Source organism: Trinickia sp. (assembly GCF_051953405.1).
GTDB lineage: Bacteria > Pseudomonadota > Gammaproteobacteria > Burkholderiales > Burkholderiaceae > Trinickia.
The window spans coordinates 1-57,671 of record NZ_JBQCIV010000125.1 but is presented as its reverse complement, the minus strand read 5'-3'; the positions used below and the strand labels follow the sequence as shown (position 1 = coordinate 57,671).

General features: G+C 60.4%; 50 protein-coding genes (1 of these 50 running past the window's edge). 30 read left to right on the top strand and 20 right to left on the bottom strand.

Features of this window, described 5'->3' with window-relative positions:
- On the bottom strand, positions 1-1,666 hold the 5' portion of the coding sequence (gene tssF / locus ACTHN9_RS22010; protein ID WP_440538896.1) for a type VI secretion system baseplate subunit TssF. The gene continues 173 nt to the left of window position 1, outside the view; the window shows 1,666 of its 1,839 coding nt (coding positions 1-1,666); it begins with the start codon at positions 1,664-1,666; the stop codon falls past the left edge of the window.
- Positions 1,667-2,007: 341 nt separating this feature from the next.
- On the opposite strand from tssF, the gene ACTHN9_RS22005 reads away from it, so the two are divergent.
- From ACTHN9_RS22005 to ACTHN9_RS21920, 18 genes are all read left to right on the top strand, one after another.
- Positions 2,008-2,397: a DUF3592 domain-containing protein gene (locus tag ACTHN9_RS22005; protein ID WP_440538895.1), complete on the top strand. Its 390-nt coding sequence runs from the start codon at positions 2,008-2,010 to the stop codon at positions 2,395-2,397.
- 13 nt (positions 2,398-2,410) lie between these two features.
- Entirely contained in the window at positions 2,411-2,983 is a 573-nt protein-coding gene (locus tag ACTHN9_RS22000) for a hypothetical protein (protein ID WP_440538894.1), read from the top strand.
- 213 nt (positions 2,984-3,196) lie between these two features.
- Positions 3,197-9,046, top strand: coding sequence for a type VI secretion system tip protein TssI/VgrG (tssI, locus tag ACTHN9_RS21995; protein ID WP_440538893.1), 5,850 nt, complete (start codon positions 3,197-3,199; stop codon positions 9,044-9,046).
- A gap of 12 nt (positions 9,047-9,058) precedes the next feature.
- Positions 9,059-9,388 carry a hypothetical protein gene (locus ACTHN9_RS21990; protein WP_440538892.1) on the top strand — a complete coding sequence of 110 codons (330 nt, stop codon included), beginning with the start codon at positions 9,059-9,061 and terminating at the stop codon, positions 9,386-9,388.
- Between the two features lie 398 nt (positions 9,389-9,786).
- Entirely contained in the window at positions 9,787-10,260 is a 474-nt protein-coding gene (locus ACTHN9_RS21985) for a hypothetical protein (protein WP_440538891.1), read from the top strand.
- A gap of 164 nt (positions 10,261-10,424) precedes the next feature.
- Entirely contained in the window at positions 10,425-10,895 is a 471-nt protein-coding gene (locus ACTHN9_RS21980; RefSeq protein ID WP_440538890.1) for a hypothetical protein, read from the top strand.
- A 293-nt stretch (positions 10,896-11,188) separates the two neighbouring features.
- A complete protein-coding gene (locus tag ACTHN9_RS21975; RefSeq protein ID WP_440538889.1) occupies positions 11,189-11,392 on the top strand; it encodes a PAAR domain-containing protein in 204 nt (67 codons plus the stop codon).
- Between the two features lie 521 nt (positions 11,393-11,913).
- The gene (locus ACTHN9_RS21970; protein WP_440538888.1) at positions 11,914-12,330 is read left to right on the top strand and encodes a hypothetical protein; all 417 of its coding nucleotides are present in this window, start codon (positions 11,914-11,916) and stop codon (positions 12,328-12,330) included.
- Between the two features lie 212 nt (positions 12,331-12,542).
- A complete protein-coding gene (locus ACTHN9_RS21965; protein WP_440538887.1) occupies positions 12,543-12,923 on the top strand; it encodes an ankyrin repeat domain-containing protein in 381 nt (126 codons plus the stop codon).
- A complete protein-coding gene (locus ACTHN9_RS21960; RefSeq protein ID WP_440538886.1) occupies positions 12,889-13,284 on the top strand; it encodes a PAAR domain-containing protein in 396 nt (131 codons plus the stop codon). The genes ACTHN9_RS21965 and ACTHN9_RS21960 overlap by 35 nt, the downstream gene beginning before the upstream one ends.
- Before the next feature lie 15 nt (positions 13,285-13,299).
- Positions 13,300-13,596 (top strand): RHS repeat domain-containing protein, encoded by a 297-nt coding sequence (locus ACTHN9_RS21955; RefSeq protein ID WP_440538885.1) that lies wholly within the window; start codon positions 13,300-13,302, stop codon positions 13,594-13,596.
- Positions 13,597-13,609: 13 nt separating this feature from the next.
- Positions 13,610-14,071, top strand: coding sequence for a hypothetical protein (locus ACTHN9_RS21950; protein WP_440538884.1), 462 nt, complete (start codon positions 13,610-13,612; stop codon positions 14,069-14,071).
- 1 nt (position 14,072) lies between these two features.
- Positions 14,073-14,573 carry a hypothetical protein gene (locus ACTHN9_RS21945; protein WP_440538883.1) on the top strand — a complete coding sequence of 167 codons (501 nt, stop codon included), beginning with the start codon at positions 14,073-14,075 and terminating at the stop codon, positions 14,571-14,573.
- Positions 14,574-14,881: 308 nt separating this feature from the next.
- Complete coding sequence (locus ACTHN9_RS21940; protein ID WP_440539046.1) at positions 14,882-15,169, top strand: PAAR domain-containing protein; 288 nt, start codon at positions 14,882-14,884, stop codon at positions 15,167-15,169.
- Positions 15,170-15,202: 33 nt separating this feature from the next.
- Entirely contained in the window at positions 15,203-16,138 is a 936-nt protein-coding gene (locus ACTHN9_RS21935; protein WP_440538882.1) for an RHS repeat-associated core domain-containing protein, read from the top strand.
- Positions 16,135-16,617 carry a DUF6714 family protein gene (locus tag ACTHN9_RS21930; RefSeq protein ID WP_440538881.1) on the top strand — a complete coding sequence of 161 codons (483 nt, stop codon included), beginning with the start codon at positions 16,135-16,137 and terminating at the stop codon, positions 16,615-16,617. The genes ACTHN9_RS21935 and ACTHN9_RS21930 overlap by 4 nt, the downstream gene beginning before the upstream one ends.
- A 327-nt stretch (positions 16,618-16,944) precedes the next feature.
- Complete coding sequence (locus ACTHN9_RS21925) at positions 16,945-17,289, top strand: PAAR domain-containing protein (RefSeq protein WP_440538880.1); 345 nt, start codon at positions 16,945-16,947, stop codon at positions 17,287-17,289.
- A 428-nt stretch (positions 17,290-17,717) separates the two neighbouring features.
- Positions 17,718-18,134 (top strand): hypothetical protein, encoded by a 417-nt coding sequence (locus ACTHN9_RS21920; RefSeq protein WP_440538879.1) that lies wholly within the window; start codon positions 17,718-17,720, stop codon positions 18,132-18,134.
- 172 nt (positions 18,135-18,306) lie between these two features.
- On the opposite strand, the gene ACTHN9_RS21915 is transcribed toward ACTHN9_RS21920, so the two are convergent.
- From ACTHN9_RS21915 to ACTHN9_RS21870, 10 genes are all read right to left on the bottom strand, one after another.
- A complete protein-coding gene (locus ACTHN9_RS21915; protein WP_440538878.1) occupies positions 18,307-18,756 on the bottom strand; it encodes a copper chaperone PCu(A)C in 450 nt (149 codons plus the stop codon).
- Between the two features lie 47 nt (positions 18,757-18,803).
- Complete coding sequence (locus tag ACTHN9_RS21910) at positions 18,804-20,282, bottom strand: PepSY-associated TM helix domain-containing protein (protein WP_440538877.1); 1,479 nt, start codon at positions 20,280-20,282, stop codon at positions 18,804-18,806.
- Positions 20,283-20,294: 12 nt separating this feature from the next.
- On the bottom strand, positions 20,295-22,694 hold the full coding sequence (locus tag ACTHN9_RS21905; RefSeq protein WP_440538876.1) for a TonB-dependent receptor: 2,400 nt from the start codon (positions 22,692-22,694) through the stop codon (positions 20,295-20,297).
- Between the two features lie 79 nt (positions 22,695-22,773).
- Complete coding sequence (locus ACTHN9_RS21900) at positions 22,774-23,142, bottom strand: DUF2946 domain-containing protein (RefSeq protein WP_440538875.1); 369 nt, start codon at positions 23,140-23,142, stop codon at positions 22,774-22,776.
- Between the two features lie 156 nt (positions 23,143-23,298).
- On the bottom strand, positions 23,299-24,387 hold the full coding sequence (locus ACTHN9_RS21895) for a calcium:proton antiporter (RefSeq protein WP_440538874.1): 1,089 nt from the start codon (positions 24,385-24,387) through the stop codon (positions 23,299-23,301).
- Between the two features lie 745 nt (positions 24,388-25,132).
- Positions 25,133-26,542: a hypothetical protein gene (locus tag ACTHN9_RS21890; protein ID WP_440538873.1), complete on the bottom strand. Its 1,410-nt coding sequence runs from the start codon at positions 26,540-26,542 to the stop codon at positions 25,133-25,135.
- Positions 26,543-26,595: 53 nt separating this feature from the next.
- A complete protein-coding gene (gene serC / locus ACTHN9_RS21885) occupies positions 26,596-27,690 on the bottom strand; it encodes a 3-phosphoserine/phosphohydroxythreonine transaminase (protein ID WP_440539045.1) in 1,095 nt (364 codons plus the stop codon).
- A 203-nt stretch (positions 27,691-27,893) separates the two neighbouring features.
- Positions 27,894-29,021: an AAA family ATPase gene (locus ACTHN9_RS21880; RefSeq protein WP_440538872.1), complete on the bottom strand. Its 1,128-nt coding sequence runs from the start codon at positions 29,019-29,021 to the stop codon at positions 27,894-27,896.
- 88 nt (positions 29,022-29,109) lie between these two features.
- Positions 29,110-30,519: a sensor histidine kinase gene (locus ACTHN9_RS21875; protein ID WP_440538871.1), complete on the bottom strand. Its 1,410-nt coding sequence runs from the start codon at positions 30,517-30,519 to the stop codon at positions 29,110-29,112.
- Positions 30,506-31,171, bottom strand: coding sequence for a response regulator transcription factor (locus ACTHN9_RS21870; protein WP_440538870.1), 666 nt, complete (start codon positions 31,169-31,171; stop codon positions 30,506-30,508). Before ACTHN9_RS21870 ends, ACTHN9_RS21875 begins: the two co-directional genes overlap by 14 nt.
- Before the next feature lie 149 nt (positions 31,172-31,320).
- Between ACTHN9_RS21870 and ACTHN9_RS21865 the strand changes: the two genes are divergently transcribed.
- The 3 genes from ACTHN9_RS21865 (at position 31,321) to ilvD (ending at position 35,802) form a co-directional block, all read left to right on the top strand.
- A complete protein-coding gene (locus ACTHN9_RS21865) occupies positions 31,321-32,373 on the top strand; it encodes an ABC transporter substrate-binding protein (RefSeq protein ID WP_440538869.1) in 1,053 nt (350 codons plus the stop codon).
- 120 nt (positions 32,374-32,493) lie between these two features.
- Positions 32,494-33,753 carry an MFS transporter gene (locus ACTHN9_RS21860; RefSeq protein ID WP_440539044.1) on the top strand — a complete coding sequence of 420 codons (1,260 nt, stop codon included), beginning with the start codon at positions 32,494-32,496 and terminating at the stop codon, positions 33,751-33,753.
- A gap of 186 nt (positions 33,754-33,939) precedes the next feature.
- Positions 33,940-35,802, top strand: a complete 1,863-nt coding sequence (gene ilvD, locus ACTHN9_RS21855; protein WP_440538868.1) for a dihydroxy-acid dehydratase — start codon at positions 33,940-33,942, stop codon at positions 35,800-35,802.
- Between the two features lie 84 nt (positions 35,803-35,886).
- Here ilvD and ACTHN9_RS21850 read toward each other — a convergent pair whose 3' ends face one another.
- Together ACTHN9_RS21850 and pdxR are read right to left on the bottom strand one after the other, a co-directional pair.
- Entirely contained in the window at positions 35,887-37,359 is a 1,473-nt protein-coding gene (locus ACTHN9_RS21850; protein WP_440538867.1) for an ATP-binding protein, read from the bottom strand.
- A 216-nt stretch (positions 37,360-37,575) separates the two neighbouring features.
- Positions 37,576-39,033, bottom strand: a complete 1,458-nt coding sequence (pdxR, locus tag ACTHN9_RS21845; RefSeq protein ID WP_440538866.1) for a MocR-like pyridoxine biosynthesis transcription factor PdxR — start codon at positions 39,031-39,033, stop codon at positions 37,576-37,578.
- Positions 39,034-39,255: 222 nt separating this feature from the next.
- Here pdxR and ACTHN9_RS21840 point away from each other — a divergent pair, with 222 nt between their 5' ends.
- Positions 39,256-39,630, top strand: a complete 375-nt coding sequence (locus ACTHN9_RS21840; protein ID WP_440538865.1) for a nuclear transport factor 2 family protein — start codon at positions 39,256-39,258, stop codon at positions 39,628-39,630.
- A gap of 108 nt (positions 39,631-39,738) precedes the next feature.
- Here ACTHN9_RS21840 and ACTHN9_RS21835 read toward each other — a convergent pair whose 3' ends face one another.
- Both ACTHN9_RS21835 and ACTHN9_RS21830 read right to left on the bottom strand, forming a co-directional pair.
- Entirely contained in the window at positions 39,739-40,260 is a 522-nt protein-coding gene (locus ACTHN9_RS21835) for a hypothetical protein (protein ID WP_440538864.1), read from the bottom strand.
- Positions 40,261-40,454: 194 nt separating this feature from the next.
- Complete coding sequence (locus ACTHN9_RS21830; RefSeq protein ID WP_440538863.1) at positions 40,455-41,162, bottom strand: succinate dehydrogenase/fumarate reductase iron-sulfur subunit; 708 nt, start codon at positions 41,160-41,162, stop codon at positions 40,455-40,457.
- Positions 41,163-41,419: 257 nt separating this feature from the next.
- On the opposite strand from ACTHN9_RS21830, the gene ACTHN9_RS21825 reads away from it, so the two are divergent.
- Positions 41,420-41,689 carry a DUF3079 domain-containing protein gene (locus ACTHN9_RS21825; protein ID WP_440538862.1) on the top strand — a complete coding sequence of 90 codons (270 nt, stop codon included), beginning with the start codon at positions 41,420-41,422 and terminating at the stop codon, positions 41,687-41,689.
- A gap of 232 nt (positions 41,690-41,921) precedes the next feature.
- A complete protein-coding gene (locus ACTHN9_RS21820) occupies positions 41,922-43,703 on the top strand; it encodes a methyl-accepting chemotaxis protein (RefSeq protein WP_440538861.1) in 1,782 nt (593 codons plus the stop codon).
- A 77-nt stretch (positions 43,704-43,780) separates the two neighbouring features.
- On the opposite strand, the gene ACTHN9_RS21815 is transcribed toward ACTHN9_RS21820, so the two are convergent.
- From ACTHN9_RS21815 to ACTHN9_RS21795, 5 genes are all read right to left on the bottom strand, one after another.
- Positions 43,781-45,253: an NAD-dependent succinate-semialdehyde dehydrogenase gene (locus tag ACTHN9_RS21815; RefSeq protein ID WP_440538860.1), complete on the bottom strand. Its 1,473-nt coding sequence runs from the start codon at positions 45,251-45,253 to the stop codon at positions 43,781-43,783.
- A gap of 102 nt (positions 45,254-45,355) precedes the next feature.
- Entirely contained in the window at positions 45,356-46,444 is a 1,089-nt protein-coding gene (locus ACTHN9_RS21810) for a tartrate dehydrogenase (protein ID WP_440538859.1), read from the bottom strand.
- 115 nt (positions 46,445-46,559) lie between these two features.
- Positions 46,560-47,051 carry an Lrp/AsnC family transcriptional regulator gene (locus ACTHN9_RS21805; RefSeq protein ID WP_440538858.1) on the bottom strand — a complete coding sequence of 164 codons (492 nt, stop codon included), beginning with the start codon at positions 47,049-47,051 and terminating at the stop codon, positions 46,560-46,562.
- Positions 47,052-47,089: 38 nt separating this feature from the next.
- Entirely contained in the window at positions 47,090-48,487 is a 1,398-nt protein-coding gene (locus ACTHN9_RS21800; protein ID WP_440538857.1) for an aspartate aminotransferase family protein, read from the bottom strand.
- Positions 48,488-48,669: 182 nt separating this feature from the next.
- Positions 48,670-49,530 (bottom strand): GNAT family N-acetyltransferase, encoded by an 861-nt coding sequence (locus tag ACTHN9_RS21795; protein WP_440538856.1) that lies wholly within the window; start codon positions 49,528-49,530, stop codon positions 48,670-48,672.
- A gap of 440 nt (positions 49,531-49,970) precedes the next feature.
- Here ACTHN9_RS21795 and ACTHN9_RS21790 point away from each other — a divergent pair, with 440 nt between their 5' ends.
- From ACTHN9_RS21790 to ACTHN9_RS21765, 6 genes are all read left to right on the top strand, one after another.
- Positions 49,971-50,639: a haloacid dehalogenase type II gene (locus ACTHN9_RS21790; RefSeq protein WP_440538855.1), complete on the top strand. Its 669-nt coding sequence runs from the start codon at positions 49,971-49,973 to the stop codon at positions 50,637-50,639.
- An 80-nt stretch (positions 50,640-50,719) separates the two neighbouring features.
- Positions 50,720-51,997 carry an NAD(P)/FAD-dependent oxidoreductase gene (locus ACTHN9_RS21785; protein WP_440538854.1) on the top strand — a complete coding sequence of 426 codons (1,278 nt, stop codon included), beginning with the start codon at positions 50,720-50,722 and terminating at the stop codon, positions 51,995-51,997.
- A 121-nt stretch (positions 51,998-52,118) separates the two neighbouring features.
- Positions 52,119-53,738: an ABC transporter substrate-binding protein gene (locus tag ACTHN9_RS21780; protein ID WP_440538853.1), complete on the top strand. Its 1,620-nt coding sequence runs from the start codon at positions 52,119-52,121 to the stop codon at positions 53,736-53,738.
- Between the two features lie 106 nt (positions 53,739-53,844).
- The gene (locus tag ACTHN9_RS21775) at positions 53,845-54,801 is read left to right on the top strand and encodes an ABC transporter permease (RefSeq protein WP_440538852.1); all 957 of its coding nucleotides are present in this window, start codon (positions 53,845-53,847) and stop codon (positions 54,799-54,801) included.
- Positions 54,798-55,712: an ABC transporter permease gene (locus tag ACTHN9_RS21770; RefSeq protein WP_440538851.1), complete on the top strand. Its 915-nt coding sequence runs from the start codon at positions 54,798-54,800 to the stop codon at positions 55,710-55,712. The genes ACTHN9_RS21775 and ACTHN9_RS21770 overlap by 4 nt, the downstream gene beginning before the upstream one ends.
- Positions 55,709-57,556 carry an ABC transporter ATP-binding protein gene (locus ACTHN9_RS21765; RefSeq protein ID WP_440538850.1) on the top strand — a complete coding sequence of 616 codons (1,848 nt, stop codon included), beginning with the start codon at positions 55,709-55,711 and terminating at the stop codon, positions 57,554-57,556. Before ACTHN9_RS21770 ends, ACTHN9_RS21765 begins: the two co-directional genes overlap by 4 nt.
- The last annotated feature ends 115 nt before the right edge of the window (positions 57,557-57,671 follow it).

The following is a 57,671-nucleotide window of genomic DNA, read 5'->3' as shown; positions in this document are numbered from 1 at the left end:
CTATCGTCAAAGCAACCTGAATCCCAGGCACCAAAATCGGCATCGGAATGGCCGCGATGTTGATGACGCGCTTGATGGAACGCGCGTTGAGCCGTGTCATACCGGCGATATATCGACTCGAATCCGGCGAGCCTGTTTTTGCAATCTGATGGAGCAACGCTTGCAGCGCGGGGAGGCCGGAAGGCGAGAGTGCCGTATGGTTAGGCGATAGGGCGGATAGCAGCCGCCAGAGCGCGCGGTCCTCGACTGGCGGTTGACTGTTCGCGGACGGGTTCACCAGCATCCGAATCGGTCCGCTTAGATTCAATTCCTCGCTATGAAGATCGCCGGCGGGTGCGCCGATCTCGATCATGGTCGGCGCTTGGCCGTTCGTGCACGTGAGCTTGATGGCAAGCTTGGACGCGTCGGGCACTACAGGTCGTTCGTCGAGATCGACGAGCCGAATCTCGGTGCCGCGCCCGATTTCCCAGCTATTCATTTCCTGTAGCCAGAACACGCCTGCGGGCGACCAATGTTGCAACGACTTGTGCGCGGGTATCTCGGCGCCGGGCGTGCCGCCTTCGGCGCCACGCATCATGCGCACGGAGGTGATCGAATGAATGACGGAGGCCGCGCCGTCGCCGCTAGGTGGGGTGACGGGGTACGTCTGCGCGTCCGCCGAAACATCGACGGGCGTCGCATCGGCGTCGAAGAGGTTGATGACGGGCGTGCAACACAGCTGCAAATGTTGCGCGTTCAACTGGGTGAAACGCTGTATCGTCGATGCATCCGCCGCTTTCGCCGCGATCGGGAAATGCAACGCAAGTTTGTTGCAAGCACCGGCCGTGCGTAACAGTGCGGCGAAATCGATGTCGACGAATCGAAACTTATGCGGAAAGGCGGCGTACTCGAGCAGCAATCGTAGCGCTGGCTGTTGGGCGTGGCTCGGCTCTTCGACGATCACTTCGTCATCGGCGAAACCGACTGCAGACGTTGGGTTGGTTTCGAGCGCCTGCCAGCGGCGGCTACCGTTTGCTTCAACGAATGCTGTCAGCGGATGCAATAGCAGGGCATCGATGAGCGCCGCCGCGAGAAACCGATCGCCGTGCAAATAAACGCGTAGCGTCTGCGGCAGGAGGTCATTCCCGGACGCCAGCACTTGATCCGGTGCGGCAAATTCGATGGAAACGATGCCGACCATATCGCTCGGCAATGCTCCGGCAGGCAAAACGGGGGCAACGGTCGGCTGTGAGAACTGCGCGCGCGTAATGCTGAGCGGGGAGAGCGTCACATCCCACGCTGTCTTGAATCGGCACAGCGACGGGCGGTGCTCCAATTCGGTGCCTCTCGGCGTTGAGACCGCGCTGGTGAGACCGTCGAACATCCCTGCAACATCGAATTGGGCGATGGAGCAAGATGGAATCGTCCTCAAATAGGCGGGAAAAACCGTTTCAATTACCGCATCGGTGAACTCGGGATAGTGATCGTCGATGCGCATCGCGGCCCTCGCATTGAGCAGGGCCGCGCGTTGAAGCATGCGCTCGACATGAGGATCGTCGGTTTGTCCCCCGGACATCGATAGCCGGGCCGCCGCCGCTGGGTGTTGTTGCTCGAATCGCAGCATGTCTCGGCGCAGTTGATTGAGTTCGCGCTCGAAATACGGTAGCAACGATTCGAAGTCGTCCATGGAGTAGCCTTGTATCAAGTATCGGTTCGGCGGCCGAATTGTAATTGGCGCTACGGTTTGTTCGGCATGCATTTTGGCAGCGCGGGCCGAAATATACGCGGAGTACGGGCTGGAGGCAATGCATTGCCGATGGCGGCCGAGTGAATCTCATTGTGCGAGTGGCGAGGTAAAAATTTCATTTTGTCATGCGTTGGTGGTGATTTTAGGTAATTGTTGCTTGCGTGGGGTGGTATCGTTTTCGTGCCGTCTAATCGATTTACGCGCCGACCGTTTGCAATTAGAATCGCGGGCTCAAAAGCGGGAGCATCCGCAAACAAGAACCAATGGGCCAGAAGTCTTTCATGTTCAAATCCATCAGCGCAATCGTCATCGGCATCGGCTTACTCGTTGGCGCAGCGGGGAGTGCACAGTCGACTCGGGAATTCTTGCGTGCATCGAGTATTGCGCCGGGGCGGGTCGTTCGGCTCAATGCCGGCGGATACCATCCGCAAATCGAGTTCGTCACGAATGCAGGCGAGCGTATCTCCTATCCCCAAGGTGGTCTTGTCTCGAGAATGAAAGAGGGCGAAGCGGTAACCGTCCGATATCTGGCAGACGATCCCAGTCATAGTGCGACGGTCGATGCGTTTGCAGCGATTTGGGATACGCCGCTCGTCCTCGGGTTTATGGGTGGCGTTGCAGTCCTGTGCGGCGTGCTGAATTTGCCGCGGCGCAACAGGCAAGCCGGTTGAGGAGTGCCGCCGAATGTCGTGGTTGAGAAAAAGCGGCTGGAAGTATTCCACCGGGGCCGGTGGCGGGGCGAGCATCGAATTTGTGATGGCAACCGGTGGCGACATTATTTTGACCGCTCCGAACGAGCGAGCGCAGAGCTTTTACTACGGGGGCGTAGGCGTAGGGTTTGGTGTGGGACTGAAGCTGCCTCGCATCAGGTTGCCCAGGTTCACGATTCCCGAGATCAAGGTGCCGAAGGTCGCTGGCCGCAATGTTGGCGGCGCTGGTTCGACGTTCGACTTTCCGAGCGGCGGTGCGGTCTTTATGACGAGTGCGTTTCGAGGCGACGAGTTGACTCGTTCGGATCTTCAGGGCGCGACGGTTTATCTCGATGGATCTGCCGGCGTAGTCGTGAGCCAGGCGGGTACGGTCATGCTGCTCGGGATCAATTCAGCCAAGCTCGCATTCGGGCTCACCAGCCCGTCTCGGATTTGGATGGCTGAAGAGGCCATCTTTCAAGCACCGGCGCTGCTGTTTATGCACGGTCGGTCGGCGGGATTGCAGGCCGGCTTCGGCGCTGGCGTCTTGATCGGGTACATGCATTGACCCAGTCTCGCCCTGCGTGATCGGTTTTGGCGTGCTTTGCATTGCTTCGATGGCAGCGGCAGCCGCTTTCGCGAATGTGAAGGCAATAGATGCCCGCACATATCGTGCGTGGCAAGTTTGATGTGACGTATCGACAAATCTGCTATGGATATCCTCGGTTCATCGACCTTTCTGCGGCTTCAGAATAAACGTCTTATCGGTGCCAAGACTCCGATGACCGGCCGTTCGGAACTGGTTCCAATCGATTTTCACTGTGCCGAAGGGTTGTCGCTGGTCTACGAAATCGATGTTCGATTTGCATCGCAGGACGCCAATATCGAATTGAAGCAGATGATTGGCCAGCCGGTTACGCTTAGTCTCGAGTTGACAACCGCGTGGGCGAGTTCGGAAAGGCGGCATTTTCACGGCTACGTCACGAACTTTTCGCATCTGGATACCGACGGTGGGCTCACGGTCTATCGCGCGACGCTGCGGCCGTGGCTATGGATGCTCTCGCGGCGGCAAGACCAGCGGATATTCCAGGAAGAGACGGCACAAAGCATTCTTTCGGAGGTGTTTCGGGCATACGGCGCGCTTGCATCGTTCGAGTTTAGGCTGTCGAAGCCGACGCCCAATCGCAGTTACTGCACCCAGTACCGAGAAACGGATCTGACCTTTGCGCTGCGCTTGATGGAGGAAGAAGGGCTGTTCTTCTATTTCGAGCACACGAAGACGGGCCACAAGCTCGTCGTGACCGACAGCTCGACCACAGCGAAACCGATCGGCGGGCTGAGTGCATCGCTGCTGTATTCGCAGGACGAAATTCTGGACGACGTTGATGTCGTCACCGCGTTCCACGGTTCGCGGCACTTGGAGTCGAATGTCTCGGCGATCAAGACGGTCGACTACAAGGTGCCTGCTGCACGCCGCTCGGCCGTGCAGCGGGCATCGATCGAGCAAGGCGATGTGCCGTCCTACGAAATCTACGACTACCTCGGCTCGCACGCGTACCCGGCGGGCGATCGCGGCAACGAACTGGCGCGTTTCCGGGCCGAGGCGCTGGCCGCGGGCAGCAAGATTTTCTCGGGCGTGACGACCAGCCGCAGGCTGATGCCGAGGCATTACTTCGAACTCGAGGGCCACTACGACCACACGAGTACGAACCCCGAGGACAACCAGTTCATGGTGGTGACGGCCACCCACCGCGCGCAGAACAACTATCAGGCGGGGGATGGGGCGGCGGCGTACAGCTGCAGCTTCACGTGCATCCGCAAAAAGATTCCCTACCGTCCGCCGCTGACCATCGAGCGCCCGGTGATCGCGGGACCCCAGACGGTGACGATCGTCGGCCCCAAGGGCGAGGAGATCTATACCGATGCGCTAGGCCGGGTGAAGGGCCAATTCCACTGGGATCGCCTCGGTCAAATGGATCATCGCAGCTCGTGTTGGATGCGTGTGGGACAGCAGTGGGCCGGCAAGGGCTTCGGCATGATCCAAATTCCTCGGATCGGAGAAGAGGGCGTCGTGCTGTTTTTGGACGGGAACCCGGACCGCCCGCTGATTATTTCCCGTGTCTATAACGCGGTGAACGTTCCACCGTGGTCGCTGCCGGCGAACGCGACGCAAAGCGGCATTCTCACGCGTTCGAGCAAGGGCGCTACTTCCGCCAACGCGAATGCGCTGCGGTTCGAAGACAAGAAGGGGCAAGAGGAGATCTGGCTGCACGCCGAGAAGGATCAGCGCATCGAGGTCGAGCATGACGAATCGCATACCGTGGGTCACGACCGCAGCAAGTCGGTCGGGCGGGACGAGACCGGGCATGTGGGGCGTCATTGGAAGCTGAGCACCGATGGCTATAAGCAGGAGACGGTGAAGCTGGCTTCCGTGAGCAGCGTGGGGCTCGGCGCCATGTTCAATGTTGGCATGGCGTACAACGTCAATGTCGGCGGATTGTATCTGCGCAATGTCGGCTTGCAGATGGCGAGCACGGTGGGGACTAGTCGAACGGACCGCGTGGTACAGGACTGGACTGCGCATGTGGGCCATTCGTACACCGTGACGGTACGAGGCAAAGCGGTAGGCGATGCGGTCAGTGCCGATCAGGCGAACCCGATCGAGCCGTCGCCGGACTTCGCCCCGCAGTTGCCGGCGCCGGTGTCGAGCCCGGAGAGCAACCAGATTCGGATTACGGATCAAGGGCAGGCGAGCTTGTCGGGTTCGAAGACTGCGCAGTTGATTGGCCCTGGTGGGACGGTCACGATCGATGCCTCAGGCATTCACTTGAAGGGCACGGCGATTTACTTAGAAGGGCCGGTGACGCAAAGCAGCGGCTCGGCGAAATCGTTGGCGCCGGTAACCGAGGCTGACTGTGCCATTTGTAAGGCGATGTCGGCCCACCCCGTGGACATTGCAACTGGTCAGAAACTGCTCGAGCATGACGACTTCGTGCTGCCGGGGCGGCTGCCGATTCGGTGGAATCGCCGGTACCGTAGCGCCGATCAGCGGGCCGGTAGCCTCGGCGCGGCCTGGAAGCTCCAATACGCGACCGAGGTGCGGCTGGAAACGGCGCCAGACGGTGCGGGCAAGCTCGTCTATATCGATTTCGATGGCCGCCGCTTGAACTTTCCCCTACTCGAGGTCGGGCAGGAACACTTTCATCCGCTGGAAAAGTACACGCTTGTTCGGCTCGACGATCGCGACGGGCATGCGGTTTACGCTGTGCGTTTCTCCGATGGTGCCGTTGAAACGTACGAACCGCATCCGGTCATTCCCAACCAGTGGCAACTGTGCCGGCTGGAGACGCGAGACCGGCAATCGCTCTCGTTCGCCTACACGCAGAGCGGCAGCCTCCAAGCAATACGGAACAACGTGTACAACGTGGGGTGCCGACACGACGATCAAGGTCGCGTGACCGAAGTCCATCTGTTGGACGAGCAGGGCGATTCGAAAACGAAGCTCGCGGCCTACGAATACGACGACCACGGCGATCTGATTAAAGCAGTCGATCAGGGTGGCGGTGTTTGGCGATACGCTTACCACAACCATCTACTGACAAGCTACGAGACGCCTGCCGGTGCCACGTTCGTGTCCGAGTGGGACGGCGATGCACCGTCCGCACGCTGCGTGCGCACATACGGTTTTACGCGAGACGAAGCCGGCAAGCCGATGGTCACCCGCGAAACACGGTTCGAGTACGCGCCGGCTACGCAAAGCACGAGGGTTACGGATGCCATGGGCAACGTGACCGCGTATCGCCATAACGGGCTGTGGATGATCGACCAGATCGTTCACCCGGATGGCAGTATCGAAATCACCGAATTCGACGACAAGGGCAACGTCTCGGCACGCGTCGATGCGTTGGGCCGAAGGACGCAAACCGTTAGCGACGAGCGTGGTAATCCGGTTGCGGTTCGAGACGCGGCTGGATACTTGACGCGCATCGAGTACAACGAACAGAACTTGCCCATCCGCATCACCGATCCGGCGGGCCAGATCTGGCAGCGCGAATACGATGCCGAGGGGCATCTTGTCAAAGAAATCGACCCGCTCGGAAACACGAAGTCGACCGAATTCGATAAGGGGCTGCCGGTTGCGCATACCGATGCGTTGGGTAACGTGACTCACATGCAGTGGAACGATGCGGGTTTGCTCGTAGCGCGCACGGACTGCTCGGGGTTCACCACGCAGTATGGCTACGACGATCTAGGGCGTCCGGTCAGCCAAACGAATGCGCTCGGGCAGACAAGCAAGACGAAGCTGAATGCGGCGGGGCAGCCTACGGTGATCGAACCGGCTGGCTTGGGGCAGTGGAAGATTGCGTACGATGACGCGGGGCGACCCGTTTCCCATATCGATCCGTTGGGCCGCATCCAACGAGTGGCGTGGGATGCGTATGGCCGGCCGCTGATCGCGACCGACGCAGTTGGCGGTACTCATCGATTCGAATACGACGATCAGGGGAGGTTGACCGTACTGATCAACCCGAAAGGGGAGCGGAGCAGCTTCGCTTACGATATGCGCGGGCGTATCGCGGCACAGGTAGGCTTCGATGGCCGACGCCAGCAGTTCCGATACAACGGCGCCGACGAACTTGTCGAGCGCATCGACTTTGGGCGCGACGGGCAACTCAGTACGACTTTGCTCTATGACAACCGCGGGCATCTGATCGAGCGTCGTGGCAGTGATGGCGTGCGGACGACGTTTGCATTCGACGAGAGGGGGCTTCCGACACAGGCACGGCACGAGCCGGAAGCGGGCGAGGCCTCGCAGATCACCTATGAGTACGATGCCGCTGGGCGCCGGACCGCAGAGATTCAGTCGCACCACGGGCGTGTCTGGCGGCTGCAACACCGGCTCGACGCGGCGGGAAATCGCAGTGAATTGTATGTTCCCGGTACCGGCAAATTGGCTTGGCAGCGTTACGGCAGCGGCCATGTTCACGATGTCTTGCTCGACGGTGTGTCGCTGGCGAGTTTTGAGCGCGACGCGCTACATCGTGCGGTCCTTGCTACGCAGGGAACGGTCGCACAGCTTCTTGCATATACAGAGGCGGGGCGTATCGCGTCCCAACGCCTTCAAGATCTGGACGAACGCGGCGGACCGCGCGCGGAGCCGCGCCCGTGGCGTACGTGGGACTATGACCGGGCGGGGCAACTAGTGAGCCTGAAGGATGCGTGGCGCGGCGAAAAGCACTACAGCTACGACCCACTTGCAAGGCTCATTCATGTTATGCGGCCTAGCGGCGGCGAAGCCGTCGCGGACGTAACGAGTGAAACGTATCGCTACGACCCAGCGGGTAACCTGCTTGCTCGCATAGTGGGGGATCGCCTATCCGAGTCGGCCCTAGCGCGAAGCGAGTCGCACGCCGTTGGCGACAGATTGATACAGTTCATCGATGCGGACGCCGAAGTTGCGGTTCTGCATGGATTTGACTACGACGGGCACGGCAATCGAACCGAGCAAACCGCACAAGCAAGCTCAAACGTGCTTGTCTCGAAGCCGTCAGGCATGCTCGACAAGTTGCTATCGCGGCAAGCGGCTGCCGAGGCGAAGACAACTGCATCGGCGAACCAACTGATGCGCTATCGATATGACGCTGCGCATCGGCTCGTAAGCGTCGAGCAAAGCGACGGCGCACGCACCGAATATCGATACGACGCGCTCGGGCGACGAATCGCCAAGGTTCACACGGTGACCGGTGAGCTACCACGCTTGACGTTGTTCGTTTGGGACGGCGACTGGATGCTGCAAGAAGTGCATGCGGGCGCGGCGGTGCGAACGGATGTCGTTGTGACCTTTGTTGCGCATCCGGATCATCAGGGGCCGCTTAGCCGAATCTCGGGCGGGCGGCGCTATCACTACCTGAACGATCATCTTGGTACGCCACAGGAACTAGTGGACGACGCGCGGAGGGTCGTATGGGCCGCGGACTTCGATGGTTACGGTGAAGCTAGGCGAGAGTTTGTCGCAGAAGTCGACAATCCGCTTCGGTTTCCCGGGCAGTATCATGATCGCGAATCGCGGTTGCACTACAACCGGCACCGGTACTACGATCCAAAAGTCGGGCGCTACATCAGCAAGGATCCGATTGGGCTCGCCGGCGGGTTAAACCCGTATGCATATGCGAAACAAGATCCGATAAACCGGTTCGATCCACTTGGCCTGGTTGACATAGGAAAGGACATCCCCGGAGCAACGGGAGAAACGTCTATTCATGCTAATCCCGGTCCTAATGTGACGGATTATCGAGCTGAACATGGCCCCGACCATATTCATCTTGGAAAGAACGACGGCCCCAGGGTAAGCACCGAGACATGGAAGCCGTTTTCTTCAGCGGATGCAGCTCGCATGAGTAACGCACAAACGAGATTTTGCAAGAAACTCTCCGATGAAGCTAAAATTATTCTGACGAAAAGGCAGCGTGAGATTTTCAGTTTCGGGAAGTTGCTTGGATCATTTGGTGATTTTTTTGTGATCCATGATTCGGTAAAAGGAGCTGCGAAGGCGCTGTGTCAATCGGGTGACGTGGACGCGTGCGCCATCTTCCGGACGATGGGCGGAGAAGTCGAAGGTCCAGAGGTGTGAGGGGATAGGTCGATGAATAAAGTGGAATTTCTTAAGCTCATGATGTTTCCCGCTGAATGGGAGATCTTTGGGATGTATCCCGATGAACTCTTTTTGGGGCAGCTTTCTCTTTACTCGCCTGGGGACGAACAGGGGGCTGAACATGATAGAAATGGAGCATTTCATTGGTGGTTAAAAAGGCAGCCTTCTAAGGAGGAGCTAATTAAATTGGTGAGGCTAACCTTTTTAGATCCTGATCCATTGATGGCGCAAGATGTTAGGACGTATATCGCCAAAGCAATCAATTATGACAAGGATGTGCACGAAACTCTTATGAGGCTAACCAATGAACATCCTCAGTAGAGGACGACGGCTGAATTTGACGCAGGCATCGATGGGCGGTCTCACCAGTCAAGGGTATCGAGTGCGACGCGCTGCACAAGGAGACTCAGCGCACCGCTGGCAGCACCACGAAGGACGTGGCCGGCCGCCGTAGCGCGCATGGCTGGTGGCGGACGTGGGGCTCGATACGCCTCCCGCGCCTCCGGATACGACGAGCGGAGGCACTGGAGTGGGCAGGAAGTTGATAACTACGTGGATGGAGCTAGTGCGGGAGTATCTGCCTATTATGGTGTTGGGGGAGCGTATGCCTTTAATTCGACGGGGTCTTCTGCTGAATTTGGTTTAGGAACGCCGGGGGTGGTTTTCCAACCTGTTGAGTACATGCATCGGCTATTCACTGGATTGCCTGGGTGGAGTAAATGAAATTTAAACATAAGGTACTTTATGTGGTATCCGCTGTAATTTGTCTTTTGATTCTTTTTGTTGGACGGGAGAATTTCGTAAAGTCTCTCTTTGGTGTGTCAAAAAACAAAGTTGCTGTTTCGACGCTTCAGATGGAATTTGCGAAGATAAAGATACGCGATGGAGATGTTTGGAGTTCGTTGCCGCAATCGTTCGATAAGAGTTCGATCGATGCTGTAAGTGGTCATCTCCAGTCGCACGCCAGCTTGGATGATATTTTTAATTACTACAGGAAAGCCTTGCCCCCGCTGGGTTGGGTCGAGGCTGGTGTTAAGGATAGAAATGGCGAGCGGACCGTCAAATTCTGCAAGAATGCGATGAGCTTGAACATCGTTGCTTCCCGTGATGCTGCTGGGATTGACTACTATCTTGGGGTGGCATGGGCGGCGTCAAAGGGACTTGATGCGTATTGTCCGCACAGCAATGAGTGAATTTTGGAGAATGTTTATTGCGCTCGTTTTTGAAATTTCGGTGCGAAGCGGTAGGCTCTGGTGGATGGACTGCTGTGTCGCATTGTTACTCTTTGGCTTCATTGGGGTTCGTTGGGGATGTTCATCCGCTTTTGCGTAATTTGCCTGCCTAGGCGGAGTGTGGGATGAAAAATAAACATAAGCTGCTCTATGTGGCATCCGCGATTCTTTCTATCTCGATATTGTTGATTGGTCGAGAGCGGGTGGTCCGTTTTTTTGTAGGTATTCCGACACAAAAAGTTGGTTTGGCAGTTATTAAAAATGAATTTGAAAAAATTAAGATTCGTGATGATGATCGTTGGATAGAATCTCCATCTGCATTTGATAAGAATTCGATAGATGGAGTGAGTGGAAATCTCCGCTCCAACGCCGCGCCGGCTGAGATCATTAGCTACTATCGAAGCGTCGCGCGTGGTCTAGGTTGGATTGAGGTTGATTCGCGGAAAGGGGGGGATGGTCAGTCTGTCAAATTCTGTAAGAACGGAGTGAGTTTGTTTGTCGATGCATCTAATAACGGATCGACTACAAGCTACTATTTGGGTGCCGTGTGGACGGAATACTCTGCGCTAGAATCCTATTGCCCGCCGGATAAATGAATTGCGGTTCGAGTTTCGATTCTATTTTGACGGGGGAGGGCGCGCGGAAGCGCGTCGGGACGGATGTCGACAACGCGTTGAGGGCGCAAGTGCAGGGGAATCCGAATACTATAGGGTTGGTTGGACGAATGCCTGGAACTCGAAATCCTCAAGGGAGATGTATATTGCGGAGCCTGGCCTGACATTTCAAGTCTGTCGAATATGTGAATTTTGTCTGAAATTGATTAACATATGATGTTTGCATATAAAACTAGCCCGCGCGACGTTATTCGCAGTCGGAGGGTGTCTCTGCTATGAAACCTATCGTTCGCAAGGGTGATTCGACGGATCACTGTGGTACCGTGCTCGAAGGCTTTGGCCACGCGAGCCTAGACGGTAGGCCCGCAGCCGGTGTTGGCCACAAGGTTTCATGCCCCAAGTGCGGGGGCTCCTATGCGATCGTCCGAGGCTCGAGCCAATACGCGATTGATGGCCGAGCCTCGCTCTCGATGGCATGAAGACGGCTTGTGGAGCATCGCTGATTGCGAGCCAGCAAGGGTTTCTCGCAAACGAATGAATTGGCTCAGCCGTTGGGCGATAGCGGGAAGGTCGATCTCCGCCGCTTTTCTCGCTGCTGCGGAAAACGCGGCTGGCAGAAATCGAGCGGCTTTGCGACCGTCATATCACCAGCCTGACGCTGCTCAGGCCGGGTCGGCTGACGCTGCGACTTTCCGGCAACGAGCGAAAGGCCCAGAAGTTCGGCGGCCGCAACACCCTCTTCTTCGAATTTTGAGCTAGAACCTTGATGAAAATTTCTCACCAATCCGACGCTGTCGGCCCGGCCATGTCTTTCGACGGATACGTCGTGCGTCGGCTGGAGGACGGCATATACGGACAAGTGAGCAAGGCAACGACCGACGACGCTGTGCCGCGCTGCTATCTAAGGGGATTCGACGCATTGCTAGACACCCTGGCGCTGTTCGGGCAAACGGGCGAAACGCACCAAGCCACCCCTGTATCGAGTCTCGAACGGGAATTCTTGGTCGACGGCGTCACCCAAAAGCCGATCGTGGTGCACCTGGGTTGGCGCGCCAAGGGTTATCGGGTCCTGCAACGGCCGGGCGGACGGCTCGCCGGAGTCGGGCACCTGCAACCCGCCCGACCGGAAGCGCGCGACATCGCCATCGAGGCCCAAGCGCTGATGACGATGCAGGGATTGTTCGAATCCGCGGGTATCTACGCTTGGCGCGAAGAATATCTCGTCATCGAACCGCGCAGCAAGGTGCGCATGCTGAGCGATGCACTCAAGGCGCTGTGCGACGCGGATTCGGATATCAGAGCGGATGTAGACGACTACGATCAGATTGCGGTGTTCGATTCAGAAGCTTGCGAATGGCACTTTGTGCCCCGCGACTCTTTTCTTTCGCCGTTGGAAGGTTTGCTTCGCTTCCGATGAGGCCTGCCAAGGCTAAACGGTTCTGTGATACACCGCCGTCTCCCGGCGGGAACGATTGTTCAACGTTGTCAGATCGATCATGCAGAGCAATGCATTGACCCGTATGAAGCATGGGGCGAAAAATGGCTGCCAGGGCGGCATGACGAAAAAATTACGGGATGGAAGAATAGCCTTCAGAATTTGAAGGATGAGCATAATAGGAAATGTGCACAATGTCCTCAAAAGACCAGTTGAAGTCAGTCTTCGAAAAATATAAGGGCCACCCCGAATTTTTGGGTCTGGAAATATCTGATCCGAATCAACGGGGGGCTGTGGACGATACCCTCTTGCATCTAGCTGCTCGTGTTGGCGCTGTCGACGATATGAAAATCTTGGTCGATGCGGGGGCCGATGTGAATGCTGCGGGAGATTTGGGTAACACGCCGCTACATCAGGCTGCCATGATGGGCCAGGTTGACGCGGCAAAATTTCTTTTGAAGATCGGCGCGAAAAGAACCACGCGGAACGAGTTCGAGCAGACTCCGTTAGACGTTGCTCGATTGGGCGAGCAGGCAGCGATTGTTCGCCTTTTTGACAAAGGGCGTCTGCGGTAAACTGCTGTTCGAGAAGCTGACGCTGAAGGTGAAGTCGACACGGCATCTGAATGAAATTGGTTTTCTGATTCATTTTGTTGATCGAGGCGTTTGTACTATGAAAGCTATAGTTCGAAACGGTGACGGCACAGACCATGGTGGCACCGTACTAGACGGGTTTGCTTCTTCAAATCTGGGAGGGAGATCAGCGGCCGGTATGGGCCACATGGTCGCGTGTCCCAAATGCGGTGGGGCATTCCCGATCATTCAGGGTTCGAGCCAGTACGCGATAGATGGTCGCGCCGTGGCTCTGGATGGCATGAAGACAGCGTGTGGGGCATCGCTGATTGCGAGCCAGCAGGGATTTCTCGCAAGCGAATGAGTACGCCCCAGCCGCTTGGAGGGCCGTACGCGCTTCCACTCCCTTTGCGATCATCTTGGTACCCCGCAGGAGTTGCTCGACGAGAATCGCAACGTCGTCTGGGCGGCCGACTTCGACGCCTATGGGCAAATGCAGCACCAATTTGCCGACAAAATCGACAATCCGATTCGCTTCCCGGGGCAGTACCGCGACAAAGAATCGGGGCTGTACTACAACCGGCATCGATACTACGATCGGCCTGAAAGCGGGGGCGAACTTCTATTCTTACGTCCACGGCAATCCGATTGGGCGCACGGATGCGTTGGGTCTTGACGATAGCGCGTGTTTGGCGGATCCGTCGCTTTGTGGGATGAGTGCGCCGGGCGCTTCGGATTTTTACCATCTCGCCGTTAGTTCATCAATAGGAACTGCTGATGTCATTTATACGCGAAACGGTAGCCTGTTTATAGGATATGGGGTTGCTCATGGCGCGCCCTCATCGGTAGTGGGGCCTTGGTTGCCGAATGCTGATGGAACGAAGAAGACATTCTTTCAAAAATTCGGAATATCGCTAACTGCGGGAACGCTTTGTGCGAAAAAACATACCCCTCAGGACGTCGACGATTTCGTGTCTGGCGCCAGTGCCGGGGTGTCTGCTTTCTTTGGTCCTGGCCTAGTGGGTATCGGAGGCGCATACTCATTTAATTCATCGGGTAGTGCGATTGAGGCTGGCTTTGGTACGCCGGGGTTTGCGTTTCAGCCGGTTGATTACATGGCCAGGGTATTTAAAAACTTGCCGGGGTGGTGAAGTGAATAAAAAGAAAAGATTTCTTTATGTGGCATCTGCGTTGCTTTCTATTATTCTGTTTTTGGTTGGTACGGATCGTATTACGCGTTTCGTTGAGGGTGTTCCTGCTCAAAAATTCGGTGTTTCGGGTCTTCAGGAGAATTTGAAGGGGATAACGATTCATGAGGGAGATCGATGGGTCGATGGACCAACGTCATTTGATAAAAATTCTCTTGTGGTCTTGAGGGGTTACCTTCACTCTCAATTGAATCCGTCGCAGACAATTGAATTTTACAAGAAAAGCGCCCCTCGTTCGGGTTGGGAGGAGGCAGACATAGAGGCATCGGTTGGCTATAAGGCGCTTAAGTTCTGTCGAGGTGGAGTGAGTTTGATCATTGAGTCTCGTGATGCAGATCGCGGAGATTATTATTTTAGACTCGCGTGGACGTCGGATAAAACTTCTGATTCATACTGCCCCAAGCCGAATGTGAATCATTCTGATAACCGTGACACAAAGAAGTAGGCGTTCAATCGATAAATTCGCGAGGCGGATTGCTATGTAATATGGAGGCTGGGCTCTCCGGGATGCGGGCGATTGAGGATGATCAAGTCAAGTTCATCTGGTTGATTAATTGATAGATGTTGTTGATGGCTGAAATTTGATAAATTGCAAGACATCCTGGATATGTGTGTGGCTGTGAATTTGAATGCGATTGTGTCGATGATGTTGAGTGACAAACCCTTTCGAAAAGAGGTGGCGGTTTTGTCGTGGATGTGGACCGCGTTCATCGGTGTGATGTGGGTTGTTGGAGTTGTGATGTATTTCCTTTGATGTTTTATGTGAGTTTTGTTTGGATTTGCTCGGTATATGGTCTTTGCATACAAAATTATCCTGCGCGACGTTATTCGCTGTCGGAGAATGTCTCAGCTATGAAACCAATCGTTCGCAAGGGTGATTCGACGGATCACGGCGGTACCGTGCTCGAAGGCTTTGGCCACGCGAGCCTCGACGGTAGGCCCGCAGCCGGTGTTGGCCATAAGGTTTCATGCCCCAAGTGTGGCGGCTCCCATGCGATCGTCCAAGGCTCGAACCAGTACGGCCTCCGCGGGAACCGTTGATATTGCGACTATGCGCCTAAAACGGGCGCCTGATTGAATAAAAGGAAACGCATCGACGATGCAGCTAAGCGAGAACCACAAACGGTGTGGGACGGCGACTGGATGTTGCAGGAGTTGCATGCGGGCACAACCGCTCGCGACGATGCCGTCGTGACCTACATCCCGCACCCGGATCATCGCGGACCTCTTGCTCGCTTGGAGGGGCGTACGCGCTGCCACTACCTTTGCGATCATCTGGGCACGCCGCAGGAGTTGCTTGACGAGAATCGCAATGTTGTATGGGCAGCTGACTTCGACGCATATGGGCAAATGCAGCACCAGTTTGCTGACAAAATCGACAATCCGATCCGTTTCCCGGGGCAGTACCGTGATAAAGAATCTGGGCTGTACTACAACCGGCATCGATACTACGATCCACAGATAGGGCGCTACGTGAACCAGGACCCGATCGGGTTGCTCGCGGGGGCAAATAAGTACGCCTACGCGGACAACGGGCCAACTGCGGCCGTGGATCCGTTTGGGCTCGCAACAGTAGCTGCTGGCGCGGAACTTGGGGCAGCGGCGGGAACAGCGGTGTTTCCCGGGGTCGGCACGGTTATTGGAGGCGTCGTCGGGGCGCTTGCGGGTGTCGGTGCCATTGTTTGGATGGCAAGTTCGATGACGACCGATAGCTCCGGAAGCAAAGTGAGCCCGATCGCGGACACAATGCAAGCGCCAGGGAATTGTGCGCCCGGTGAGCATCGACGACTTCAAGATGAAGTCGACCGCGCGTGCAAGGGGGAAAAACGGTCTTGCCGAGCCAATATGGATCAGACAACGATACTCGTAATGCGTCAGCGTAACGTTGAATGTGCGCAAGCGCGCGATTTGATAAACAAAAAATGCTTTGCCGGCGGAGATGCGACTCATCGTAATGAGGCGATCAAAGCATGGGAGAGCGTTGCAAAATGTGATGGATTGCTAAAATGATCATTGACTTCTCTGTGTTTTCAAACGTGAAATTCCCGGCTAATGAAGCGATTAGTACGGGGGGGGGGATTGAGTCGCGTGGGGTTGAAACGTTTTTCAGAGATAGGGCGAGGTTCGATGTGACGTTGCGGGAGCTGAACGAAGACTATCCGCACGATCCGTCTGCATGCTTGGGCTTCATGTTGCCAGCGGCATTCGCTTTCTTTCTTCCGTTGTTTATGAAAATTTCTATTGTCGATTTTGATGATGCTGATGTGATATCGGATACTGTCGTCTACAGGTTGCGTGATATGGGGATGGGGAAGGCCGAGGATAACTTGCGATCGATTATGCACAGTTACACGCATGCACAGATGCAAGTAGTGTTGGATTTTTTATCTGAAATGAGTGAGATTGAGTGGAAGTTCCACAATCCAGATGTCGCGTTGATTGCGCATGGTTGTCTTCGGGATAAATTTAAACTGAAGAATAGAATGTAGCAAAATAGAAAAGAGAGTTGGTGTTGAATTTTAATATATGGGATTATCTTGCGGTCGACGGGGGTTTGGTTTTTATTTAGACGTATCATGCATCAGCATAGAGTGGGGAGCGGTGGAAATCGTGCCATTGTTTAGTGTGGGCTGGGGTTGCGGTGTTTGATAATTTATTTAAATTATACAAAATATTGGCAATGTTTTTGACTGTTGCGTTGGGTGCTGCTGTCTCGATGATGTTCAGTAAAAAACCATTTTCACGCGGATTGGCCCTCTACTCATGGATTTGTACCATATTTTTGGGTTTGATGCTTATGATTGGAATTGTGATATTTGTTCTTGATTTTTTTGGTTTTCGATATTAATCGTGTTTGCATTCTCCTTAATAATCTTTGTCATCGGAGTATCCGGGCTATGAAACCTATCGTTCGCAAGGGTGATTCGACGGATCACGGTGGTACGGTGCTCGAAGGCTTTGGCCACGCGAGCCTGGACGGTAGGCCCGCAGCCGGTGTTGGCCACAAGGTTTCATGCCCCAAGTGCGGCGGCTCCTATGCGATCGTCCAAGGCTCGAGCCAATACGCGATTGATGGCCGAGCCGTCGCTCTCGATGGCATGAAGACGGCTTGTGGAGCTGCGCTGATTGCGAGTCAGCAAGGATTTCTTGCAAACGAATGAATAGGCTCAGCCTGGGGCGTAGCGGGAAGGTTGGTCTCCGCCGCTTTTCTCCCTGCTGCGAAAAGCACGGTATCGCCAGCCCGACGCACCTCACGCCGGATCGGCTGCCGCTGCGACTTTCCGACAGCGAGCGAAAGACCCAGAAGTTCGGCGGCCACAACAGCTTCCCCTTCAAATTTTGAGCTAGGACCTAGATGAAAACGTCTCAGCAATCCGACGCCGTCAGCCTGGCCATGTCTTTCGACGGATACGTTGTGCGTCGGCTGGAGGACGGCATATACGGACAAGTGAGCAAGGCAGCGACCGATGACGCTGTACCGCGCTGCTATCTAAGGGGGTTCGATGCGTTGTTAGACACCCTGGCTCTGTTCGGGCAAACGGGCGAAACGCACCAAGCCACCCCTGTATCGAGTCTCGAACGGGAATTCTTGGTCGATGGCGTCACCCAAAAGCCGATCATCGTTCACCTGGGTTGGCGCGCCAAGGGTTATCGGGTCCTGCAACGGCCGGGCGGACGGCTCGCCGGAGTCGGGCACCTGCAACCCGCCCGACCGGAAGCGCGCGACATCGCCATCGAGGCCCAAGCGCTGGTGACGATGCAGGGATTGTTCGAGTCCGCGGGTATCTACGCTTGGCGCGAAGAATATCTCGTCATCGAATCGCGCAGCAAGGTGCGCATGCTGAGCGATGCACTCAAGGCGCTATGCGACGCGGATCCGGATATCAGAGCGGATGTAGACGACTACGATCAGATTGCGGTGTTCGATTCAGAAGCTTGCGAATGGCACTTTGTGCCCCGCGACTCTTTTTTTTCGCCATTGGAAGGTTGGCCTCACTTCCGATGAGGCTGGTCCGCCCAATCGGTCACGGGGCATCCACGTAGTTGCTCGCAAGTCTTCGAATTCTCGGAAAACGTTCGGAGTGGACGGGGGCGCCTCGGAGGTGATTCCGGCAACCCCCCTTTCCCCCCAGAACGTTGAGAAACAAACCTGCATAGTCAAGCGCCGACAAGCCCCATCAATCCCCCGTCGCCCCCGCGCTCTTGACCTTGCACTGGCTCGCGATTTTCTCGCCGTCGTCGAACTCGAACGTCATCGGAATCGTCGTACCCACCTTCAAAGCATGTTTCGGCTTTTCGAGCATCAAGTGATAGCCGCCCGGTGCGAATTCGAGCTTGCCGTTAGCCGGAACGGGAGCTTTGTCCACCATGACCATCGCCGAGGTGCTGCCGTTGCTTTGCGTTTCGTGCAGCATGGCCATGCCGAACGCGGGGGTCTCCACGCCGACGAGATTGACCGGCTTGTTGCTCATATTCATGACGCTGAAATAGCCCCCCGAGGGCAATGTGCCGGGCAACAGGCGCACCCAGCAGTCCGACACCATGACGGACGCGGGAGCGGCGAGCGCGGGCGCCGTGCACAGCGCCAGCGTAAGCGCAAGGAGGGATGTCTTTGTCGAGCGGTTCATGCGTTTCTCCAATGAGTGATTGAGCGATTCAGGCGAAATTCGATCATTCAAGATGCCGCCGATACGGCGGTGCGGCCGAATACGGCACGGTCGATGAGCCAGACTGCCACGAGTGTCAGGCCCATCAGCGGAAATACGATGCCCAATACGATCAGCGCGGCCTTCCATCCGAGCATCGACCCGGCAGCCCGCTCTCGCGTCGGTGCGCCGAGCGTACCGGTCGGCCGGCGTATCCACCACATCGCGCAGCCGGTAACCGACAGCGCGGCTAGCCCAAGCGAGAGCATCGCGCAGACGAGCTGATTGGCCAGGCCGAAATAGCGGCCCATATGGAGCGACGTGCCATAGGAGATCGCCTTGCCTACGGCGCCATAGTCGCCATAGCGAATGTCCTTCAGCACCGCACCGCTGTATCGATCGACATAGAGGGTGCGCTCCAGCGCAGGGTCCGCCGGAAAATACGATACCGTATAGACGCCGTCCGCCGAGGTGGGCAGGGCGATATCGTAACCGTCGGCAAGCCCGAGCATCCGCATCTGCGCAACGATCTGCCCAAGCGGCATCGGGCGTTGTGCGGGCCCACCAGGCGCGTGCGAGCCAGGCACGTGCACCGCGCCCACCGCCCAAGGTACCTGCGGCAACGGCATATCGTCCATCGTCATACCGGGCATGGATTCCATTGCGGAGGAGGCGTTCCGATGCACGTCGCTTGATGTGCCCATCTTTGCCGGCGCCGCAATGCCGGAACGTACCGGTAGACCGCCCCATGCACCCTCCGGCGTGCCGAGCTTGGCACTCGTCGCCAGCGCTTTGAATTGCTTACCCCATGAGCCCGTCCAAGGCAGGCCGGTGATCACGAACGCCAGCGCGCCGAGCGCGAGCCAGATACCCAGCGTCGCATGGATGCTCTTCCACAACGGACGCCCCCGGCGCGAAAGGTCCGGTATGAGCGCAGCGCGGATCGATACCGCCCCGCGTGGCCACCACAGCGCGACACCCGTACCGAGCATGACGAGCGTCCAGCATGCGGCGAGTTCCATCAGCAGTTCGCCCGGCTTGCCGAGCAACAGCTTCCGGTGAATCATCCGATCGATTTGCATGAAGCGGCGATCCACGTCGAGCGTGCCTAATATCGTGCCATCGTAGGGATTCAGATAGACGCTCTCCTTGCGGCCGTTCGGCAGCCGAAAGATGAACTCGGCGCTGCGATCGGCGCGCGAGGCAATGCGCGCGGTCGTTGCGACAGCGCCGGGCGGCATCGCGGCGCGCGCACGCGCGAGCAAGGTTTCCTCGTCGAGTTTTGGCGACGCGGTGGGCGCGACGACCAGTCGATGCCGATACAGCAGCGGTTCGATCTGCGGCTGAAAGCAATAGATCGTGCCCGTGATGGCCAGTACGACAAGCAGCGGCATGACGAATAGCCCCGCGTAGAAATGCCAACGCCAGAGCGCGCGATAGCCGGCATTCGCCTGAGCGCTAGGCCCCGTCGCGCGCTTGCCGGGTGCAGCGGTCGAGAGAGTAGACATGGCATTGCCTCCTTACAGCCGCAACCGGCCTTCGATATAGAAGGTGCGGCCCGGATAGGGGTGATAGACGAAATAACGGGCGTCGAATAGGTTGTCCACGCCGATGCCGATTTCACTGAGTTTGGTTGGGCGAACCGTCCATTTCGCATCGACCGTCGTATAGGTACTGGTGCCGCCGAACACGTTCGGATTGGAGTCGGTATTCGTCAGCGTGTTGTACTCGCGGCCCGAATAGCGCGCGGCCATCGTGATCGCATAGCGCTCCCCGATGCGGTAAGTCGCCGCGAGGTCCGCACGCCATAGGGGAATGCGGTAAAAGTATTTACCCACGGTCGCGGGGTTCTGGGCGTTGGCGACGATCTTCGATTGCGTGTAGGCGACGCTACCGATCAGATCGAGTCCATGAATGACAACGTCCTCGCCCTGATAACTCAATTCGACGCCGCGAGAACGGACCTTGCCGATGTTCTGGAAGCTAGTGACGTTCGGAATGACCGTGGTATCCGTTTGGCTGAAGATCGTGTTCTTCACGTCGTCCTGGAACAACGTGAGCCGATAGCTCTCCTTCTCTTGCGTCCACTGCGCGGTCAGTTCTTTCGAAAGATCGTCTTCGGGCTGTAGATTCGGATTGTTGTTCACGAGCGAGGAGCCGTTGATTTGCCCCTGGAATAGTTCGCTGACAGTCGGAAAGCGATAGGCGCGGGCGATGGAAGCGCGCACCGTCAGCGTATCGGTGACGTCGAACGAGAGCGATGCCTTCGGCGAAAGATGATGTTGTCCCGCCTCGGAATACGGCACGGCCGTCGCGCCGACGGCTTGCGTGCCGTCGTAGGCACGCCAATCCTCGTCGCGTACACCGTAGACGAATGTCCACCGGGGCAAAAAACGCCATGCGTCTTGCGCGTACACGGCCTGCGTTTGCGTGCGGCCTTTGAACGCGTTGGCAAAGCCGGCCGCGCCGCCGTCGATCCAAGCGGCGGTGTTGTAGGTTTCGTTGTCTAGGAAGTAGCCGTCGTAGTGATAGCCGAACGCGAGCGCATGTTGGGCAAGGCCGGCTTGCGGCGACGGCGGCTTCCACGTCGCTTTCAGATCGAGCGTCTTCCATCCGGTGCCGTCGCCAAACGTGATGCTGCCTGGCCCGTTGCCGGGGCCGCCGGCATTGGCGATTCGCGCGACGCTCGCCGATATGTCGTAATACGACGCGATCGCATCGAAGTTCCAACCTGTCGCGCGATGCGTTTTAAGCGAAAGGCCGTACAACCAGTTCTCGCTCCATCCGAGGCTCGGCGCCAGCGCGGCGGCGGGGATGTTGTACTCGTTGCCGGCGATGTTCACGAGCCCGCCATAAACGGGATGGCCGTTCGCGTCGCGCAAAAACGTCGATGTCTGGCTGTTGTAGGTCCGGTGCCAGTAACCGAGGGTGAATGCGCCGCGCAAGGTCGGCGTGAAATCGTACTGCATCTTCAGCTTCAACTGATCTTGCACCGCATGCTCGATGCCCTCGCCATTGACGCCGATGATCGCGGTGGGCGCGTTGGCCTGATTGTTGTAGAAATAGGCCCCGCTGACGGTAAGATCCCCCGCTTTGGCCGGCGTATTCGATTTCGCGAACGTTGCGAACTGAAGCGGCTGGCTCGTGTTTTCGAAGTGATTGGCGCCGATGAAGAAGGAGAAGTTGCCGATGCGATTGCCGATCGTCGCACTCGCTTGGCTACCGTTGAAGCTTCGATTGACGCCGAACAGATCGAAGTGTTGCGTGAACGCCTTGACGTCGGCATCGGCCTCGAACTTCGTCGGCATCCGCGTGGCGATCAGGACGGTTGCGCCGAGCGAATTGCCGGGATAGAGCGCCGAGAACGGGCCATAGATCACGTCGATCCGGCGAACCTCGTCGGGGAACACCATCGACCAACGCGGCGGAAAACTGTAGCTGCTGCCGAGCAAGTTCGATAGCAGCAGCCCGTCCGCATAGACAAGCCCGCGCGCGCTTTGCGCATTGCTCGTGCCGCGCACCGCGACGATCGAATTCAAGTCGCCGATGAAGCGCTTGCGCACCGCGAGGTTCGGAAGGTATTTCAGCGCGTCTTCCGTGTTCACGACGTTCCAATGGTCGAACTGCTTGCGCGTCACCGTTTCGGTCGAAGCGGGCAGATTCGGATCGATGGCGGGCCCGGTACTGCCGGCGCCGGCCGTCGCGCTGACGGTGATCGTCGGTAAGACGACACCGCCTTGTTTTGGGTCGATGCGTGCCTGCGAGCCCGCGCTGCTGGCCTGTGCGCCGAGGCTCGGCGCGGCGTCGGTGCTCGCCCATACGGCGGTGGCGGTCAGCGAGAACGGTACGAACGCGAGTGGCGTGAATCGCTTAAGGCGGCGCGCGCGAGCGCACGGCCTTGGCGAGGCGAAGTGCAACATGCCTTTGTCCTGAAAGCGTTGAACGAACGGCCGCGCGCGCCCTCACAGGGCGCGTCGAAGCGGCGGCGAATAACGGTGATCAGGAAAAAGCGGGTGGGGCGCGTGGCCGGCCGGAAGGGAAGGCGCCCAGCGGCGTGAAGCGCACGCTCAGCACCGGTACGGCCACACACGCGAGGAGCATGACGAGCACGAGCGGCGAGGGCGGCACCGCCGGCATGGCGATGTGATCGGCGAGCAGATCGCAGTAGCCGCACGCCGCGAGAGGATCGGCATGCGCGGCGTGCGTGGAATCGGCTGCGGGGGCGACCGCCGAACACAGCGCGGCAGCGGCCGGATCGGCACGATGCGCGGCGACGACCAGTTGGCTGACGATCGGCGCGAGCACGATGAGCCACATGGCGATGAGGCCAAGCCATGCGGTCAGGTGTTTGCGGGATCGGGGAACCATGGTCGTGCTGCGAATTGACGTGCGCCGCAGTCTACCATCGGAAGCGTCCGATGTGCGCGCGGCACGGTGAGTGCAGGCTTTGCCGTTCGTCGATCCGGCGGGCGAACGAACGGAGCGGGAATGAGCGATCGGCGCGACGGCGCCGATGCGGCCGGCTCAATGGGTGATCGACAAAAACAAATACGCGGCGAAAAGCGAAAGGTGCACGGCGCCTTGCAGCACGGTTGTCCTGCCGTTGCTCAGCGTCAGGCTGCTAATGAAGAGCGTCAGGGCGAGCAAGACGGTTTCCATGGCGCCGATGCCGAGTGCCAAAGGGCGTCCCACCCAAATGAAGACGGCGGCAACGGTGGGAATCGTGAGGCCGATGCTGGCAAGCGCCGAGCCGAGCGCGAGATTCATGCTCGTTTGCAGCCGATTCGCGCGTGCGGCGCCGACGGCGGCGAGCCCCTCGGGCAGCAGCACGAGCGCCGCGATGACGATACCGACCGTGGCGGCTGGCGCGCCGATGCTCAGCACTCCGCGTTCGACGGCCGGGGAGAGCCGCTTCGCCAGCAAGACGACGGCGACGAGGCTCACGAGCAAGAATGCGAGACTGGTCAGCGCGATGCGTCCGCTCGGCAGCGCATCCGTGTGAGCGGCGTCGTTAGCGGCGCCGGAAGAAAGGAAGTAATCGCGGTGGCGCACCGTTTGCACGAAGACGAACACGCCATAGAGCACGAGCGACGATACGCCCGCGAATGCGAGCTGCGACGTGGACAGTTGCGGCCCCGGCATCGCGCTCAGGTAGTTGGGCATGACGAGCGAAAGAACCGAAAGCGCGGCGAGCACCGCGAGAGCTTTGCTCGCTCCGCGGCCTTTAAAGTCTTGTTCGCCGTGCTTCCAGCCGCCCACGAGCAGGCACAGGCCGACGATCCCGTTGCAGACGATCATGATCGCGGCGAATACGGTATCGCGCGCCAGGCCGGCTTTTTCGGGACCGGCGGAAAGCATGACTGAGACGATCAAGGCGACTTCGATAATGGTCACGGCCACGGCGAGCACGAGCGTGCCGAACGGTTCGCCGACGCGGTGGGCGACCACTTCGGCATGATGAACGGCGGCGAACACGCTGCCCGCGAGCGCGGCAGCGGTGAGTGCGATCGCCAAGCCTTCGGCGGGTATGATGCGCGATAGCCCAAGGATCAACCAGGCGGCGAGCGGGGCCCAAAGTGTCCAGCGCGGTAGCGAGTGCGATGCGGTCGACATGAGGCGGTCCTTGATCGTAGCCGGGGAAGCGGGAAATAGTAGCAGGCGACCGAGCCTGTTCGTCGAGGGAACGAACGTGGAACGCCAAGCGGTGTCGGGGCGTGCCAGCGCATGGCTAGAAGTTGGTCGATCGGATCGTGGTGGCCGATGACCGCGCGCACGTGTGCGGCTATTGCGCCGATGAGTGCGGCGCAGGCGAGTTTCAAGTCGGAAAAGGCAAGTGCCGCCAGCAGGCATGGGCCGCCTGCACCGGCGAGTGCGCCATGCTCGCGTCGGGATAGTCGCAATGTGCGACGCAAGCGCTTGGTGGGACCGAAGATCGACGATCGACGCGTTGCGGGAGGATGGCTCCCTACTTCGACCCCGCGGGCAACAGCCTTATTCGGCGAGCGGCGCACGCGTGGGGCGGCGTTCCGCCAATACCGTGGCCCGTTCGAGGCGCGGGCTGGCGCCGCGGATGAACAGCGCAGCGCAGGTGGCGACCAAAGCCCAAATGGAAAAAATTACCGCCAACGTGCCCATGTCAATCTCCCAAGGATCTCGACCGGACTGTCGGGCCGGTGGCCGATCAGCGAGTCGATGATTGACAGTATCGGCCGGCGGGGCCGATTTCAATTCGGCGAAATGCGCGACGTTTCCCGCCTAATCCACGTAATGGGACGATTGTCCCGCCGCGGATGCCAGAGCGGATAGCCGTGCAGCCGGTCGCGGCCTTGCGGCGGCCGTCGGCTTTCATACGAGCGTTTCAGGCGAGATGCTTGTGTCGCGCGGCGGTTTGCCGTTCCTGAAGCATGTGTTCGAAGGCGTCCGCAATGCGGTCGACGAACGGATTCTTGTGCGCGAGCGGCCCGTTCGGCTTTTCGCGGTGCACGAGCATCGTCGCGTTCGTTTCGAACACGAGCACGCGCGAGTCGGGCAAGACGGTGAAGTCGATGCCGCCGTAGTCGAGATCGAGCCGTAGGCCGATCTCGGCGATGGCCTCCATGGCGCGCGCACCGAGCGTCCCGCGCGGATCGTTCAAGAAGCGTCGCTCTTCCTCGAGTTTCCAGGGGGCGTCGAGCATCCCCGCGGAGAAATAATGAACCACCCAATGCGGCGAGATCGCCAAATGATAGGGGTACGGTTTTCGGTCGACATAGACGATGCGATATTTGCGGCAACATCCGTCCGCGCTGCGGAAATCGTGAAACGTCGTCAGATAGCACGGTGCGCCCAGGTCGTTCAGCGCGGGCCATAGCGTCTCGAGCGACGGGTAGAGCGCGAGTCCGTCGCCCCCGTGCGTCGCGGCCGGACGCATGAGCAACGGATAGTCGATCCCCGCTTCGGCAAGCTCTCGCGCGAGCGCTTCGGCGTGCGCCGGGATCGTATCGAGACGAATGCAGGGCGGCGCGAATACGCCCGGCACGCCCGCCAACCATTGCGGCGTACGGTGGCGATGCGTGCGTGCGATGGCGTGCGCGGGATTGAGCACAGGACGACCGCACGCGCGGGTGAACTGCGCGATGCGCTCGGCGAGCGGCTGCGCGACGTCGGGGTCGCCGATCGCGTTCAGGACGAGATCATAGGCCGGCAGTTGCGCATCTTCGACCTCGTGGGCGTAGTCGATCGCGTACTTGATGCGGGTGGTCGTCGCATACGACAGCAGCGTATCGAGCGGAACGTTGCCCGCGCCTTGACCCGTATTCAAGATCAGCAAGCGGCGCTGTTCGGCACCGAGCGCCGGTTCCACGTAGACACGCTGTAGCCGGTACGCCTGATCGCGGTGCCGATCCGCAAGCGCGCGATCGCCTTCGGCGGTCAGCAGCGCGGCGAGGTTTTGATGCGCGACGGCAAGCGCCGGATGCACGGCAAGTGCGTGGCCGTACCAGCGTATCGCTTCCTGCGGGCGGCCCTTGAGCGAGTAGACGGTCGCTAGGTTGTAAAGCGCCAAGGCAAGCGCTTGCGCGGGCGGGGCGGCGCCGAGCATATCGAAGGCCGCCAATGCGATCTGATGGGCTGCAAAGCCTGCTTCATCGCCAGCGGCGCGCATCGCGTCGAGCATGCGCCGATGCAAGGCGACATCGAGCGGCGACGCATCGAGCGCTTGCGCTAATCGATCGATCGCAGCGTCGGGCGACGTGCCGGGCAATGCCGCGGGCGGAGCGTGATTCGACATGGCTTGGCTGCTCATCGATCGGCCTGGCTTCGAAGGTTCGAATTCGGCGAGCGTCAAGCGCGCTGCAGCGCGAATTCGCTCACGGTTTCGCAAAGCGCTTCGACCGCTTCCGGCGTCACGGCGTTATAGAGCGAGGCGCGCAGCCCGCGCAGCGAGCGGTGTCCCTCGAGCCCGCTCATCCCGCGCGTTTCGGCCAGGTCCAGGAACGCGCGATCGAGCCGAGCATCGCCGAATGTGAATGCCACGTTCATCCGCGAACGCCATGGACGTCTTGCATGCACCGTCACGACGTCGCCCATTTCATCGAATAGATCGTACAGCCGCGCCGCCTTCGCTTCATTGATGTACTGCATCTGCGTTAGGCCGCCGATATCGTCGCGTAGCCAGCGCGTAATCAGTGTCAGGACATAGATCGCAAATACAGGCGGCGTGTTGTAGTTCGAGCCATGCGCGATCTGCGTCCGGAAGTCGAGAATATGCGGCATACCGCTGGGGATGCGCTCCAGCATCTCGCGATCGAACAGCGCGACCGTCACGCCGGTCGGTCCGAGATTCTTTTGTGCGTGCGCGTAGATCATGCCGAAGCGCTCGACTTCCAAGGGTTTCGAAAGGAAATCGGACGACATATCCGCGATCAGCGGCACCGGTAAATCGCCGGTGGGCGCGGAAAACTGTAAGCCCTCGATCGTTTCGTTCGAGACGTAGTGCAGATAAGCGGCGCGGGCGTCGACGTCGAGCCGATCGAGCACGGGCAATTCGCGAAAGCCGGTGCGCTGCCCATCCCATACGATTCGGTGTCCGCTTACGCGGCCCGCTTCCGCCGATGCACGCGCGCTCCAGTAGCCCGAAATCACATACTCGGGCGGTGCGAACGCCGGTGTGGCGAAATTCATCGGCACCGTCGCGAACAGCAGGCTGCTGCCGCCTTGCAAAAACGTGACGGCGTAACGCTCGGACAAGCCTAGCAGGTCGCGGATGTTGCGTTCGGCTTCGTCGAGAATCGCGAGGAACCAGTCCGATCGATGACTCATCCCGAGCACCGATAGGCCGGTTTCCGGCAACGCGACGATGGCCTCGCGCGTCTTCGCCAGCACGCTCGCGGGCAGGGCACCGGGGCCGGCGGAGAAATTCAGGGTATTGGCGTGCAGCATAGGCGTCCGGTCGCGTCTGTCGGGTCCGGACGATGGCGCGGTCGTTCGTTCCGACGGGGATCAAGTGCCCACAGCGTATCAAAGGGCGATCGGCGGCAACGCGGCGAGATGAGGGGAAAACGGGCGCCAATTTGGGCAAACGAGCGGACGGGGCGAACGATGAAGCGATGCCGGCTTGCAGCCGTCGTTCGAGGGCTCGATCAATCGACGATGTTGCGAACCCAGTCCAAGAAACTCTCGTTCTCGAACTCGTACACGTCACGCGGGCTTTTGGCCACGACCGTCTTTTCCGCGAGCCGGCCCAGCGCCTTTTGAACATGGGTAACCTGAAGATCTTCGATGCCCACACGCTTGCGAAGCTTGACGAGCGTCGCCTTGGCAAACGGTTTCATCGACGGATCGTCGGCCAACATCCGCACGAGTACCCGCTCGGTCGCGTCCAGCGAGTTCCAAGTCCCCTCGTGATTTTCCCTGCGGGCGAGCTTTTCCTGCTGCATCGCAATGGCTTGCGGAAAGGTCAGCGCGGGGCTCATCATCAGAGCCAGCACCGCCTCCATCAGCGGCTCGGGACGCTGGCCGAAGAGCACGAACGCTTCGCGCGCCGCGGCCACGTCGAGCTTGCGTCTCGTCGATTCCTTGAATCGGCGTGCGATATAGTCGACAAAATCGTCGCCCAGCAGCGGAAAATCCTGCACGGTGCTGGCGGCCGAGTAAAGCGGTGCGTTGGCGTTGGTAAAGACGTGCCCGAGCTTCGTGCGCGAAGACCCCGTAAATAGCATGCGCAGCTTACGCTGGTGCTTCGTGAGGGTCGTGCGCAGGGCGCGAGCCATCTCCTCGCCTTCTTTGCTTCGGCCGAGGGCTTGTGCTTCGTCGATCAGAAAGAGCATGGGCCGGCGCTTTGTCAGTTCGGCGACGAGTGCGTCGATTAAAAGCGCCGTATCGGTGATCTCTCGTTTGGGATCGCTTTCCAGGTCGATATGGCCCTCGAGCTTCGCTCCGGCAAACTCCGCTTTGCCCTTGAGTCCCTTCACTGGCGTTTGGAGGCGCGCAATGACTTTTTCGAGCAGCGAATGCGGTTCGAGGGCTTCTTCGATCGCTCGCACGAGTGCCGCGCCCGGCGTTTGCCGCGTCTGCCACAGGTCGGCATAGACAACCGTGTAGCCCTCGCTTTCGGCGAGCGGTTTGAGGTCTCTCAGGAGAAATACCGTCTTGCCCGTGCGGCGCGGCGCGAAAATCGTCGTCGACGTGACGAGCCCGGCGTTCAGCGTGGCAAGATAGGCACTCGCGAGTTCCGGCCGGGGGAAATGCCAGAGTTCCGTCAGTTCCATACGATTATCAAAATTATCTCGAGTCGGTATAATTATACCAAACATGGATAATTTCGGATAACCGTGCGGGCCAGCGGCCTGTCGGCCCTCATTCGGTTTCCGGTCGATGTGCCGCGAGCGGCAATGTCAACGTAACGGCGAAGCCGCCCGTCTCGGGGAAGACGAAGCCCACGCGGCCGCCGTGGGCGGTCACCACTTCTTGCACGATCGCGAGACCGAGCCCCGAGCCCGTTCGGCGCGACGCATTGTCTTGCCCGAGCCTTTCGAACGGCCGCAGCGCGGCTTCCCAATGCTCGGGGGCAATGCCGGGGCCGTTATCCGTGACGGTCATCTTCACCGACGCCTCGGATGCGACGACCGAGACGACGAGGTCATCCGCCTTGCCATGCAGTAGCGCATTGTGTAGCACGTTCGACAGGGCTTCTTGTAGGCCGATCGGGTCACCGTCGATGTATATAGACGGATGATCGCATTCGAACGCCACGGTGACATCGCGTTCGTCGGCCAGCGGGATCGTCCGTCCGAGCACTTCCTTGACGAGCCCGACGACATCCACGCTCTGCAATGGAACGGCTTGCGTGCGATGAATGACCATCGCATGGTTGAGCAATTGTCCTGTGAGCCGGCCGACGTCGGAGCACGTTGCTCGCAGTGCATCGAGACGCGCCGCATAGCGGGACGGATCGCGCTCGTCGCTGAGCAGCTCGATCTGCGCATCGAGCCGTGCGAGCGGCGTGCGCATCTGGTGCGCGGCATCGGCGATGAAGCGCTGCATGCCCGTCATGCGTTCGGAGAGGCGGCCCAGCAGACCGTTGATGGCGCCGATGATCGCGTTGATCTCGGAAGGGGTGTCGGCTGCGACGGGACGCAGGTCGGCCGGATCGCGTGCCGCGATGATCGTCTCGATCTTCGCGAGCGGACGCAGGCCGCGCCGGATGGCAAGGCCGCTCGCACCGATGGCGAGGATGCTCATCAGCAAGATGAGCGTCCACACTTTCAGGCTCATGTCGTTCGTCAGTTGCGCTCGGGCGTGCGTCGTTTGCCCCACGGTGACGACAGCCCACCCCGGCGTGCGCTCCTCGGGCAAATAACGGGCGAGGGTGGCCGTTCGAATGCGCTGCCCTTGATAGGTGCTGTCGGCGAACTGCGGGCCGTTTCGCGCGGCGACGCTGCTCGCGGGGCTCGGGAGGTCGGCGTACCCGGCCACTACCATGCCGCGCGAATCGACCACCTTGTAGTAGACGAGATCGTAACGCGACAGCGTCGAAAGCGCCGCCACCGGCAAGTTGAGTGCGAGCACGCCGCCTTGCACGTAGAGATCTTCGGCGACCTGGATGGTCGCACCGGCCAGCAATTGGTCGTAAGCACGCTCCGATGCAACGCCCGCGTAGTACCGGGCGATCACGGCAAGGGCCGCCGCCCCCGACGCTACGATCAGCGCGATAAACAGGAGCGTGCGACCGAACAGCGTCTTTCGAAACCATTCAAAGCGTTGCAATTTGGTACCCCATGCCCCGCGCCGTTCGAATTTCGACCGAGCTGCCCTGCAGCTTTTTGCGCACGCGCGTCACGTATTGTTCGACGGCGTTCGTCGTCGGCTCGTTGCCTAAGCTGAACAGTTGGTTCAGCAGATCCTCCTTCGAGAAGACGCGCTGAGGGCGGCTCGCGAGAATTTCGAGCAGCGCGAATTCTTGGCGGGACAGCGGCAGCGGTTTGCCGTCGAGTTCGGCTAGCCGGCTGCTGCGATCGATCGAGAGGCCTCCCACCTGCACGAGATTGCTCGCATGCCCGGTTTGGCGGCGCAACAGCGTTTGCACGCGTGCATCGAGTTCCCGGTAATCGAACGGCTTGACGAGATAGTCGTCGGCCCCGAGCCCGAGGCCGCTCACGCGGTCGTCGATGGCGGAACGTGCTGTCACGAGCAGAACCGGCGTCGCGCAGCCGGCTGCGCGCAAATTGCGCAGGATGGCAAAGCCGTCCATCGACGGCAGCATGACGTCCAGCACGACGAGATCGAAGCGCTCGACGCGCAGTAGCGTGTTCGCCGTCGCACCGTCCGTTTCCAGATCCACGGCGTGCCCGAGCCGTGTCAAACGAGCGCGAATGGCTGCACCGATTTCCGTGTCGTCCTCTACCACCAAAATGCGCATGATGCTTTTCCTGCGTATCCGTTCGCTCGTTCGAGTGCGGGTTTTCCCGGGGAGTCGATCTCAGCATTTTCTCAGACTCGCCCGATAACCTTGCAATGGACGATTCGACGAAACGGCAAGCGCCGCTTCGATACAAGTGGAGACGATACATGCAGTCGCGGGGCGGCACCGCTAGCCATGATGCAAACGCGCCTTCGCGCCGACGCCGAGCGTTGGTGGCAGCGGGCCTCGGTGCCTTGCTGTCTCCCGCGTGGACGCTCGCCAATAGCCGCACCGTGCGGATTTCGAAGGGCTATGGGCTTTTGTACTTGCCGTTGCTCGTGATGGAGCGGGGCAGACTGTTCGAGCGCCATGCCGCTCGGTTGGGCTTGCGGGACGTGAGCGTCGAGTGGGTGCTGCTCGACGGCGGCAATTCGGTGGACGACGCGATGATGGCCGGTTCGCTGGATTTCGCCGCGGCTGGCGCGCCCGGGTTCATCGAGCTGTGGGCGCGCTCGCGCGGGATTCCCAACGTCGAGATCGTCGGCATTAGCGGCCTGTCGACAACCTCGCTGTCGCTCAACACCAATCGCACCGCGATCCAATCGCTGGCCGATTTCACGGCGGCCGATCGTATCGCGGTGCCGGGCATTCGCACGTCGCTCTCGGCGGTGGTACTACAGATGCTCGCCGGCAAGCTGCTCGGGCCTTCGCACTTCGCGCAACTGGACGCGATCACCGTGAACCTGCCGCATCCCGAGGCGATGCAGGCGCTGGTTCGACGGGAGGGCGGCATTACCGCGCATTTCGGATCGCCGCCGTTCTCGACGCTCGAACTGAGTCGACCGGGCATTCATCGCGTCGTCGATTCGATCGATGTGCTCGGCCCGCTGACGCTCGACGTCGTATTCGCTCCGAGGCGGATCGTCGATACGCAGCCTGTGCTCGCGCGCGCCTTTCTGAATGCGCTCGACGAAGCGAATCGCTCGATCGCCCAGGACCCGCAATCGGCGGCCGCCACTTACGCGGCCGCGTCGGGATGGGGCATTTCGCACGGCGACGTCATGCGGATGCTCGCCGAACCGCACACGCGCTTTTCCGTATGGCCTGAACGGCTGACGGAGTTCATCGACTTTCTCTATGGAGTCGGGACGATCAAAACGAAGCCACGCACCTGGGACGAAATGTTCGTGCCCGATCTGCGCAGCTATCGCGCCACGTAGCGTCGCCCGCTCGGGCGCGGCCTTTTCAACGATTCCAACGATTCGAATTCCAAGGAGGAGTACGCAGTGAATGCAACCTCGGCCACCGAGCCGCAACAATCCGCGCAAGAGCGCGAGGTCATGTCGAAGATGGCGCGGCGTCTGCTGCCGATCCTTGTCGTGATGTTCCTAATCGCCTTTATCGATCGGCAGAACGTCGGTTTCGCCAAGCTGCAGATGGTGCATAGCCTGCATCTGTCGGAGGCCGCGTTCGGTCTCGCGTCTTCGCTGTTTTTTATCGGCTATTTGCTGTTCGAGGTACCGAGCACGCTTGCGCTGCACCGGTTCGGCGCCCGCGTCTGGCTCGCCCGCATCATGCTCACGTGGGGGGCGATCACCATATTGATGGGCTTCACGACATCGATGCAAACATTTTGCGGCTTGCGTTTCGCGCTCGGCGTGGCCGAAGCCGGCTTCTATCCCGGCGTGATCTATTACCTGACGCTATGGTTTCCGCAGAGTTATCGCGCGCGGGTATTGGGCATCTTCACGCTCGGCAGCGCGCTCGCGAACATGCTCGGCTCGCTCGTCGGCGGATGGCTGCTGAGCTTGAGCGGCGTCTTCGGCCTCGCCGGCTGGCAGTGGGTGTTCATCGCGACGGGATTGCCGGCGGTGTTGGTGGCCGTGATGGTGTTCAAGGTGTTGCCTGCTTCTTTTCGCGAAGCGCGCTTCCTGAGCGAGCAGGAAAAGCGGATCGTCGCCGCGGCGCTCGAACGGGAAAAGCCCGAGCATGCGGAGCATACGCAACCGTGGAAAGCGCTGCTCGATCCGCGCGTGATGCTGTTCGCCGCGACCTACATGCTGATGTCGACGTCGCTTTACGGCGTGACGTATTGGCTGCCGACGCTCGTCAAATCCTTTGGCGTGTCGAGCCGAATGAACGGCGTACTCAGCATGCTGCCGTGGGCGCTGTCGGTGGTGCTGCTCGTCTATCTGCCGGCGAAGCTGCGGCGTGCGAAAAGTCTATTACGGGCGATCGCGATCGTCGCGGCTTGCGGCATGCTCGGCTTCTTGCTGAGCCTGGTGTTGCCCACGACGCCGCTGCGCTTCGTGGCGCTCGTGCTGGGCGGCGCTTGCATTCCTCTGCTCTATCCGTGCTTCTGGTCGATGCCGCCGCGCTATTTCACCGGTGCCCGAGCGGCGGCGAGCGTCGCGGCGATCAATTCCATCGGCAACCTAGGCGGCTTCTTCGGCCAGAATCTGATGCCGTTCGCCGGCAAGGCGACAGGCACCGCGTTTGGGCCTATGATCGTGCCGATCGTCTGCCTGGCCTTGCTTTGCCTCGGCGCGAGCGTGGCTTGGATCCGCTCGGAACGCACATTGGCCGCCGCCCCGGCTTGATATGATGTCCGACTTAGTTTCGTAGAAAAAATATATTGGACGTCATACCGAGAATCTTTCAGTATTCGGACGTGTCACGATGCGGGCCTTGCGCCGGCAGGGGGCAGCTCCCGCTGCCGATCCCCGCCGGCCGCGCTGGCCCCCGCGCCATTTCTATATCGACGACCGCAATACTAGAGAACGCAGATGCCCCAATACCGCTCACGCACTTCGACGCATGGCCGCAACATGGCCGGCGCCCGCGCCTTGTGGCGCGCCACCGGCATGAAGGACGACGATTTCGGCAAGCCGATCATCGCCGTCGTGAACTCGTTCACGCAATTCGTTCCGGGGCACGTCCATTTGAAAGAGTTGGGTGCGCTCGTCGCGAAGGAAATCGAAGCGGCCGGCGGTGTCGCCAAGGAATTCAATACGATCGCCGTGGACGACGGCATCGCCATGGGCCATGGGGGCATGCTCTACTCGCTGCCCTCGCGCGAGCTGATCGCCGATTCGGTCGAATACATGGTCAATGCGCACTGCGCCGATGCGATGGTCTGCATCTCCAATTGCGACAAGATCACCCCCGGCATGCTGATGGCCGCGATGCGCCTGAACATTCCTGTTGTGTTCGTCTCGGGCGGCCCGATGGAAGCCGGCAAGGTCAAATCGCCGACGGACGGCCAAGTGATCGCCAAGATCGATTTGATCGACGCGATGATCAAAGCGGCGGATCCGAAGGTCAGCGATGCCGAAGTGGCCGAAGTCGAACGCAGTGCCTGCCCGACGTGTGGCTCTTGCTCGGGCATGTTCACCGCGAACTCGATGAATTGCTTGACCGAGGCGATCGGCCTCGCGTTGCCGGGCAACGGCACGATCGTCGCCACGCATGCATGGCGCAAGGGCTTGTTCGAGCAGGCGGGGCGTCTCATCGTCGATCTGTGCCGCCGCTACTATCAGGAAGAGGACGCGTCGGTCCTGCCGCGCAGCATCGCCACCAAGCGCGCGTTCGAGAACGCGATGGCGCTCGACGTCGCCATGGGCGGTTCGACGAACACCGTGCTGCACTTGCTGGCCGCGGCGCAGGAAGCGGGCGCCGATTTCACGATGGCCGACATCGATCGTATTTCGCGCAAGGTGCCGTGCTTGTGCAAGGTCGCGCCTGCAACCGATAAATTCCATATCGAAGACGTCCACCGCGCCGGCGGCATCATGGGCATTCTCGGGGAATTGGCGCGTGCCGAGTTGCTCGATTTGTCGTGCGGCAACGTTCACAGCGGCACGCTCGGCAACGCGCTGGCGCAATGGGACGTCATGGGTGGCGCGGGCGAGCACGCGCAGAAATTTTTCCGTGCGGCGCCGGGCGGCATTCCGACGACCGTGGCGTTCAGTCAAGAAGCGACCTATGCCGCGCTCGATAACGATCGCGCGAAGGGCTGTATCCGCGACAAGGCGCACGCCTATTCGAAGGATGGCGGCCTGGCGGTGCTCTACGGCAATTTGGCGGAGAAGGGCTGCATCGTGAAGACGGCCGGTGTCGACGAATCGCAGTGGGTGTTTTCGGGGCGCGCTCGCGTGTTCGAAAGCCAAGACGACGCGGTCGAAGCGATCTTGGGCGATCGGGTGGTGCCGGGCGATGTCGTCGTGATTCGTTACGAAGGGCCGAAGGGCGGCCCGGGGATGCAGGAAATGCTTTACCCCACGTCGTATTTGAAGTCGAAGGGGCTGGGCAAGACGTGCGCGCTGTTCACGGACGGCCGCTTCTCGGGCGGCTCGTCGGGGCTTGTGATCGGGCATGCGTCGCCCGAGGCGGCCGAAGGCGGCACGATCGGCCTCGTGGAAGAGGGCGACGTGATCGAGATCGACATTCCGCAGCGCAAGATGCACTTGGCCGTGAGCGACGATGAATTGGCCCGTCGTCGTGCGGCGATGGAAGCGCGGGGGGATCAGGCTTGGCAGCCCGCGAATCGCGAGCGTGTCGTGTCGCAGGCCTTGCAGGCTTATGCCGCGCTGGCGACGTCGGCCGATCGCGGCGCGGTGCGCGATATCTCGCAGTTGAAGCGCAAGTGAAATTAGCGGCTGTGCGTTAGGCTTGCTGCGGCTTGGAAGGGCAAAACCGCCGATAGGTACGGGCGGTTTTGCCGTCCCTCCTTGTCAAAGGAGGGCATTGTCCTTGCGTTCGCTCTCGAATATGTTCATGCCGACCATGTAAGCGTAGAGGCTGGCCGGCATGAATCCAATGTTGACATCCCTATAAACGAATCGATCCAGCGTTTTGGTTTTTGTCGTTACCAGTATGCAAGGAGCGCCTCTGTCGTCTTCGTTTTGCAAATCGTTCTGTTTTGCAAAATAGACGCAGTTATCCAGCTCGCTGGTTTTTTGCAGGGGTTTATCGCTCCATTTAACCTCGATGCACCATCCGGGTTTGATTTTCTCGTCTGCGCGATAGACGATGTCGATCTCGCCGGATTGTCCTCCATTGTTCCATCGGGCGTAATATAGCCGGTCTATCGTGTTGCTGTGAAGCCACTGGCTGTAAATCGCTGTCTCGGTAAGATGGCCCATGGCGTCGCTGTCCTTGGCAATCTGGCCGAATAGCGCTGCACGCATCGATGGGTTGGTTAGATAGACCTTGAATGTCGTTATTCTTTGAAACCGCTTGGCGGTATGATCGACGCGCTCCATTCGTCGAATCAAGAAGGCTGCCTCCAGATATTCGAGATATTTTTTGATCGTATTTTTTGCTACCCCGGAATTTTTGGTCAGCGACTCTAGGCTGACCTCGTTCCCGGTGTTGTACGCGAGCGTGGTGAACAACCGGTTCAGATCTTGGATGTCGCTAATTCCATACAAGCTGGGTAGGTCGCGCAGTAGCACCTTATCGATGATGTCGCTTCTGATATAGCGACCGGTGTCTCGTTGAATTTCTTTGGAGAGTGCCGCTTCAGGGTAGCCTCCGAAATTAAGATAATCGCAAAAACTTGAATTCAATGATTCAATGTCGTTTGTTCTATAAACCTTGGGCCCATGATCGCTGCGCTCGATTTCGATCAACTTGTCCTTGCCGACGAATGCGAGATATTCCGCAAACGATAACGGCGGCAGCACAAAATCGGTGAAGCGGCCCGCTCCAGATTCCTGGCTTTTCAACCGCAACGCCGCGGCGGCGGAGCCTGTGGCGACAAACTTGTATTTGGGATAGGAGTCGACAAGAGATTTTAAATGAATCTCCCATTGAGGAAGGTATTGCACTTCATCAAAGAAAACGTAGACGTTAGCATTCTTTTCGTGTTCTTTCAGTTTCCGGAAAAGATTGAGCAGCTTTTCGAGATGAAGGCCCGTATAGAGCGGGGTCTCGAGCGACACGTAAAGTATGGAATCGGGAGAGACGCCAGATTGAAGCAAGTGATGGATTGCTTGGAACACCATCACGGTTTTCCCGACGCGCCGCGGCCCCATGAGCACTACCGCACGCCGAATATCCCGCTGGTTGAGCAGCTCAAAAAATGGATCGAAGTAGAAACGCTTCGGCATGGACACGAAGATTTCGTCTACGTTGCCACCGCTCCACCATTCGTTGTCGAACGCCATCCGTTCCAGAACTTCGTTTTCTGAGATTGTCAGCATGACTTGCTAAGATCAAATGTTTGATCTTAGTATAGGGTAGGATGTGGCCGCTGTGCAAGCTGGTGATACAAGTCTCGGCTCGCAGCGGACAGCTTTCGATTGTCCTGCCGGGTCACCGAACGGGGGGCAGCGTTTGGCGCAGTGCTGAGCGACCTGCCACGGCAACCGTTGCGTCACGATGGCGCCATCTCCGGTCGTGATAGATTGCCGGCGGGTTCACTTTCGAGCTTCCATTTCGCGCATCACGCGAGCGAGAATGGCGACGCCCGCATCGATCTCGCTTTCGTTCCAGGCCGCGAAGCCGAGGAAGAGTCCGCTTGCCCGGGCTTCGGTGAAGTAATGTCGCGACAACGGACGAGCCGTCAGGCCCGCTTGAGCCAGACGACAGCAGACGTCGATGTCGTCGTACCGCGCGCCTAACTGTGCCGCCACTTGCATGCCGCCGTCGGGCATCGACACGGTCAAATCGAGACCCATCGCCATCAACGCATGACAGAGGCGATCGCGCCGCAGGTGATAAAGCCGCGTCATCTTGCGAATATGCGCCGCGTAGTGCCCTTCGCCGATAAAGTCGGCCAGCGCGTCCTGCAGCGTCATGCTGACGATTTGGCCCGTGTGCCTTTGCGCTTTGGCGAAGATCTCGACGAACCGCTTCGGCACGACGACGTAGCCGGCCCGAATGTCCGCATGCAGCGACTTCGAGAATGTGCCCACGTAAAAGACGTTGCCCGCTCGATCGGAACCCTGCAGCGCGGCCACGGGACGCCCTTCGTAGTGAAATTCGCTGTCGTAATCGTCTTCGATCACGTAGGCGCCGACGCGCGTGGCGAATTGCAATAACGCTCGCCGGCGCGGCGCAGGCATCAGTAATCCCGTCGGATGCTGGTGTGCCGGCGTGACGAAAATCAAGCGAGGCGTATCGATCGACGTCTCGAAGGCGAGGCCGCATTGATCGAGTTCGACGCCCCGCACCGCGGCGCCCGCCGCTTCGAATGCTACGCGCGCGCCGGCGTAACCGGGACTTTCGACCCATGCGATGTCGCCCGGATCCAATACCACCCGGGCCACAAGGGCGATGGCGGCTTGGGCGGTAGGCAACAAGAACACTTGCTGCGCGTCGGCACTGACACCGCGGTATTGCACCAGGTGCTGCAGCAGCGCCCTTTGCAACTCGGGCCGGTTACAGGCCGCGCTTCGTCGGACGGGCGCGGAACGTGCGGCTGCGCGTAGGCATCGTCCCCAGATCGCGTGCGGGAATTCGCGTGCATCGGCGACGCAGGGGGCGAAGGGCTTCGGACGGCCATCTTCCATAAAGGGCCATTCGCTTGTGCCGATTCGTTGTGCCCACTGAGATATCGCGCCAAGCGCACGTGAAGCGGGCATCTCCGGTTCGAATCCGATCAGGCTCGGCGAGGACAAGGGGGCCACCGCCGGCCGGCGCCCTCTCGACACATCGAGGTAGCCCTCCATGGCCAACTGTTCGATCGCAGCGGAGACGGTATTTCTCGACACGTTCAGATGGAGCGCCAGCGCCCGGCTGGAAGGCAGCCGCCTGCCGCTCGCCAGTGTCCCCGCCGCAATGGCATCCCGTAGTTGATCGCCGAGTTGCCGCGTGAGCGAGACATCGCTGTGCGGATCCAGCCTGAAGTCGAATAAACCGCCAAGTGCGTCCATCGTCAAACTGGCCCTATGTTTTTGTCGAAACATACCCTTTCAAGAAGTGCCAGTCAAACCTATAGTGGCGGCGTCTTTCCCCTGTTCGGTGCGCATCGGACACTTGAGTTCGGCTCGTCGGAGGGGGCCTCGGTCGCCTCGTGGGAATAGATTGGCGCGCAATGCGGTTAGCGATGGGGACCGGCAACTCAATGGCATCGACACCTTTGGAGGCAACGCCGCATGCAAGTCAACGACATCTCTCGCGCTTTACAAATCTATTTCGACGTGATGTACGAATGCGATCTGGAAAAATTCGATCTCGTCTTTCATCCGACGTGCTCGCTGTTCACGATGAAGAACGGTGAGTTAAACGTTCGGCCGTATGCAAAATATCGCGCGGAGATCGCGGACCGTACGCCGCCCAAGCGCCTATCGCAGCCGCGTATGGACGCCATTTTGCAGATTGCCGTGCTATCGCCGGAAATCGCGTTCGCTCAGGTACGTGTCCGCCTGTTCGAGAAAGTCTTCATCGATAACCTCAACTTGCTGAAGTTCGATGAGCGCTGGATGATCGTCGCGAAGATCTTTCACCACGCCGAAACGATCGAGGCCTAGCCGTGGGGGCGATGCGAACGGTGGATAGAGAAACGTCCCACGTAACCTTCCGATTACATGGGACGCGATCCTCTTGAAAACCGACTACCCGTAGCGCTTAGCTGGCCGTCAGGCTTTGATCCCGGCGGGCTTTGTAGGCGCGGGCACGGTAGCGGCCCGCGGAGCGACGCGTTGTGCCGGGACGACGACAACCACGGGTTCGGGCATCGCCCACATCGGTGCCGCGAATACGACGGCCTGCTGCGAGGGCACGACGAACGGCTCCGCGAACGCGGCGCGCTGCAACGCCAGCATGCGCTGCTGCATGGCCATCATTTGGGCTTGCGCCGCGCGCATTTGATAATCGATCGCCTGCATCTGCCGCAGCGCGACGGCGGGCGGTACGCCACCGGTACTGGTTTGCATTTCGAAGCCCGCGCCGCCTTGCGGGCTGTGCCAACTCCACGTGCTGACTTTCATCGGGCCGGCGGCGGTTTGAACGACGTGCGTTTCGGCTTTGACCGGCACGGCCTGACCATTCACGTTGACGAACATCGGCTGCGCGGCGGATGGGGCGCTCGCTTGCCCTGCCAACGCGAGTGCCGGGATCAGCGCGAGTGCGCCGGCCGCCATATACGAACGAAATCGCATATCCGTTTCTCCATGGATCGATAGAGCGAAGAATCGACTACGGGAATCGTAGGGCTCCAAGAGGGAGTCACGGGGAACTATGCGAGGGCAGGCTTAAATGAAGATTAAAGGACGGGGGCAGGGTGGGGCATGTCCCGTCCGGCGCCGTAGTTTTGCCATCGCTACCTCACTACGTCAGTTTCGCCGTGCAGCACTCAAATCGTCCGGCGCGCGAGCATGCTGCGAATCTCCCCAATTGCCTTTGCCGGATTCAACCCTTTCGGGCAGACGTCCGTGCAGTTCAGGATCGTCCGGCAGCGAAAGAGGCGATACGGATCGTCGAGATTATCGAGCCGTTCGCCCGTGCCTTCGTCGCGCGAGTCGACCAAAAAGCGATAGGCCTGTAGGAGCCCGGCGGGGCCAACGTATTTGTCCGGATTCCACCAGTAAGAAGGGCACGCGCTCGAACAGCACGCGCACAAGATGCACTCGTAGAGACCGTCGAGTTGGTCGCGTTCCTCGGGTGTTTGGCGTCTTTCGCGCTCGGGCGGGGGCGTATCGTTGATCAGATGAGGTTTGATCGAATGGTACTGCTTGAAGAACGCAGTCATGTCCACGATCAAGTCGCGAACGACCGGCAGTCCCGGTAGCGGGCGCAAAATTGTGCGACGAGGGAGTTCGTTAAGGTTGGTGATGCAAGCGAGCCCATTTTTGCGGTTGATGTTTATCGCGTCCGAGCCGCACACGCCCTCGCGGCACGAATGCCGAAAGCTTAGCGTCTCATCCTGTGCCTTGAGCCGGACGAGAACGTCGAGCAACATCCGGTCGTGCGGCGATACCTGTATCTCGTACGCTTGCATGTACGGCTTGGGGTCGCGGTCTGGATCGTAGCGGAAGATTTCGAAAACTCTTGTGTCACTCAAGATGTTCCCCCTTTGCGGAGCAGTTCTGGTGACTCGCTACTCGCGCACCATACGGTTCCACACGTTATGACGTTGGTGCGATACGAAATTGCGTTAGATCAAGATATCGACGTTATATCGCGATATGATATAAATGCGCCGCCCATTGAGGTTCCGCGGAAACGGCGCGTATGCGTCCTTCTGACCCAGCGATACCGGCGAGCCAAACCGGATAATTGCTTCCAACTGGCTGCCGCTGAACGATTGGGAGAACACGCATGGCTAAGGTATTTCCGCTACATCCCCAGCATCCCGAGCGGCTGTGTTGGGGGTGCGACCACTACTGCCCCGCTAACGACATGCGCTGCGGCAATGGGCAGAGCCGCACGCAACATCCGGCCGAATTGCTCGGCGACGATTGGTACGATCAAGGCGACTGGGGGCTCGACGTGCATCCTGGCGACAAGGGCATAAGACCCGACGGCGCGACGTCGAGTCGCGACAGTCGCGACAGTCGCGCAGTCGAGGCGCCACGCCAGTCTCAGTAGCGTGGTCCCGAACTAAAGTATGAGGAAAATGCATCGGCGGGCGCGCTCGGCACGTCGCAACAGAGGTGGGCTGTCCCCCAATTTGCCTGCAATCCATAGTAAATAGGACGATTATTCGGCAGACTGTTCCGTTTTCCGTAATGAAAACCCCTATTCAGTCCGCATCGGCCGTAGACGATAAGCCCCGTATGGAGCACGGCTCTCCCGTCCTCGATTCTTGGGTGCAGAAACTATGGTTACCTTCGCGAGCAGTATTCGAGTGCGCATCGTCGCAATCCTCGGCACGTGCCTCTTTCTCATGGTGGCAATCGGCGTCTTCGCCTTGACAGGCCTGTCCAAACTGAATGGACTAGTGGAAGACGGCTACAACGGTAACACGGTACCGATCATTCAACTGACGCAAATACGCGCCGCGATGCTCGACATTCGTCTGCAGTTTCGCCGGATGCAGGTGTTTCATGACGATCCGCAAAAGGTCAAGCAATCCGCCGACGCCGTGCGCGCCGATCTCGACCAGCTCTCCGGCAAGTGGAAGGCGTACTATCCGGCTAGCGTCTCGTCCGACGACGAGCGCGCAGTCGCCGATAAGGTCAATGCGGCACTCGGCGAATTCGTGACTTTATCGAACACGGTCGCTTCCGACGTGGCGGCCGACCCTCAGAAAGTCGTGGCCGACGCGGCGCAAATCGACCAACACGCCGCATCCGGCAGGGCACTCAGCGATCTGATCTCGCAAGACATCAGCGTCAACGATGCACAAGCGAAGTCGTCGGTTCAAGAAAGCGAATCGACATTCAGGACGATTTTCACCGTCGCGGCGGCGCTGCTTGTACTCGCCGTTGCCGTCGGCACGATCGGCGCCGTTGTCTTGCAGCGATGGATCATGAAGCCGCTCGCGAAAGCGATCGCCTTGGCCAACCATATTGCCTCGGGCCGGCTCGAGAATCGGATCGTCGTCGATTCGAGCGGCGAGTTCGGCCAACTGCTGAGCGCGCTGAAGGAGATGGACGAGAAGTTGACCGACACCGTGCGCGGCATCAAGACGTCAGCGGAATCGGTCGCGGCGGCGTCCAGCGAAATCGCCAGCGGCAATGTCGATCTCTCGGCCCGCACGGAACAGCAAGCCGCCTCGCTCGAGGAAACGGCGGCGAGCATGACGCAACTGACGCAAACGGTGAAGCAGAACGCGGACAATGCCGAGCAGGCCACCGCGCTTGCCACGAATGCCACCGACCTCGCCAATCAAGGCAATGAAGCGGTTCAGGTAATGGTGAGCACGATCGAAAAGATCAGCGGCAGTTCGACGAAGATCTCCGAAATCACGGCGGTAATCGAAGGGATCGCTTTCCAAACCAATATTCTTGCGTTGAATGCCGCCGTCGAAGCGGCGCGGGCAGGCGAGCAAGGTCGTGGTTTTGCGGTGGTCGCCAGCGAAGTGCGCAGTCTCGCCCAGCGTTCCGCGACGGCTGCCAAGGAAATCAAGGAACTGATCGGCCGTTCGGTGGACGAGATCCAGGACAGCGTGCAACAGGCCGCGCAAGTCGGTTCGTCGATGAATCAAGTCAAGGGCGCGATCAAGCAGGTGTCCGACTTGGTCGAGGAAATTGCGGCGGCGTCGGTGGAGCAAAGCCGTGGCATCGAGCAAATCGGCCAGGCCGTTTCGCAAATGGACGAAGTCACGCAGCAAAACGCGGCGTTGGTGGAGGAAGCCGCGGCTGCGGCGAAGTCGCTCGAGGATCAGGCGGGCACGTTGCGTACCGCTGTCGAAACGTTCAAGCTGAACGAAACGGCCGATGTTGCCGCGACCGCGCTTCGACGCATCGCCGCGGTACCGAAGCGGGCCGCGGCGCCAGTACGCCCCGTTTCCGTCGCTGCTAAACCGGCTGCTAAATCGGCTCCGAGTGCGGCCCCGGCGCGGCAGGCGGTCCAGCCCGCCGCTCGCGAGACGCGGAAAGAAAAGCCCGAGCAGCGCACGGTTGCACTCGTCGACGATAAGAGCTGGGAAACGTTCTGACCGTCCCGAGTACGACGCCCTTCGCCGCGATGCACGCCGGCGAGGGGCGCTGGCGCATGCGCTCACTATATCGCTCGTCAGGCCAAATTTCCCTGGCAGACATACTTGATCGACAGATAATCGTCGAGCCCGTATTTCGAGCCTTCTTTCCCGTATCCCGATTCCTTCACCCCGCCGAACGGCGCGGCCTCGCTCGAAATGGCGCCTTCGTTGATGCCGACGAGACCGGTTTCGAGCGCGCGCGACACACGCTCGATCCGTTTCATGTCGTTGCTGTAAAAGTACGAAGCGAGCCCGTACGGAGTGGCGTTCGCGGCGTCGATCGCCTCGCGCTCGTCTTCGAAGCGAAACAGCGGTACCACCGGGCCGAACGTTTCTTCCTCGCAGAGCAGCATGCTTGTATTCGCATCGGCAAGGACCGTGGGAGCGTAGAAATGGGCACCGAGTTCGGCAAGCCGTTTGCCGCCCGTCAGCACGCGCGCCCCGTGCGTCAGCGCGTCGTCGACATGGCGAGCGATCTTATCGACGGCTTTGGCATTGATCATCGGCCCGATTTGTGTCGACGCATCGCTAGCGGGGCCGACTTTCAGCGCGGCAACGCGCTCGGTCAGCCGCGCGGCGAATCGCTCGTACACGCCGGCTTGCACGAAGACACGATTCGGGCAGACGCACGTTTGCCCGCCGTTGCGGAACTTCGAGACGATCAGCCCTGCCACCGCGGCGTCGAGATCGGCGTCGTCGAACACGATGAACGGTGCGTTGCCGCCCAGTTCGAGCGACAGCTTCTTGAGGGTGTCGGCCGATTCGCGCGCTAAGTGCTTGCCGACAGCCGTCGATCCCGTAAACGTCATCTTGCGAACGCGTGCATCGTGCAGCCAATCGGCAACGGCTTCCACCCCGCGTCCACGCGAAGCGGTAATCAAATTCAACACGCCCGCCGGCACCCCGGCCTCGTGCGCGAGCAGCACGAGCGCCGAGGCCGTCAACGGCGTGTCCTCGGCCGGCTTGCCGACCACCGTGCAGCCTGCCGCCAACGCAGGCGCGATCTTGCGGGCGATCATCGCCAGCGGAAAATTCCACGGCGTAATTGCCGCAACGATTCCGATCGGCTCCTTGACCGCGCTCATGCGCTTGCCGCGCTGCTGCTGGGGAATCAAATCGCCGTAGATGCGCGTGGCTTCCTCGGCGAACCACGCCACATACGATGCGCCGTACGCCACCTCGCCGCGCCCCTCGGCCAAGGGCTTGCCCTGTTCGCGCGAGATCAACGCGCCGAGCGCGTCTTGATTCGCAACGATGAGCGCGTGCCAGCGCCGTAGGATTTCGGCGCGTTCTTTAGGCAGCGTGTCGCGCCAACCGGGCAGGGCAGCAGCAGCGGCATCCGTGGCCGCGCGCGCGTCGGCCACATAACTGTCGGCCACTTCGGCGATCAGCGCGCCGTTCGCGGGATCGGTCACGGCAAATCGCGCGCCGTCGGCGGCGGGCACCCATCGTCCGCCGATAAAGTTCTCCGTGCGTATCAACGCTTCGGGCTCAAATTTGCGCGTCATAATCGAAGTCCTCTTTTCTATATCGGTACGTTGCTTCCACGGTACGTCGGCAAAGCGGCATACCGGCAACGGCAACGGCGGCATTGCCACCGACATCGATGCCTAAATCTCGGCGACTCTTGCGGCGATGGCCGCGCCCACTTCCGCCGTCTTCGCGCTGCCGCCGAGGTCGCCCGTACGCGGGCCTTCCTTCAGCGTCGCTTCGATGGCCGCGAGCATCGCGTCGTGCGCCTTGCGCTCCTTGCCCCCGTGGTGCCCGAGGAAGTCGAGCATCATCGCGGCCGACCAGATCATCGCGATCGGATTGGCGATCTGCTTGCCGGCGATGTCCGGGGCAGAGCCATGCACCGGCTCGAACAGCGAAGGAAACGTGCGTTCGGGGTTGAGGTTGGCCGATGGCGCGAGCCCGATCGTGCCGGTGCAGGCGGGACCGAGATCGGACAGGATGTCGCCGAACAGATTCGTCGCCACGACGACGTCGAACCGGTCGGGGTTGAGCACGAAGCGCGCGCAGAGAATGTCGATATGCTGCTTGTCCCACGTCACGTTGGGATAGGCAGCGGCCACTTCGGCCGCGCGCTCGTCCCACCACGGCATGCTGATCGCGATGCCGTTGCTTTTCGTGGCCACGGTCAGCTTCTTCTTGGCGCGCCGCTGGGCCAAATCGAACGCGAACTTGAGCACGCGTTCGCTGCCGCGGCGCGTAAAGATCGATTCCTGCAGGACGAACTCGCGTTCCGTGCCGGCGAACATGACACCGCCTACCGAAGAATATTCGCCTTCGGTGTTCTCGCGGACGATCCAAAAATCGATATCGCCGGCGCGACGCCCGGCGAGCGGCGAGGGCACACCCTCGAAGAGCCGCGCCGGCCGGAGATTGATGTATTGGTCGAATTCGCGCCGGAACTTGAGCAGCGAGCCCCACAGGGAGATATGGTCGGGTACCTTTGCAGGCCATCCCACCGCGCCGAACAAGATTGCATCGCAGCGCGAGAGCTGAGCCTTCCAGTCGTCCGGCATCATCTTGCCGTGCTTTTCGTAGTAGTCGCAGCTTGCCCAGTCGATGTGCTCGTATTCGAGCGAGATGCCGAAGCGCTTGCTTGCGGCATCCAGGACACGCAATCCTTCGGGCATCACTTCGACGCCGATGCCGTCGCCGGGAATCACGGCGATTCGATATGTGCCAGTCATGGCGAAATGGCCTCCTTAATGCGCGATGAACGGAACGACAAGCCGGCCGCGGCCGCGGCGCGCCGCCGGTTTCGTCTGCGCGGCGCCCCATCCCGAGCGGTGCCGCGTGAGTGAATTACGAATGCGGAAACAGCACTTCGAGCGGATAGTGCGTTTTGACGAAAGGCGATTTGATAATGACGTAGCTGAAATACTTTTCGATGCCGATCTCGCGTTCGAGCAGCCCTTCGATGACGCTCTGATAGTGGCTGACGCTGCGCGTGACGAACTTGAGCAGATAGTCGTAGCCGCCGCTCGCGAGATGGCATTCGATAATTTCGTCGACGTCTTTGATCGCCGCCACGAAGCGGGTGAAATCCTCGCGGCGGTGATCGGCCAGCGTGACTTCGGTGAAGACGATTTGAACATCGCCGAGCTTTTCGAGTTGAATCTGGGCGCCATAGCCGACGATATAGCCGGCTTTCTCCAAACGCTTGACCCGAATGAGGCATGGGCTTGGGGATAAGCCGACGGCATCGGCCAGCTCGACGTTCGTAATGCGTCCACGTTTTTGAAGTTGCGAGAGGATCCGTAAGTCGATCCGGTCAAGCTTGCAATCGCCGCTCATCGTATATCGCCCGAGTCATGCCACGAATGCCGATCACTTTAGCACGCGACGGCGCGCTGTTTGCCCGCCAGCGCGGCGCGGACATCGGGCTCGGCGAGCACTTCGTCCAACGTGCGGCGCAAGCGGTCGAACAGCATGTCGAACTCGTCCGCGGTATAGGACAGCGCGGGCGCGAAGCCGAGGATGTTGTCGCCGAATGCCCGGAAAATCAGGCGATTGCGGTAGGCCGCGGCGGCGATGCGATCGGGCAGCTTCAGCGCGGCGTCGAAGCCCGCTTTGCTGTCCTTGTCGGAAACGAGCTCGAGCGCGCCGAGCAGCCCCCGATGGCGCGAATCGCCCACGAGCGGGTGTTCGAGCAACGCGTCGAGGCCCAGCGCAAAGCGCGGCGCGAGCGCTTGTGCGTTGGCGAGCAACCCGCCCTCGTGATAGAGCCGCATGACTTCGAGCCCGATTGCGGCACTGACCGGGTGCGCCGAATAGGTGTAGCCGTGGCCGACCGCGGCGTTGCCGGCGGCATCGGCGATGCCGCGATAGATCTCGTCGGACATCAACACGGCGCCCATCGGTGCATAGCCGGCCGTCAACCCCTTCGCGACCGTCATCAGATCAGGCTCGACCTGTTCGGCTTCGCAGGCGAACAGGGGGCCGGTGCGGCCGAAGCCGGTGATCACCTCGTCCACCAGGAACAGAATACCGAGTTGGCGGGCTGTGTCGCGCATCGCCTTCAGCCACCCAACCGGCGGCACGATCACGCCGCCCGAGCCTTGAATCGGCTCGCAGAAGAAAGCGGCGACGCGATCCGCGCCGAGTTCGGCGACCTTTGCCCGAAGCGCCGCGACGGACGCGGCGATCAGTGCGGCGTCGTCGGCATAGTCGCTGCGGTAGGCGTAGGGCGACGGGATGTAGTGCTGGCACGGCAGCGGCAGATCGAAATGCCGATGAAAGGCGGGCAGTGCGGTCAAACCCGAACCGACCGACGACGAGCCGTGATAGCCGCGTTCGAGCGAGATGAATTGCTTCTTGCTCGGACGGCCCGTGGCATTGAAATAATGCGTGATGAAGCGTACGGCGGAATCGACGGCATCGGAGCCGCCGAGCGTGAAATACACGTGCTGGAGCGAACCCGGCGTGCGTTCGACGAGCTGAGCGGCGAGTTCGATCGCCGGTGCCGATCCGAAGTGGAAATAGCCGGTGGCGTAGGGCAGCTTCTTCATCTGCTCGGTGGCGGCGTCGACGATGCTTTGCTGGCCGTAGCCGACGTTGACGCACCACAGGCCGGCGAACGCGTCGAGCAATTCGTTGCCGTCGGCATCGCGGACGAACGATCCGTGCGCCGAATCGAGAATCGTGACGCCGCGCGCTTCGTGCGCACGGTAATTCACGACGGGATGAATCAGGTGTTTGCGGTCGGCTTCGATGAGCGTGGAAATCGACATGGCGGCGGGCCCCGTACTGGTTGAACGATGACGATTCATAGTACGGTGATGCCCATCGCTTCGTTCTCTGAAAACCGTCTGTGAAAAGTGTGCGCTACGCTTTTTGATGCGCACGGTCAGCATTTTCTGCCGAGCCTGAGCAGCCATGCGGCTTCGCTTTGGTAGGGCCTGGGCGACGCCGCTCAGCAGATCGCCTGATTGATGATGCCGTATTGCGCGAACTCGTTATCCGGCGGGGGCAACTGCCCGGCGTTGCGCGCCATCTTGACCACGCTGTCCACTCGCGCGAGCCCGAGCGACTCCAACCAATCGGTGAGACCGCTTTCGCCCGGCACGTCGACGCGAATGAACATGCCCGGATTCGACGCGAGCCAGTGCCCAATCAGGGCCTTGGCCCGAACGGGATCCTCGTCGCGCGGCGCGACGACCGGCCCGATCGCGCGGCCGCGTCCGAATCGGCGAAAGAGGGCAAAGCCGATCAACTCGCCGTCGCGGTCGAGGCCAATGCCTTCGGCCGCGTCGAGCAGCGGCGGCAGGACGCAGGCGCGGTCGAGGCCGCTCGTGCGCGAGGCCAGTTCGATCAGGCGCGGCGTATCGTTGATACCGAGCGGGCGCAGCCGTTCGCGCGCGGGCAACTCCAATAGCGGCGGTTGCAACGCCGCCCCTTGATGCTGATACAGCATGCCGACGGGCGCGAACCCGAGTTTTTCGTAGAGCGGGCGTCCGGCTTCCGTCGCATGAAGGACGGTGGCGCGAGGGCCGAGTTCTTCAAGCGCCATTTCGGTCAACCGCCGGCCGATCCCGAATCCTTGATGGGCAGGCGACACGATCACCATGCCGAGCGACGAAGTTTGCGCGCCGTACTTCCAGCAAAACACGGTGCCGATCACTTGCGAATCGCGCTCGGCCACGAAGCCCACGCCGATGTTCGCCACGAATTGCCAGTCTTCCGCGCGATGCGGCCATTTCAGCTCGACCGTCAACGCGTGTGCGGCATCGATGTCCGCCGCGGTGAATCGCCTGTATTGAATGGAGTCGGACACGCGTACCCCCTGATTAGCTTGATTGATACGAACTGTGTCATGCGGCGCGTGGCCTGACTAGGACGATCTTTTCATCCAATAGGCGGCGTGTGCTGCACTGCAATCTGGCTTGTTCCCGACCCGACGACGCGCGCGCTGTGCGGTTCCCGAAATTTGTTCGGCGAAATATGCCGTGCTGTCCGCCTTACGATGTTCCTATCGAGCCGATCGGTCGCGGGTGTCCCGCGGCAACGTCGCTTCGCTTGAAGGGACGATGGGCCCCGGCCGCCGCAGACTCTGCTGTCGACCCGGTACAAAACGCGCGGTTCGTGTTACGGGCACCGGCCAAATCGGAGACATCTGTGTTTTTGCATTGCTTTAATGTCTTTACCGAGCGAGCTTTCGCATCACGGCGCGGCGGCTTGCAATCAACTCAAGAACCTGCATGAAGAGGCACTGAAATGATCGACTTCGAGCCGAAATACATCACCTTCGACTGCTACGGTACATTGACCCGATTCCGCATGGCCGAAATGACGCGCGAGCTTTACGGCAGCGAACTCGATGGCGCCAAGCTCGAAAGCCTCGTCAAGTTCTTCGCCGCCTACCGCCGCGACGAAGTGCTGGGGGCGTGGAAACCCTACCGGGATGTGGTGGTCAACGCATTTCGCCGCGCTTGCGAGCGCGTGGACGTCGCATTCGACGAGGGCAAGGCCGAAAGCATCTATCTCGCCGTGCCGAGCTGGGGCCCGCATCCCGACGTGCCGGAAGGGCTTTCCCGGCTTGCCAAAAAGTACAAGCTCGTGATTCTGTCGAATGCGTCGAACGATCAAATTCAAAGCAACGTCGACAAACTCGGCGCGCCCTTCCACGCTGTCTTTACGGCGCAGCAGGCGCAATCGTACAAGCCGCGCATGCAAGGTTTCGAATACATGTTCGATCGACTCGGCTGCAATCCGAAAGACGTCCTGCACGTGTCGTCGAGCCCGCGCTACGACCTGATGACCGCGCACGACCTCGGTATCGAGCACAAGGTTTTCATCAAGCGTGGCCACGAACCGTCGACGCCGGGCTACGAGTACTACGAAGCGAACGACATCCCGCATCTGGCGTCGATGTTGGGGCTCTGAAGCCAAGCCGAGCGAGACGAAAGCGTTGTTCCCGGCGCCTAGGCGTCGACACTATCCGTAACCGATCGAGGAATGCCAAGATGAAGCTCGAGTCCTACTGGCTCGATACCGCGCCCGCCACGTCGTGCTGCGATGACGGGGCCGTGCAGGGACGTGTCGACGTTGCCGTCGTGGGCGGGGGCTTCACGGGGCTCTCGGCCGCGCTGGCTCTCGCGCGGCGCGGGGCGAGCGTGGCGTTGCTCGATGCGGGGCGGATCGGCGGGGGCGCTTCGGGTAGGAACGGCGGACACGTCAACACGGGCGTCGCGCAGGATTTCGGCTCGCTCGTTGGGCTGCTCGGGCTCGAGCGTGCCCGCCGCTGCTACCTCGCGTACGCCGCGGCGGTCGATACGGTCGAGCGCCTGATCCGCGAGGAATCGATCGACTGCGATTACCTGGCGTCGGGCAAACTCAAGCTCGCATCGAAGCCGCATCATTACGAGCATCTGGCAAAGACGGCCGATCTGATTTATCGCGAGGTCGACCAGAACATCGAACTGATCGACAGCGCGAGAATCGGTGGCGAGATCGGATCGGATCGTTTCTATGGCGGCTTGCTGCAGCGTCACGGCGGACAAATGCACATGGGCAAGTTCGCGGCGGGCCTCGCGCAAGCGGCGTGCCGCCACGGCGCGGCGCTTTATGAGCATGCGCCGGTGTCGGCGATCGTCAAACAAGGTGCGCTCGGCTATCGCGTCGCCTCCGGCCGCGGCGAGTTGACGGCAACGAACGTATTGATCGCCACGGGCCCGTCCAAACACGGTCCGTTTTCCTGGTACCGGCGCCGCATCGCGCCGATCGGTTCGTTCATCATCGTGACCGAGCCGTTGGCCGCCGATGCGGTTGCTCGGCTGTTTCCGAATCGGCGCGCGTACACCACGACGCGGCTCATGCATAACTACTTCCGCCTCACGGCGGACAATCGGCTCGTGTTCGGTGGCCGTGCACGCTTCACGGCTTCAGAGCGCCCCTCCGACGAAAAAAGCGGCCGCATCCTGCAACGCAATCTGGCCGAACTCTTTCCGACACTGGCCGATTGCCGCATCGACTATTGCTGGGGCGGGCTGGTCGACATGACCGCCGATCGCTTGCCGCGTGCCGGACAGCACGACGGCGTCTATTTCTCGATGGGGTATAGCGGTCACGGCACTCAGATGTCGACGCACATGGGCCAGGTGATGGCCGATGTTATCGAAGGACGCGAAGACGCGAACCCGTGGCGCGATTTCGCATGGCCTGCGATTCCCGGCCACACGGGCAAGCCCTGGTTCTTGCCGATCGTCGGAACCTACTACCGCATCAAGGACGTGTTTTATTGAGTGGGACCAGCAAGCGCAGTACCGTTATGCCGTCGTGTCGTTACGCGACGCACGTATCGCAGACATTCGTCGAAACGTCGATTATTTATTGCAACCCTGGCTTATATCGCGGAGAAGTTCAATGAAAAAGGACACCTCACAATACGGTGCCGTTGCGTCCGAGACCACGCTCGATCGGTTGACCGAGAAGGGCGCTTCGCGCCGCGACGCGCTGCGTGTGCTCGTCGCCGCAGGCCTTGCGAGCGTGACGGGCGGTGGCCTGCTCGTCGCCAGTACGGCCGCGCAAGCGCAGGGCAGCCCGAAGCAGGGCGGCAAGATTCGCGTGGCAACGCAATCGTCGTCGACGGCCGATACGCTCGATCCGGCGAAAGGCGCGCTCGCGACCGACTACGTGCGCTGCAACATGATCTACAACGGCCTGACCGAACTCGATTCGCACCTGGGTGCCACCATGGCGCTGGCCTCGTCGGTCGATACGCAAGATGCGAAGGTGTGGGTCGTGAAGCTGCGCTCCGGTGTGCAATTCCACGACGGCAAGGCGTTGACGCCGGCCGACGTGGTGTATTCGCTGATGCGGCACAAGGACCCGGCTACCGCGTCCAAGGCGAAGACGCTTGCCGATCAGATCAGCGACGTTAAAGCCAGCGGACCGAACGAAGTGACCATCACGCTTTCGGGGCCGAATGCCGACTTTCCGGTCATCCTCGCCGACGCGCATTTCCTGATCGTCAAGGACGGCACGAAGGATTTCACGAAAACGGCCGTCGGCACGGGCCCCTTCAAGCTCAAGGAATTCACGCCGGGCGTGCATACGGTTGTCGTGAAGAACGAGCGTTATTGGAAGAGCGGCCTGCCGCACCTCGACGAGATCGAACTCATCGGCATCAGCGACGAAGCGGCGCGCGTGAATGCGCTGCTGTCGGGCGACGTGCAACTGATCAACCAGGTGAGCCCGCAGTCGACCGGCCGCATCAAAGGCACGCCCGGCTTCGCCGTGCTCGAAACGAAGACGGGGCAATACACCGACCTCATCATGCGCAACGACGGCGGCATCACGGGCAACCAAGACTTCCGCCTCGGGCTCATGCATCTGCAAAACCGCGACCAGATGCGCCAAGCCGTCTTCCAGGGCTACGGATCGATCGGCAACGATCAGCCGATCGACCCGACCAACAAGTACTACTTCGCCGGGTTGCCGCAACGCAAGTTCGATCCGGATAAGGCGAAGTTCTACTTCAAGAAGGCGAACCTGGGGAGCACGCCGCTGCAGGTGTTTGCCTCGCCGGCCGCCGACGGCTCGGTCGATATGGCGATGCTGCTGCAACAAGCCGCGCCGCAAGCGGGCCTGAACTTGCAGGTGATGCGCGTGCCCTCCGACGGCTATTGGTCCAACCATTGGATGAAGCACCCGCTCAGCTACGGCAACATCAACGCACGACCGACCGCCGACATGCTCTTCACGCAATTCTTCGCGTCCAGCGCGCCCTGGAACGAAGCGAACTGGAAGGATCCGCAATTCGACCAGATGCTGCTCGCGGCGCGCAGCGAGCCCGACGAAGCCAAGCGCAAGAAGATCTACGGCGACATGCAAGTGCTCGTGCACGAGAAGGGCGGGCTCGGCATCCCGATGTTCCTCAGTTCGCTCGATGCGCATTCGACCAAACTGCAAGGCCTCGGATCGATTCCGCTTGCAGGCCTCATGGGCTTCGCGTTTGCCGAGCACGTGTGGCTCGAAGCCTAATTGAACGATGCCTCGGCGTCCGAATGGCTCGGATGGTCTGACATTCCGACATTCGGACGCCGACGAGAATACAAGATGCAACGCATGCTGAAGGAGACAAGCGCCCATGAAACGTCAAGCCTATAGGCTCATCGTCAGCCGCCTCGGCCTGGCCGTGCTGACCTTGCTGATCGTTTCGGCCATCGTGTTTGCGATGACCGGCCTGCTCCCCGGCGACGCCGCGCAGCAGGCGCTCGGTCAGGCCGCCACGCCTGAAGCCGTCGCCGCCTTGCGGCACCAATTCGGCCTGGATCAACCGGCCCTGCAGCGCTATTTGCAGTGGCTCTTTCATATCGTCCGGGGAGACTTCGGCATGTCGCTGTCGAACAGTCTGCCCGTGAGCGAACTCATCGAAACGCGCCTGCCGAATTCGTTGATGCTGGCCGGATTGACGACGGTCGTGGCGGTGCCGATTGCTCTCGCCATCGGCATTGCGTCGGCCATGTATCGCGGCTCGTTGCTCGATCGGGCCTTGAATCTTTTGACGCTGTCGACGGTGGCCGTCCCCGAGTTCCTCGTCGCGACCATCGCCGTGCTGATCTTTGCCGTCAATCTGCACTGGCTGCCTGCGCTGTCGTACCTGTCGTCGGTGTCCTCGTTCGGCGATTTGGTGCGCATTTACGCCATGCCAGTGATGACGCTGTGCTGCGTCTTGATCGCGCAAATGGCACGCATGACACGCGCGGCGGTGCTCGATCAGCTCAATTCGAGCTATGTCGAAATGGCGTCGTTGAAAGGCGCGTCCCAAGTGCGCATCGTTTTGCGCCACGTGCTGCCGAATGCGATCGGCCCAATCGCCAACGCCGTGGCGCTGAGCTTGTCCTACTTGTTCGGCGGCGTTGTCATCGTCGAATCGATTTTCAACTACCCCGGGCTCGCGAGCTTGATGGTGGACGCGGTGACCAACCGCGACATGCCGCTCGTTCAGGGCTGCGTCATGGTGTTTTGCGCAGCGTATCTCGCACTCGTATTGATGGCCGACCTATGTCAGATCATTTCCAATCCGAGGCTTCGTCAACGATGAATCGCCCCGCTCAATCCTCGATTCCGCATCCCGGCACCCAGATTTACGACGAGGCGGCGCCTGAAGCGCTCAAGCGTTCGCGCCGCGCACGGCGGGGCCGCATGTCGTGGTTCGGCAAGGTCGGCTTGGCGCTCGTCTGCTTCTGGTTGCTGATGGCCGTGTTCGGACCGATGCTCGCCCCGTACAAGGAAGGCGCGCTCGCTTCGCCGTTCAGTTTCGCGAGCTACAGCGCGGCGCATCCGTTCGGTACCGATTATCTGGGCCGCGACATGCTAAGCCGGATTCTCATCGGCGCGCGCTACACCGTCGGTCTAGCGCTCGGCGCAGCGGTGCTGGCGAGCGGCATCGGCACCTGCTTAGGACTTGTGGCCGCCGTTTCCGCCCGCTGGGTGGACGAAGCGATGGGCCGCTTCTTCGACGCGTTGATCTCGATCCCCAGCAAGGTGCTCGCGCTGGTCGCCATTGCGGCGTTCGGATCGTCGATTCCCATGCTGACGATCATTGCGGCGGTGGCCTACATTCCGGGCGCCTTTCGAATCGCGCGCTCGCTCGCCGTCAATTTGATGACGCTCGAGTACGTCCTCGTGGCTCGTGCGCGCGGCGAGCGGCTGTTCTACATCGCCCGCGTCGAAGTGCTGCCGAACATGATCCATCCCGTGCTGGCCGATTTCGGGTTGCGCTTCGTCTTCATCGTGCTGTTGTTGAGCGGCTTGAGTTTCCTCGGCCTGGGCGTGCAGCCGCCGAACGCGGATTGGGGCTCGCTCGTGCGGGAGAACATCGGCGGTCTGTCGCAAGCGGCGCCCGCTGTGTTGATGCCGTCGATCGCCATCGCGACGCTCACGGTCGGGATGAATCTGCTGATCGACAGCTTGCGTCGCCATGCCGGCTTCGGCCAGGGAGGCCAGAAATGAATGACGCGATGATCGAAGTGAAAGGCTTGCGCATCGTCGCGGGCAGTGCGAGCGACGGTGAGAGCGAAATCGTAAAAGGCGTCGATTTCAGCGTGAGAAAGGGAGAAGTGCTGGCTTTGATCGGCGAATCGGGATCGGGGAAGACAACGATCGCCTTGTCGTTGCTGGGTTATACGCGGCAGGGGTGCCGCTTCGCAGGGGGGAGCGTGCGCGTGGGCGATACCGACGTGCTGGCGCTCGACGAAAAAGGGCGCCGCACGCTGCGCGCGCGGACGGTCGCTTATGTGGCGCAGAGTGCGGCGGCCGGATTCAATCCGGCGCGCACGCTGATGGATCAGGTCGTCGAGCCGGCGCTCCTGCATCGACTGATGTCGCGCGAGGCCGCGCGGGCCAAGGCGGTGCAGCTGTTTCGCGCGTTGGCGCTGCCCGCGCCGGACACGATCGGCAATCGTTATCCGCACCAGGTCTCGGGCGGGCAATTGCAGCGCGTGATGGCGGCGATGGCGCTGATTACCGATCCGGCCGTCGTCGTTTTCGACGAGCCGACGACGGCGCTCGACGTCACCACTCAGATCGAGGTATTGGTCGCGTTCAAGCGGGTCATTAAAGAGTTGGGTGCGACGGCGGTGTACGTGTCGCACGATTTGGCTGTCGTGGCGCAAATGGCGGACCGGATCGTCGTCCTGAACGGCGGCGAGGTGCAGGAATGCGGCGAGGTCGATCAAGTGCTGGACGCGCCCGCGCACGCCTATACGCGTGCGTTGCTCGCGGCTTCCGCTCACCGGGAAGGACGATCTACGCAGGATCGCGGCGCTGACGCGAGTGGCGGTACTGCCGCGCCGCTGTTGGAGATACGCGGCTTGTCGGCCGGATATGGCCGTATCGACCGAAACGGCAATCCCGCGGTATGCGTGCTCGACGATGTGAATTTGTCGATTGCGCGCGGTAGTGCGCTTGGCGTGATCGGCGAATCGGGATCGGGCAAGACGACGCTCGCGCGCGTGGTGGCGGGACTCGTCGAACGCGCGAGCGGCGAGGTGCTGTTCGAAGGCAAGCCGTTGTCCGCGCAACTCAGCGGTCGAACGGCCGATCAATACCGCCGGATCCAACTCGTTTTTCAAAACGCCGACACTGCGCTCAATCCGAGCCACACGGTGGAGGAGATCCTCGGCCGGCCGCTCGCTTTCTACAAGGGATTGCGCGGTCCCGCGGCGAAGCGCCGGATCGCGGAGCTGCTCGATCTCGTCAAGCTGCCGGCCTCGATGGCGACGCGTCGACCGGGCGGCTTATCGGGCGGGCAAAAGCAGCGCGTCAATTTCGCGCGGGCGCTCGCTGCGGAGCCGTCGCTGATTCTTTGCGACGAAGTCACGTCGGCGCTCGATACGGTCGTCGGCGCGGCGATCCTCGACTTGCTGCGCGAGCTGCGCCGCGAGTTGAACGTGTCGTACATGTTCATCAGCCATGACATCTCGACGGTTCGTGCCGTCTGCGACGACGTCATCGTCCTTTATGCGGGCCGGCGCGTGGAAGCGGGGCAGCCGCGGCTGCTCGATCAACCGCCGCATCACCCCTATACGGGATTGCTCGTCGATTCGGTGCCCGCCCTCAAGCGCGGCTGGCTCGATGCCCGCTGCAACGTCGGGACAGCCGCACTTCCGCCGCTTTCGGACGGCTCGGGTGGCGATGAGCTTTGCGGTTTCCGCGCACGGTGCTCGGCCCGGATCGAAGGCAAATGCAACGCGCTGCGGCCTCCGCTGCGAACGCTGCCTTCCGGCGTGCAGATTCTCTGCCATCGTTCGGCCGAGGAATTGAAAGCGCTGCAGCCGCTGCGGGGCGCGGCGTGAGCGGACGGTTTTCGAGAACGGCTCGATTGGCCGTCTTCATGGACGGGCGAGTGTGGATGCGGAGCAGGAAGAAGCGGGTGTGAGATGAGGCGAACCGAGGGGCTTGATCAGGCAC

Excerpts from the sequence above, each read along its gene's own strand:
- ACTHN9_RS22005 (WP_440538895.1), top strand. The coding sequence starts at position 2,008 with ATGTTCAAATCCATCAGCGCAATCGTCATCGGCATCGGCTTACTCGTT.
- ACTHN9_RS22000 (WP_440538894.1), top strand. The coding sequence starts at position 2,411 with ATGTCGTGGTTGAGAAAAAGCGGCTGGAAGTATTCCACCGGGGCCGGT.
- tssI (WP_440538893.1), top strand. The coding sequence starts at position 3,197 with ATGACCGGCCGTTCGGAACTGGTTCCAATCGATTTTCACTGTGCCGAA.
- ACTHN9_RS21990 (WP_440538892.1), top strand. The coding sequence starts at position 9,059 with ATGAATAAAGTGGAATTTCTTAAGCTCATGATGTTTCCCGCTGAATGG.
- ACTHN9_RS21985 (WP_440538891.1), top strand. The coding sequence starts at position 9,787 with ATGAAATTTAAACATAAGGTACTTTATGTGGTATCCGCTGTAATTTGT.
- ACTHN9_RS21980 (WP_440538890.1), top strand. The coding sequence starts at position 10,425 with ATGAAAAATAAACATAAGCTGCTCTATGTGGCATCCGCGATTCTTTCT.
- ACTHN9_RS21975 (WP_440538889.1), top strand. The coding sequence starts at position 11,189 with ATGAAACCTATCGTTCGCAAGGGTGATTCGACGGATCACTGTGGTACC.
- ACTHN9_RS21965 (WP_440538887.1), top strand. The coding sequence starts at position 12,543 with ATGTCCTCAAAAGACCAGTTGAAGTCAGTCTTCGAAAAATATAAGGGC.
- ACTHN9_RS21940 (WP_440539046.1), top strand. The coding sequence starts at position 14,882 with ATGTTTTATGTGAGTTTTGTTTGGATTTGCTCGGTATATGGTCTTTGC.
- ACTHN9_RS21930 (WP_440538881.1), top strand. The coding sequence starts at position 16,135 with ATGATCATTGACTTCTCTGTGTTTTCAAACGTGAAATTCCCGGCTAAT.
- ACTHN9_RS21915 (WP_440538878.1), bottom strand. The coding sequence starts at position 18,756 with ATGAACCGCTCGACAAAGACATCCCTCCTTGCGCTTACGCTGGCGCTG.
- ACTHN9_RS21910 (WP_440538877.1), bottom strand. The coding sequence starts at position 20,282 with ATGTCTACTCTCTCGACCGCTGCACCCGGCAAGCGCGCGACGGGGCCT.
- ACTHN9_RS21905 (WP_440538876.1), bottom strand. The coding sequence starts at position 22,694 with ATGTTGCACTTCGCCTCGCCAAGGCCGTGCGCTCGCGCGCGCCGCCTT.
- ACTHN9_RS21900 (WP_440538875.1), bottom strand. The coding sequence starts at position 23,142 with ATGGTTCCCCGATCCCGCAAACACCTGACCGCATGGCTTGGCCTCATC.
- ACTHN9_RS21895 (WP_440538874.1), bottom strand. The coding sequence starts at position 24,387 with ATGTCGACCGCATCGCACTCGCTACCGCGCTGGACACTTTGGGCCCCG.
- ACTHN9_RS21890 (WP_440538873.1), bottom strand. The coding sequence starts at position 26,542 with ATGTCGAATCACGCTCCGCCCGCGGCATTGCCCGGCACGTCGCCCGAC.
- ACTHN9_RS21880 (WP_440538872.1), bottom strand. The coding sequence starts at position 29,021 with ATGGAACTGACGGAACTCTGGCATTTCCCCCGGCCGGAACTCGCGAGT.
- ACTHN9_RS21870 (WP_440538870.1), bottom strand. The coding sequence starts at position 31,171 with ATGCGCATTTTGGTGGTAGAGGACGACACGGAAATCGGTGCAGCCATT.
- ACTHN9_RS21865 (WP_440538869.1), top strand. The coding sequence starts at position 31,321 with ATGCAGTCGCGGGGCGGCACCGCTAGCCATGATGCAAACGCGCCTTCG.
- ACTHN9_RS21860 (WP_440539044.1), top strand. The coding sequence starts at position 32,494 with ATGTCGAAGATGGCGCGGCGTCTGCTGCCGATCCTTGTCGTGATGTTC.
- ilvD (WP_440538868.1), top strand. The coding sequence starts at position 33,940 with ATGCCCCAATACCGCTCACGCACTTCGACGCATGGCCGCAACATGGCC.
- ACTHN9_RS21850 (WP_440538867.1), bottom strand. The coding sequence starts at position 37,359 with ATGCTGACAATCTCAGAAAACGAAGTTCTGGAACGGATGGCGTTCGAC.
- pdxR (WP_440538866.1), bottom strand. The coding sequence starts at position 39,033 with ATGGACGCACTTGGCGGTTTATTCGACTTCAGGCTGGATCCGCACAGC.
- ACTHN9_RS21840 (WP_440538865.1), top strand. The coding sequence starts at position 39,256 with ATGCAAGTCAACGACATCTCTCGCGCTTTACAAATCTATTTCGACGTG.
- ACTHN9_RS21835 (WP_440538864.1), bottom strand. The coding sequence starts at position 40,260 with ATGCGATTTCGTTCGTATATGGCGGCCGGCGCACTCGCGCTGATCCCG.
- ACTHN9_RS21825 (WP_440538862.1), top strand. The coding sequence starts at position 41,420 with ATGGCTAAGGTATTTCCGCTACATCCCCAGCATCCCGAGCGGCTGTGT.
- ACTHN9_RS21820 (WP_440538861.1), top strand. The coding sequence starts at position 41,922 with ATGGTTACCTTCGCGAGCAGTATTCGAGTGCGCATCGTCGCAATCCTC.
- ACTHN9_RS21815 (WP_440538860.1), bottom strand. The coding sequence starts at position 45,253 with ATGACGCGCAAATTTGAGCCCGAAGCGTTGATACGCACGGAGAACTTT.
- ACTHN9_RS21810 (WP_440538859.1), bottom strand. The coding sequence starts at position 46,444 with ATGACTGGCACATATCGAATCGCCGTGATTCCCGGCGACGGCATCGGC.
- ACTHN9_RS21805 (WP_440538858.1), bottom strand. The coding sequence starts at position 47,051 with ATGAGCGGCGATTGCAAGCTTGACCGGATCGACTTACGGATCCTCTCG.
- ACTHN9_RS21800 (WP_440538857.1), bottom strand. The coding sequence starts at position 48,487 with ATGTCGATTTCCACGCTCATCGAAGCCGACCGCAAACACCTGATTCAT.
- ACTHN9_RS21790 (WP_440538855.1), top strand. The coding sequence starts at position 49,971 with ATGATCGACTTCGAGCCGAAATACATCACCTTCGACTGCTACGGTACA.
- ACTHN9_RS21785 (WP_440538854.1), top strand. The coding sequence starts at position 50,720 with ATGAAGCTCGAGTCCTACTGGCTCGATACCGCGCCCGCCACGTCGTGC.
- ACTHN9_RS21780 (WP_440538853.1), top strand. The coding sequence starts at position 52,119 with ATGAAAAAGGACACCTCACAATACGGTGCCGTTGCGTCCGAGACCACG.
- ACTHN9_RS21775 (WP_440538852.1), top strand. The coding sequence starts at position 53,845 with ATGAAACGTCAAGCCTATAGGCTCATCGTCAGCCGCCTCGGCCTGGCC.
- ACTHN9_RS21770 (WP_440538851.1), top strand. The coding sequence starts at position 54,798 with ATGAATCGCCCCGCTCAATCCTCGATTCCGCATCCCGGCACCCAGATT.
- ACTHN9_RS21765 (WP_440538850.1), top strand. The coding sequence starts at position 55,709 with ATGAATGACGCGATGATCGAAGTGAAAGGCTTGCGCATCGTCGCGGGC.